Source organism: Pseudomonas sp. GW460-12-10-14-TSB1 (assembly GCF_017349775.1).
Taxonomy (GTDB): domain Bacteria; phylum Pseudomonadota; class Gammaproteobacteria; order Pseudomonadales; family Pseudomonadaceae; genus Aquipseudomonas; species Aquipseudomonas piscium.
In genome coordinates this window covers 1-57403 of record NZ_JACNAC010000030.1, presented here as the reverse complement: position 1 = coordinate 57403, position 57403 = coordinate 1, and the positions used below count along the sequence as shown (strand labels likewise).

Below are 57403 nucleotides of genomic sequence, written 5' to 3'. Positions count from 1 at the left end.
GCTTGACCCCCTCGAAGTCCCGCAGCAGCAGCTGTTGCGGCTGGCCCTGGTCGTGGATCAGCACGCTGTTCTGCAGGTGCGGCTCCATCACCACGCCGTGGTTGAAGAACAGCGCCAGCACCGGGCGCAGCAGCAGCGCCTGGTACTGGTCGAACCAGTCCACCAGCTGTTCGTCCGCCAGTTCGCTGGCGTTGAAGCCTTGCAGGAAGTCATGCACCAGTGGCCGCGAATGGATGTCGCGGGCAAACAGGGTGCCGGCCATCACGCTGCGCTCGGCGCCGGCGCTGCGGCAGAAGTTTTCCCGCAGGATCGCCCCGGTCTGTTCGCGGAACCAATGGGCATCGGCTTCGCTGGCCTGCAACGGAGCCCAGCTCATGGAGCCCGGCTCGGCCACCGCCGACAGCCCGCCGAGGGTGTCGGCCTGGGTCCGCTGCAGGCGCTGGAACAGCTGGTCGATGATCAGCGTGCTTTCCAGCTCGTACCAGGCGTTCTTGCGCACGCAATTGGTGATGCGCACGTTCAGCGAGCCCTTGATGAAAAAGTCGTGGTCCTCGATGTACCAGGTGCGCATCGACGCCGTCGGGCTGGCGAGCGGCCCAGTCGGCCCGTGGTCGACCACCTCGCCCAGCTCCAGCAGGCGCTGCACCCGGCGGTCCTGCATGAACAGCTCGGCCTGCACCGGGTGCATGCAGATCATCGCGTGCCCCGGGCGCGCCCGGCCCTGGTCGGCGAAACCGGCCATGACCTGCTCCTCGCTGAGGCCGCTGGCGGTCACCCGTAGGCCCTGGCGCGGCACTTCGAACAGGTGCAGCGCGGTCTCGGCCTGGAACTCCGGGGCGTAGGTTTCCTGGGCCAGGTGCGCCGGCCACAGCCGGGCCTTGGGCGCCGGGTGGTTGGGGTGGCCAAACCACAGGCCCTGCTCGCTGGCCAGGTAGCCGCTCAGTGGCGCCGGGCCCTGGCCGTCCATGTTGTGGGCGACGATGGCGGCGGTCAGCAGCTGGCTTTGCAGCACCTGGTCCAGCAGCTCGTCGTTGCTGGCCCGGGTCATGTGTTCGCAGGCGCCGAGCAATTGCTCGACGAACTCGGCGAAGGCCAGGCAACGCCAGGTCTCGCCCTCGCGCCGGGCGTACACGTCCGACAGGTAACGATGGCTGCCCAGGTGGTCGCGGCGATCGACCATGACGAAGAACTGCTGCTGGTTGGGCAGGTCGATGGTCAGCGGGATGCCCTTCCATTCCAGGCCATCCAGGTAACTGCCGGGCGCAATGCCCTGCATCTGTGCCGGCCAGCTGTAACTGAGGCAGTTTTCCGGCAAGGCGAACTCTTTGATCAGGCAATTGAGCAAGGCGCGCGTGGTCGCCAGCTCACTGACCATCTTCGATAAAACATGCTTTGATAAAGCATCGCGATCTGAATAATTCATAGGTGCTCCACAGTAGCCCGTGCGGTCACTGGCTGCGTAATGTCGCGGCAAATAGTTAGTTGCTCTTCGGCCACACTGAAAGGCCGACAGATACCCGTCGGACGAAATCGTCCGTTTGCACTTTCAAATAAAAAATTTTCATCTGACAGTTTTTCTATCAGGAACTTAAAGTGTGAAAAACGACACACTTTTATCGAATCCGGTTAATCCCCGGAACCGCACTTCAAGAACGGGTCTGCAATAAAGCGTCCGCCACCGCGCGGGTAAACCGCTGGATAACTTGCTGGCACTGTTCATCGTCGATGACCAGCGGCGGCAACAGGCGAATCACGTTGCCCCGGCGTCCGCCGCGCTCCAACAGCAGGCCCTGTTTGAAGCAGTGCTGCTGGATAGCCACGGCCAGGCTCGGGTCCGACGGGAAATGCCCATGGCGGTCGGCCGGCTGGCGCTCGTCGACGATCTCGATGCCCAGCATCAGGCCGCGTCCGCGCACCTGGCCCAGGGCCGGATAGCTCTGCTGCAAGGCTGTCAGTTGCTCCTTGAGCCACTGCCCGCGGCGCTCGGCCAGGGCCGCGATGTTCTGCTCGCGCAGCACCTGCAGGGTCGCCAGGCCCGCGGCCATGGCCATCTGGTTGCCGCGGAAGGTGCCGGCGTGGTTGCCCGGTTCCCAGGCATCGAACTCGCGCTTGATGCCCAGCACCGCCATCGGCAGGCCACCGCCCACCGCCTTGGACATGACGATCATGTCCGGCTCGATGCCGGCGTGCTCGAAGGCGAACATCTTGCCGGTGCGGGCAAAACCGGCCTGCACTTCGTCGAGGATCAGCACGATGCCGTGCTTGCGGGTCACTTCGCGGATCGCTTGCAGCCAGCTGGCCGGCGCGCAGTTGACCCCGCCCTCGCCCTGCACCGCTTCGAGAATCACCGCCGCCGGCAAGGACACGCCGCTTTCCACGTCTTCGATGAACTGGGTGAAGTAGTGGGTCAGCGCCTCGACCCCGGCCTCCCCGCCGATACCCAGGGGGCAGCGGTATTCGTGGGGGTACGGCATGAACTGCACCCCCGGCATCAGGCCGGCGATGGCGTTCTTCGGCGCGGTATTGCCGGTCAGCGCCAGGGCGCCGTGGGTCATGCCGTGGTAGGCCCCGGAGAAGCTGATGACGTTGTGCCGCCCGGTGTGGGTCTTGGCCAGCTTCAGCGCCGCTTCCACCGCGTCCGCCCCGGACGGCCCGCAAAATTGCAGGCAGTAGTCGCGCCCCTGGCCCGGCAACAGGCTGAGCAGGGTTTCGCTGAAGGCGTCCTTGACCACTGTGGTCAGGTCCAGGGTGTGCATGGGCATGCCCGAGGCCAGAAAGCTGTCGAGGCTGGCCATGATCGCCGGGTGGTTGTGCCCCAGGGCCAGGGTGCCGGCGCCGGCCAGGCAGTCCAGGTAGGTCTTGCCTTCGACGTCGGTGACCCAGACCCCATGCGCCTTGGCGATGGCCAGCGGCAACTTGCGCGGATAACTGCGCACATTGGATTCGAACTTGCCTTGTCTGGCCAGATAGTCGGCATTGGTCTTTTGCAGAGGACTAGTGCGCAATATGCCATCATTCAACATCTGTTCACCCTCGTTAAATTCGACATGCAAATTATTATCATTAATAAAAAGGCGCAACTGCTTATTCGAACTTATTTGGAATATTTACATAGCGCTTTCGGATATAAGTTAACTATCGCGCGCACGCCAATAGCCAAGTTGATAAACCTGGAAAAAGTCATTAATGATGCCATGAGTTCGCCATGTTATTGCCATCTTTCTGACAACTTTGTTAGTTGCCATTAAATGGCCAATACCTCATTCAAGAGGCGGGCAAGTTCATCATGTAATAACGGGCATACATCCTTCCTCGACCGGGAACCGGTCATGGTCGATCAACAAAGCGGCGCGCCCTTCCCTGTGGCGCTTCGCATCGTTTTCTCAGAAACCCAGGGTTGCCGAGAGCAACAGGGTCCGCGGCGTCGCCAGGGTCAACCCCGGCTCGCTGTCGTCCGAGGCCCCGGCCGAACTCCAGTAACGCTTGTCCAGCACGTTTTCGACATTGGCGCGCAAGGTGATGTCCTTGTCGTCGAGCTTGAATGCGTAGCGCGCACCCAGGTCGAAACGCTCCCAGGAGTCGATTTCCTTGCTGTTGGCCTGGTCCAGGTACTGCGAGCTGGAATAGATGCCGCGCGCGGTCAGGGTCAGGCCCTGGACCTTCGGCACATCCCATTCGGCACCCAGGTTGACGTTGTACTTCGGCGTGGCCGGCGCCCGGTTGCCGTCGAAGGTGCCATTGGTGGTGTCCTTCAGTTCGCTGTCGATGTACATCACCCCGCCCAGCAGGCGGAAGCCCTTGAGCGGCTCGCCGAACACGCTCAACTCGACGCCGTCGTTCTGGCGCTTGCCGTTCGGGCCGAAGACCCGGGTGGTGGCGTTGGTCTCGTAGGCCGGCTGCTTGATGCGGAACACCGCGGCGGTCAGGGCGAACGCCCCGGCGTCGTACTTGGCGCCGGCCTCGACCTGGCGGCTGATGAACGGTGGGAAGATTTCGTCTTCGTTGATCGAGGTCGACGGCGCGATCTTGCCCTGGCTCAGGCCTTCCATGTAGTTGACGTACAGCGACAACTGATCGGTGGCCTTGAACAGCAGGCCACCCGAAGGCGAGACCTTTTCCTCGTCGTAGGCGGTGTCGCCCTTGATGCCGTCGCTCCAGTCGTCGACCTTGACCCGCTGCCAGCGTGCGCCGAGGGTCAGCAGCAGGCGGTCATCGAAGAAGCCCAGGGTGTCGGACAGCGCCACGCCGCTGAAGCGGTTCTCGGTGTAGACCTTGGGGTCGAAGCGCGTCGGCCGCGACGGGGTCGGCGTCGGCCGCGGGTTGTAGAGGTTGCTCGGGGACGCGGCATAACGCGCGCCGCCGTTTTCGAAATCCATGTAGAAGTAGCTGGCCGCCAGGTTGACCTCATGGCTCACCGGGCCGGTGTGGAACCAGCTGCGCACGCCCGCCGTGGTGGTGCGCACGTTTTCGTCGCGGGTGAAGTCGCGGGGCTGGACGCTGAAGTCGCCGGCGTCGTTGGTGATCGACACCGCATGACGGAGGAAGTCGTGGTTGCTTTTGCGCGCACCGACGCCGCCGTACAGCATGATCGAGTCGTTGACGTCGTATTCGGCATTCACCGTGCCGAAGGTGTCCTTGGTCCGTGCCTTGCTCCAGGACTGCGCATAGTTGTGCCGCACATCGTCGGCGTCCGGCACCTTGGCGTTGGCACCGATCTGCACCCGCTCCTGGGGCGCGTCGGTATCGCGCTCGGTGTGGCCGATGTCCGTCGACAGGCGCAGGCGCTCGCCACGGAAATCCAGGCCCAGCACCGCCATCTCGCGGTCGACGCTCTGGTGATCCCACTTGGTGTCGCCGGACTGCTTGACCGCGTTCAGGCGCACACCGAACTTGTTGTCCTCGCCGAACCGGCGGCCGATGTCCACCGCGCCGCCGACCTGGCTGTCGGAGGCGTAGCTGCCGGTGAATTCAGTGATCGGCTTGTCGGTGGCGCGCTTGGGCACCACGTTGATCCCGCCGCCGACGCTGCCCCGCGGCGAGATGCCGTTGATCAGCTGGGTCGGGCCCTTGAGGATGTCCACCCGGTCGGCCATTTCCATGTCGATGGTGTAGGTCGGCAGCACGCCGTACAGGCCGTTGTAGGCGACATCGCTGTTGAACAGGCTGAAGCCGCGGATGGTGAACTGCTCGTAGCGTCCGCCCGCCGGGTTGGTGGCGCGCACCGAAGGGTCGCTGGCGATCAGGTCGCCGAGGGTCCGCGCCTGCTGGTTCTTCACCACCTCGCTGGTATAGGTGGTCATGCTGAACGGCGTTTCCATGAAGTCCTTCGAGCCCAGCAGGCCCTGGGAGCCACGGCGCGCCACCTGGCCGCCGGCGAAGACGTCGCTGTCGGTCGCGCCGCTGGCGCCGAGAATCGAGGTCGGCGCCAGTTGCAGGCTGCTGCCTTGTGGCGCCGGGGTCAGGATATAAGCCTGTTCACCCACCGGTTGCAGTTGCAGGCCGGAACCCTGCAGCAAGCGGGCAAAGCCCTCTTCCACCCCGTACTCGCCGGACAGGCCGCTGCTGTTGCGACCGCTGACCAGCTGCGGGTCCACCGACAGGTTGACCCCCGCCAGGCCGGCGAAACGGGTCAGCGCGGCGCTCAGCGGGCCGGCCGGCACCTGATAGCTGCGCCGCGCGGCGTCGGCCGCCCAGCTGGCCTGGATAAGCAACGGACTGGAACTCAGGGTCAGCATGAGGCCCAAATGCAACAACGGACGCAGGCCCGGCGAAACCGGGCGCAAACGGAAAGGCAATACTGCGGGCATGGGAGGAAGCTCTCGTTTTTTGTTCACTTACCTGGAATGACCGGCGAGGCGAAAAAAAGGGACAGGCTTCAGCCAATATTTTTTGGCGGGGTGTTTTTCGGCTGGTTTTTCTGCGGGATCAGCGTCACCCAGTAGCGGGTGCGCGAATGCACTTGCAGCGGCAGGCTGGCGGCCAGCAGCGACAGCACGCGGTCGGTGTTGTCGAGACGGAAGCTGCCGGTGACGCGCAGGGCTTCCAGTTCCGGCTCCCAGCGCAGCAGGCCCGGACGATAACGGCTCAGCTCGCGCAGGAAATCCCCCAGCGGCTGGTTCTGCGCCATCAGCACGCCGTCGCGCCAGCCCGGCAGCTGTGCGTCGAAGGCGTCGATCTGGCCGGCGCCCTCCGCGCGCAGCCGGACCCGCTGGCCTTCGCGCAACTCCAGTTGCGGCCCGAACAAGGGTTGCAACTGCACCGAGCCGCTGACCACCGACACCCGGCAATCGTGCTCGTTGAGGCGTACGCAGACTTCGCTGCGGCTGACGATGATGCGGCCATAACGCGCCTGAATGGTCAGCGGCGCGCTGCCGGATACCTTGAGCGCCATCTCGCCGCGCACCAGGGTCACCTGCCGGGCGCCGAGGTCGACGTTGACTGCGCTGGCGGTGTTCAACTGCAAGGAGCTGCCATCGGCCAGGGGCACTGTGCGGTGTTCACCGGTGCTGGTCTGCAGGTCGGCGCGCCATACGTCCAGCGGTAGCTGGCGTGTCAGCAGCCAGGCGGTCGGCACCAGTGCGGCGACGCCGAGGGCGCGCTTGAGTACCGCGCGCCGCGACGGCTCGGGACGATCCAGGGTGGCCAGCGCCAGGGCCGACGGCAGCGCGGAGAAACGCTGGCGCAGCTGCTGCGCCTTCTGCCAGGCGCTTTCGTGACGGCTGTTGCTGTTGCGCCAGTGCTGCAGGCGGGCGTGATCGTCGGCGTTGGCCGCGCCGGATTCCAGCAGCGCCAGCCACTGGGCCGCCGCGCGGGCCACTTCGCGGGTTTCGCTGGACGGCGCCGAGCGCATCACAGCTCCACCAGCAGGCAGTGTTCGTAGGCCTGGGCCATGTAGCGCTTGACGGTGCGTTCCGACACGTCGAGGCGTTCGGCGATCTCGCGGTAGCCCAGCCCTTCCAGCTGGCTCCAGAGAAACGCCCGGCGCACCAGCGGCGGCAGGCCGTCGAGCAGTTCGTCGAGGGCTTGCAGGGTTTCCAGCAGCACCCAGCGCTGTTCCGGGGACGGCACGCTGTCTTCGGGCAGGCTGGCCAGCGCGTCCAGGTAGGCCTGTTCGAGTTTGCGCCGGGTATAGAAGTTGCTCAGCAGGCGCTTGCCCACGGTCACCAGGTAGGCCCGCGGCTCGCGCAGGTCGACCAGCTGCTGGGAGCTGGTCAGCACGCGCAGGAAGGTGTCCTGGCTCAGGTCCGCCGCATCCCAGGCGTTGCCCATGCGCTGGCGCAACCAGCTCTCGAGCCAGCTTCGATGATCGCGGTACAGGGCATGTAGGCTTTGCTCCGGTGGCGTCGCTGCTTCAATCATGTCAAGAGCCCTGCGCGAAGGATTATTCAAATGAGACTGATTCTAATTAATATTCATGAGGCAAACCAAGTCCTTTCGTGTGATTCGCTTGTAGTTTTCGTCTGACGGGGAAAATCGGCGGGCGCCCTGGGACCATGGTCCCAGGGCTATGAAGCGCTCCAGGCGCCAGGCCTGGTGGGGAGCTGAAACAGTGCCCGGCCCCTTGCGGGCCGGGCACTAGTGCGCGGTTACACGCCCATCAACGGGTCGCTGATGCTATGGGCCCCGGTCTCCAGGCGCCCGGCCAGGCGTCGCAGCCAGCCGCCCTCGGCGCGCACAGTCAGGTCGTACCAGCCGCCGCTGGCCTGGCAGGCGAACATCTGGTGGATCTCGCTTCGCCCGGGCACGTCGAAACGCCATGGCCCCTGATGGGTGTAGGGGCAACGGTCGATGGTGATCGACACCGGCTCCTTGCTCGGGTTGCTCAGGGTCAGTTGCAGGTTGTTGCCGCGGCTGAACATCGACACCTCGGGCTGACGCAGCAGCAGGTTGCCGTGGAAGCTGCGGTGGAAACCGTTAGGCCCCAGCAGCCACAGCTTGTAGTGCCCGGCGGTCTGCCAGCTGTCCTTGAGCTGCTTGCCCGCCTCCACCGTATAACGACGGGGAATGTCCAGCAGGTGCAGGCGATCGTAGACATGGAACACCGCGCCCTGCTCGCCACTGTTCTGCAGGCTCAGGGTCAGGCTCAACGCCTTGCGCTTGGCCTTGGCCTCGACATTCAGCCGATACGGCAAGGCCCGCGACGGCCGAGCCACGCGCTGCTGCTGCGGCAATTGCTGGCGGCTGGGGTCCGGCAGCGGCACCTGGGCCAGTTGTTCCTGGCGCTGGCGCAGCAGGTCCGCGGCCTGGCGGGTGGTGGTGTGCAGCGGCGGGAGGATTTCGCTGTTGGGATTGACGAAGTTGAAGGCCGAGGTCAGGTCGCCGCACACCGCGCGGCGCCAGGCGCTGATGTTCGGCTCGCGCACGCCGAAGCGCTTCTCGAGAAATTGCAGGACCGAGGTATGGTCGAACGCCTGGGAGTTGACCCAGCCGCCACGGCTCCACGGCGACAGCACCAGCATCGGCACCCGTGGGCCCGGGCCGTAGATGCCGCCGTCCGGACGCGGTTGCTGGGTGGTCCCCGGTGGCGCCGGGTGGGTGAACACTTCACTGTCGAAATCCACCGTGGACTTGCCGGCGAAGCTGCCGTCCAGGCGTCGTGAAGGCGCCGAGGGCGACGGCACATGGTCGAAGAAACCGTCGTTCTCGTCGTAGTTGACCAGCAGCACGGTCTTGCTCCAGACCTCGGGGTTGTCGGTCAGCGCCTTGAGGATTTCCTGGGTGAACCAGCCGCCCTGCACCGGGCTCGACGGCCCCGGGTGCTCGGAATAGGTGGCCGGCGCGACGATCCAGCTGACCTTGGGCAGCTTGCCCTGCTGCACGTCGTTGCGAAACCCCGCGATCATGCCTTCCAGATCACTGCCGCTGCGGGCCGGCAAGGTGTTGCCATTGCCCTTGTACAGCGGCACCCGGGCATTCAGCGCGTCGCTGTAAGGCACGAAGGCGGTGAAATCTTCCGGCGGCTGCGCCGGGTTGCCGGCCGCCACGCTGGCGCGGCGGTACTGGCGGAAACCGGCCAGGGGGTTGTCGCCGAAGTTGTCCGGCAGGTACTGGTAGATCTTCCAGCTGACGCCCCGCTCTTCCAGGCGCTCGGGGTAGGTTTTCCAGGTGTAGCCGACGTCCACCGCGCCCGGGCCGTCCCATTCGTTGACCACCGCCGCCACGTTGGCGCCGGTCGGGCCGTTGGTGCCGGTCCAGTGGAACAGGCGGTTGGGGTTGGTCCCGGCGTGCACCGAACAGTGGTAGGCATCGCACAGGGTGAAGGTGTTGGCCAGGGCGAACTGGAACGGCAGCTCCTGCTCGCGGTAGTAGCCCATGGAGGTGTTGGTCTTGAAGGTCGGCCAGGCGCTCATGCGCCCGCTGCCCCAGGCCGCGTGCTCGTCGATCCACGAATGCGGCGTGCCGTTGACCCGCTGCGCGTTGCCCCGCGAGCTGTCCAGGTGATACGGCAGCACCACTCGCCCGACGCCCTGCTGCTCCCACACCGAACGCTTGCCGGGCAGTGGAATGGTGAAGCGGTCGCTGAAACCGCGCACCCCGGGCAAGGTGCCGAAGTAGTGGTCGAAGGAGCGGTTTTCCTGCATCAGGATCACCACGTGCTCGACGTCGCGGATGGTGCCGGTGCGGTTGTTGGCGGGGATCGCCAGGGCCTGGCGGATGGAGTCTGGCAGTAAGGTAAAGGCCGATCCGATGGCGGCGGCCTGCATGAGCTTCCTGCGAGTGAGAGTAGGCATACGCGGTTGAATTCCTTGAAGTTACAGGGCGGGAAATAGCGACCCACGCAAAGTAGTGACCTCAAGTAACAAGCAAGTTACACGGCGGTTGCAGGCCGGGGTCAAGGCATTCATTGATCCTGATACAGCCGCATTAACTCTCTAAGCCGATGATTTTTAATTACATTTCTAAATAAAGAATATTTCGTGAACTTCATCCAGAGTTGCTCCTTGTATTCGGAAAAATCTGACGGCGTTCTGCTTTAATCCTATTTGCACAATGCCACTACTTCAGTTTGCAAGGAGCAATCATGGACTCGACCCAGCATTACGAGGGGGAAAGGAAGCGCATCGAGAACCGCCGCACTGCATTGGGTCTCAAATACCTTCCCGCGCCGGACGGCCAACCCCTCAAGACCTGGGGGCTGGCGTTGTCCGGCGGTGGCATCCGCAGCGCCACCTTTTGCCTGGGGGTGCTGCAGGCGATGGCCCGGGCCAACGCGCCGGAACAGGCCAACCCACGAAAGTCGAGAACACCACAAGACAACCTCACCACCACCCTGCTGCCGCGTTTCGACTACCTCTCCACGGTCAGCGGCGGCGGTTATATCGGCAGTTTCTTCTCCAGCCTGTTCATCCCCAATCGCCTGCGTCGGGAGCAGGCCCAGGAGCACGCCGAAGCCTCGCACCTGTCGCCCGCCCAACAAGCGGCCAGGACCGCGGCGGTCAACGCCTATGAAGTCCTGCGCTACGAGCCGCCGGGACGCATCAGCACCGGCATCGACTATTCCAGCGAAAAAGACATCGGCAAGGGCCCTACAGCCTGGCTCCGGGAGAACGGCCGCTACCTGACCCCGACCGGCTCGGGGGACGCGCTCTACGCCCTGGCGATCACCTGGCGCAACTGGCTGTCGCTGCACTTCGTCATCGGCATGCCGATCGTGCTGCTGCTGTCGTTGCTGATGCTGATACAGGTGGAATACCTGCCCAATCTGTTCCTGCTGCCCGGCGCGGTATTCATTCTAGGCCTGCTGCCCTGCTGCCTGGCCTACTGGCTGGTGCTGCCGAAAAACAGCCTGAGCAATCCGCCGGCCCTGAGCAACCTGGCGGCCGCGGCCTGCACGGTGATGGCCCTGGCCTTCGTCGGCATCTGGGCGCTGCTGCAACAGCCGGACGACAGGCCGAACGTGCGCCTGCTGTTCCTCGGGTTCGCCGCCATCGCGCTGCTGGGCATCCTCTACGCCTGGCTGCTGATCTGGCGCCTGAAGTACCGGACCCGCAAGGCCAACGACGAAGACGGGATCTTTACCGTGCGCAACTACCGGGTCGAGGTCACCCGGGTGCTGGCGCAGATCATCATCGCCCTCGGCGTGGTGCTGTTCGCCGCGTTCCTGGTGTCGCTGTCCGAGGCGATCTACCTGCACCTGCAGACCCTGACCCAGGGCACCATCGGCATCCTCCCGGTGCTGATCTGGCTGGTGCGCCGCCTGGCGCTGTTGCGCGACGAAAAGGTCCTGCCGGACTGGCTGCGCCTGCTGCCCCTGGAGGTCATGAGCCTGCTGGGCGGCCTGCTGTTGCTGGCGGCGGTCTGCCTGGTGTGGATGCTGTTCGTGGTGTGGGTCACCGCCGATGGCAGTTTCAACCTGCTGGAAAACGGCCATGTGCTGCGGCTGCTCCTGCTGGCGGGCGTCGCGGCAGTCCTGACCTGGGTCAGCAGCCGCTTCGTCGGTTTCCTCAACACCTCGTCCTTGCAGGCCTACTACAGCGCCCGCCTGATCCGCGCCTACATGGGCGCCACCAACGGCAAGCGCTTCGACGGCACGCCCGAGCAACGACGCAAGCACATGAGCGTGGCCGAGCCGCTGAGCAACGACGACATCAGCGTCGAGCACTACTACGGCACGCCCAGCGCCGGCCCGCTGCACCTGATCAACGTGACCATGAACCTCACGGTCGACCCCGCCGAGCAGCTGGTGCAGCGCGATCGCAAGGGCAAGCCGCTGTGCCTGGCGCCGGGCAGCGTCAAGGGTGAAGGGACCTTCATCCTCGACGGCAAGGTCTATCAGCGCGACCTGGACAATATCCCCGCCTCGGAAATCGCCTACCCGCTGACCATCGGCCAATGGATAGGCATCTCCGGCGCGGCCTTCACCACCGGCCTGGGGCGCGCTACCAGCCTGGGCATGTCGCTGCTGCTGGGCCTGGCCAACGTGCGCCTGGGCAACTGGTGGCCCAGCCGCTTTATCGACGCCAAGCCGGAAAAGCCCAAGCAATCCCTGGGCCTGAAGCTGTCGCGCTGGCTGCCGACCCAGACCTACCTGTTCTACGAATTGACCGCGCACTTCCATGGCCATCGACGCGCCTATCAGTACCTCTCCGACGGTGGCCACTTCGAGAACACGGCGGCCTACGAACTGCTGCGCCAGGAGCGCCAGGTCGAGCTGATCGTGATGTGCGACTGTGGCTGCGACCCCGATTACCAGTTCGACGACCTGAGCAATTTCATCCGCCTGGCGCGCATCGACCACGGCCTGGAGATCAGGGAAGACACGCGAATCACCGAGGACGAGGTGCTGGGCAGCGTGTTCGGGCGCATGGCGCATTTCAAGACCGCGCCGTCAGAGGCGGACCGTCGCTGCGCCCTGTTGCTCGACGTCTACTCCTGCCTTGAGCCGGGCACCCCGATCAGTCGCATCCTGGTGCTCAAGCCGCGGCTGATCGCCTCGGTATCGCTGGACGTGCAGAACTACGCGCTGCTCAACAAGAGCTTCCCCAACCAGCCCACCGCCGACCAGTTCTTCGACGAAGCGCAGTTCGAAAGCTATCGCAAGCTCGGCCTGAGCATCGGCCAGGAGGTTTTCGGCAATGGGCTCAACGGCAATACCATCGCCCAGGCGCTGTGGCGCTACCTGCGCGAACAGTCTGCGGGAAACGCGCACGAGGATGACCCGCCCAAGCCGCCGCGGCCGAGCCGCAATGGCCACCGCCGCCCTTCGGCAGACAGGCATCCCCCCGCATGACGCTGGAAATGGCGATGGCCCTGCAGGTCCGCGGCCAGGAAAACCTCAACGCTGGCCGCGGCGCAGGGTCTCGCTCGGCAGTTCCTTGAACAGCGCGCGGTAACTGCTGGAAAACCGCCCGAGGTGCCAGAACGACCAGCGCATGGCCACCTCGGCCACGGTGGTTTCGTCCGGGGCGCGGCTGAGCAGTTCGCGGTGCGCGCTGTTCAGCCGGCGCAGGCGCAGCCACTGGGTCGGCGCCATGCCGGCGAAGGCCCTGAACGCGCCTTGCAACTGGCGCAGGGACACCCCGGCCACCTGCGACAACTCCAGCAGGTTGAGGCTGTCTTCCGGGCCGTCCGCCGCCCATTCCGCCACCCGCTGCATGATCGCCCGCTCCTCGGCGCGCCGGCGCAGGCCGCCGCCGTCCAGGCGCACACAGGCGTTGTCGAGGATAAACAGGCAGTCGTCGAGCAACTGCTGGGTCAGGGCTTCGCGGCTGGGTGGGTCGAAGGTCTGCGACAGGCGGGTCAGGGTCGCGCTGAGCCAGCGGCTGAACAAGGCGTTCTGCCCGCAGTTGAGCGGCGCCAGGAACAGGCCGTCGAGGCGCTGCGCGTCGAGGCCATGGCCACGAACGAATTCCGGGCCGAACACCACGGCGATTTCCTGGTAGTTCTCCGGGGTGATCCAGATATTGCGGCTCTCGCCGTTGAGCAGGTACAGGGCGTTGTCGCTGCGATCGAAACAGAACGCCAGGGAGTCCTCGGGCGCGCTGAAATTCTGCTCGACCCGGGTGTTCATGCACTCCTCGTAGATCTGCACCCCTTGCAGGTCCAGATAACGCACCTGCCCGGCGAAATGCCCGGGCGACATCTGCTGGTAATGCTGCACCCAACCCGGGGTGGCACGGATCTGATCGGCCACATCGAAGGTGTTGAAGGCCTGGACCTGGAGAGCTGTCGACGCTGTCATGAAGGGACCTTGCGCACTCTTTTGGTGCGCTTTGGTGCTGCTTAAAGTGGATAGATGGAACCGCAAGGCTTGCCCAAGATAGTCGTCAACGCGCCACAGGGGAAGCCTTGTCGGGCCACCCCAAGCGTTGGCGCGTCACCGACAATCATTGACGAGGTCCTTATGAATGCCCCTTTCGATCAGCTGTCTGCCTGGCTGAAAGAACACAAGATTACCGAAGTGGAATGCGTGGTCAGCGACCTGACCGGCATCGCCCGCGGCAAGATAGCGCCCACCAACAAGTTCCTGCATGAGCGAGGCATGCGCCTGCCGGAAAGTGTGCTGTTGCAAACGGTAACCGGGGACTTCGTCGACGACGACATCTACTACGACCTGCTGGACCCGGCGGACATCGACATGATCTGCCGCCCCGACGCTTCGGGCATTTACCTGGTGCCCTGGGCCATCGAGCCGACCGCCATCGTCATCCACGACACCTTCGACAAGTTCGGCAACCCCATCGAACTGTCGCCGCGCAACGTGCTGAAGAAAGTCCTGCAGCTGTACGCCGACAAGGGCTGGCAGCCGATCGTCGCACCGGAGATGGAGTTCTACCTGACCCAGCGCTGCGAAGACCCGGACCTGCCGCTGAAGGCGCCGCTGGGCCGTTCCGGCCGGGCCGAGAGCGGACGCCAGTCGTTCTCCATCGACGCCGCCAACGAATTCGATCCGCTGTTCGAGGACGTCTACGACTGGTGCGAAGCCCAGGGCCTGGACCTCGACACGCTGATCCACGAAGACGGCCCGGCGCAGATGGAAATCAACTTCCGCCATGGCGACGCCCTCGACCTGGCCGACCAGATCACCGTGTTCAAGCGCACCCTGCGCGAGGCCGCGCTCAAGCACAACGTCACTGCCACCTTCATGGCCAAGCCGGTGGCCGATGAGCCCGGCAGCGCCATGCACCTGCACCAGAGCGTGGTCGACAGCGCCACCGGCAAGCCGATCTTCGCCGACGCCGAGGGCCGCATGAGCGAGCTGTTCCGCCACCACATCGGCGGCCTGCAGAAGTACATCCCCCAGGTGCTGCCGATGTTCGCGCCCAACGTCAATTCGTTCCGCCGTTTCCTGCCGGACACCTCGGCGCCGGTCAACGTCGAATGGGGCGAAGAGAACCGTACCGTCGGCCTGCGCGTGCCGACCTCCGGCCCGGAAGCCATGCGCGTGGAAAACCGCCTGCCCGGCGCCGACGCCAACCCCTACCTGGCCATCGCCGCCAGCCTGCTGTGCGGCTACCTGGGCATGGTCGAGGGCATCGAGCCGAGCGCCGCGGTGGAAGGCCGGGCCTACGAGCGGCGCAACCTGCGCCTGCCGATCACCATCGAAGACGCCCTGACCCGCATGGAAGAGTGCCCGACCATCGAGCGTTACCTGGGCAGCAAGTTCGTGCGCGGCTACGTGGCGGTGAAACGCGCCGAACACGAGAACTTCAAGCGGGTGATCAGTTCCTGGGAACGCGAGTTCCTGCTGCTCAGCGTCTGAGGCTGAATGTTCTGTAGCCGCTGCCGAGCGGCGCGAGGTTGCGGCCACAGGGTTACAGATTTGGCAAACACAATAACAACCGCAAAAAAGGGGTATCGCTATGCGTCTATGGAAATCCGTGGTTCCGCTGGCCCTGACGGTGCTGTTTGGCGCCACGGCCCAGGCTGAATCGAAAGTCAGCGTGTACAACTGGACCGACTACATCGGCGAGACCACCCTCGCCGACTTCCAGGCAAAAACCGGGACCAAGGTCATCTACGACGTCTTCGACTCCAACGAAACCCTGGAGGGCAAGCTGCTGGCCGGCCGCACCGGCTATGACGTGGTGGTGCCGTCCAACCACTTCCTGGCGCGACAGGTCAAGGCCGGGGCCTTTCTCAAGCTCGACCGCGCGCAGTTGCCGAACTGGCAGAACCTCGACCCGAAACTGCTGACCCTGCTGGAACAGAACGACCCCGGCAACCAGTACTCGGTGCCTTACCTGTGGGGCACCAACGGCATCGGCTACAACCTCGACAAGGTCAAGCAGGTGCTGGGCGTCGACAGGATCGATTCCTGGGCGGTGTTCTTCGAGCCGGAGAACCTGAAGAAGCTCAGCCAGTGCGGCGTGTCGATGATGGACTCGCCGGACGAAGTGTTCCCGGCGGTGCTCAACTATATGGGCCTGGACCCGCGCAGCGAAAACCCCGAGGACTACAAGAAAGCCGAAGCCAAGCTGCTGGCGATCCGTCCCTACATCACCTACTTCCATTCTTCCAAGTACGTCTCGGACCTGGCCAACGGCAATATCTGCCTGGCCTTCGGTTATTCCGGCGACGTGTTCCAGGCCGCCAACCGCGCCAAGGAAGCCAAGAACGGGGTGAAGATCGCCTATTCGATTCCCAAGGAAGGCAGCAACCTGTGGTTCGACCTGCTGGCGATCCCGGCGGACGCCAGCAATCCCAAAGAGGCCCATGCCTTCATCAACGACCTGCTGGACCCTCAAGTGATCGCCAAGGTCAGCGCCTATGTCGGCTACGCCAACCCCAACCCGGCGTCCCAGCAGTACATGGATCCCGAGCTGGTGAACAACCCCGAGGTCTACCCACCCCAGGCGGTGCTCGACAAGCTGTACATCTCCAGCACCCAGAGCCCGCAGACCATGCGCCTGATGACCCGCGCCTGGAGCAAAGTGAAGTCCAACAAATGAACCAGCACAGCCACGCGCAACACACCCGCTCCTACTACGCCGCCTCGGCCAACACGCTGCCGGACTACCCGCCCCTGAGTGCCGATCTGAACGCCGATGTCTGCGTGATCGGCGGCGGCTTCACCGGGGTCAACACCGCCATCGAGCTGGCCCAGCGCGGCCTGTCGGTGATTCTCCTGGAAGCCCGGCGCATCGGCTGGGGCGCCAGCGGACGCAACGGCGGGCAACTGATCCGCGGCATCGGCCACGACGTCAGCGGCTTCGCCCGCTACGTCGGCGCCGAGGGCGTGCGCTACCTGGAACAGGCCGGTATCGACTCGGTGGCGCTGGTCGGCCAGCGTGTGCGCGAACACGGCATCGACTGCGACCTGCGCTGGGGCTTCTGCGAGCTGGCCAACACCCCGACCCAGTTCGCCGCGTTCCAGGCCGAGCAGGAGCACTTGGCGGCCCTGGGCTACGTGCATGAAACCCGCCTGGTGGCCCCGCAGGACATGGCCCAGGTGGTGGCCTCGTCGCAGTATGCCGGGGGCCTGGTGGACATGGGCTCCGGGCACCTGCACCCGCTCAACCTGGTGCTCGGCGAAGCCGCCCTGGCCCAGTCGCTGGGGGTGCGGATCTTCGAGCAGAGCCCGGTGCAGGAGCTGATCCACGGCGACAGCGTACAGGTGCGTTGCGCCAGCGGCACGGTGCGCGCCGGCAGCCTGGTGCTGGCCTGCAACGCCCACCTGGATGACCTGGAGCCACGGCTGAGCGGCAAGGTGCTGCCGGCGGGCAGCTACATCATCGCCACCGAGCCCCTGGCGCCGGCCCTGGCCGCCGAACTGATCCCGCTGAACCTGGCGCTGTGCGACCAGAAGGTCGGCCTCGACTACTACCGGCTCTCGGCGGACCGGCGCCTGCTGTTCGGCGGCGCCTGCCACTACTCCGGGCGCGACCCGGCGGATATTGGCGCCTACATGCGACCGAAGCTGCTCAAGGTATTCCCGCAGCTGGCGGACGCGGGTATCGACTACCAATGGGGCGGCAAGATCGGCATCACCGCCAACCGCTTCCCCCAGGTCGGGCGCCTGCGCCAGTACCCCAACGTGTATTACGCCCAGGGCTACTCCGGGCATGGGGTCAACGTCACCCACTGGACCGCGCGCCTGCTGGCCGAAGCCATCCATGCCGGCCACAGCCGGGGCCTGGATATCTTCAGCGCAGTGCCGCACATGACCTTCCCTGGCGGCCCGGCCCTGCGCGCGCCGCTGCTGGCGCTGGGCATGCTGTGGCATCGGTTGCGTGAGGTGCTGGGCTAAGACAGTAACTACGCAAGCGAATGGACCACCGCTATCGCGAGCAAGCTTCGCTCCTACAGAAGCGGGTTCCAGATGCGGACTACCGGGCATCCCACAAACCTGTAGGAGCCAGCGGGCGGCGATGGCGCCATCGAGTGCGCCGCCGTCATCCCTGGCAGCTCGCTGCGATCATTGCCCCCCCAGGCTGGCCTGAAGCCTCGACCGGTGCGAAGATGCGCGCCGCAAATCGGCTTGCTAAGGAATGGCATCATCAAAGCGCTCACTGCTCTCGTCCTGCTCGGCACACTGGCCCTCTCGGGCTGCGGCACCCTGATGGCCCGTGCCAGCAATCAGTACATCTCCTACGACTTCTACAAAGGCACCCAGCAGAATATCCAGCTGCTGACCATGCGTGACGCCCGCGGCTACGATGGCTACGCCACGATCTACTGCTGGATGAGCATCGTCTGCCCGCTGGTGGCGGTGGTGAGCCTGCCGGTGGATGCGGCGGTCGATACTGTGCTGCTGCCCTATGACGCCAAGGGCATTTATTACTGAAGCCGCGGCCGGTCGCTGGCGGTATGGGTGAATGGTCCGCCGCTATCGCTGGCAAGCCAGGCTCCTACAGAAGCCGGTGCCAAACAGGGAATCTTGTGCCCGCCCATGACTCTGTAGGAGCCAGCGGGCGGCGATCCGACTTGCCGACGATGGCGATTTCAAATACGTCGCTGTCATCCCTGGCAAGCATCGCCAAACCGTCACCACTCAGCCCGCCACCACAGGCTCGGCCGCCACCCCACGCAACCGGCACGGCGCGCCCAGGCGGTCGAGCCGTGGCCGGCCGAACAGGTAGCCCTGCCCCCACTCGCCACCGCAGGCCGTGGCCAGGGCGCGGTCGGCTTCGCTCTCGATGCCTTCGATGATCACGCAGGGCGCCAGGGTCTTGCACAGCTGCACCAGGTGTTTCAGGGTCTGCACGCTGTTGGGTTCGCTGCGGGCGCGTTGCAGGTAACCCTGGTCGATCTTGACCATGTCGGGGCGGGTCTGGCGGATGAACTCCAGGGTGCCGAGGCCGGCGCCGAAGTCATCCACCGCCACCCGGCAACCCAGCTCGCGCAGGCACAGGACAAACTCGATGGCCGCCTCGGTGCTCGGCGGCGTGGCGCTTTCGGTGATTTCGATCACCAGCCGCGCGGCCACCGAAGGGGCGTCGCGCAACTGCGCGAGGGTGGCGGACCAGAACGGATCGATGATCGCGCTCTGCGCCGAGATATTGCAGCCCAGGCGCAGGTGCGCGTCCTCCAGCAGGCGCTCGATCACGCCCCCCACCACGCTGCGGTCCAGTTCGCGCATCACCTGATGGCGCTCGAGCATGGCGAAGGGGTAGACGCCATTGCCGGGCTGCTCGACGTGGCGCAGCAAACCTTCCTGGTACAGCACCCGGCTGGCGTCGGGCAGCCACACCACCGGCTGGAAGGCCAGCGCCAGTCGCCCTTGCGCCAGTTCCCGATAAAAGTCTTTGACGCTTTGCATGACAGATCCGTAGTCGAAGCGGCGACAGCGCGCCGGGTGGGATTGGCCAGGATGCGTCGGCATGCCCGACGAGATAATGGCTCATTGCCACTTATGATCCCCCCTGCCCGAGCGGCTCGAAAGTGTTCCCGGATACCTTTCGTTTGTCCTCGGAAACACCGCACCGCCCTTTCTCGACTGCGGCCCAGGGTTTATTGCGATCATGCGCCAGCGCCAATGACATCAATTAGCCACCAGTCCAGGAAGTACTATGCACAGAATGACCGGCACCAGTTTCCGGGTGCTTGCCGATGTCCTGACCGATGCCGGCGTCAAGGTCGAGGCCTTGCTCAAGCGCCACGGCAGCAGCCACCAGGAGGTCCATGAAAACCCCACGGGCGTCAGGCTGGAGCTGGTCTACGAGTTGCTGCAAGACGCCGTGCACCTCTGCGGCAACCCGGACCTCGGCCTGCTGGCGTACACCAAGGCCCACCCGGCCAACCTGGAAGTGCTCGGCTATGCGCTGATGTCCGGCGCCACCCTGGACACCGCGCTGCAACGCCTGGTGGACTATCACTCGCTGGTCAGCAACGGCTTTTACCTGTGCCTGGAGCGCAGCCCCCAGGCCGTCACCCTGATCGGCTTCGACATTGCCCTCGAACCGGGCCTGGTGCCGCGGGCGTTCATCGATGCCGGCGCCGCGCAGACCCTGGGCCTGGTGCACTGGCTGCTGCCCGGCCACAAGCCTCGACCGCTGGCGGCGAGCTTCACCTACCCGCGACCGCCGGACACCCGCGCCCTGGAACGTTTGTTAGGCCCCAACCTGCAGTTCGACGCGCCCTACAACAGCCTGAGCTTCAGCCCGCGCGATTGCGCGACCGCCCTGCCCAGCGCCGACCCGGCGCTGGATGTGCTGCACATGGAATACGCGCGGACCCGCCTCAAGCTGCTGCTCGACGGCTCGATGACCGCGCGGGTACGGCGGGTATTGTCCGAACGCCTGGCCCAGGGCGGACCCAGCGACCTGCGGCACATCGCGCAACTGGTGGGAGTCAGCAGCCGCAGCCTGCAACGGCGCCTGGACAACGAAGACATGCACTTCTCGGCCCTGCTCGACGAGGCACGGTTGATGCTGGCCCACAGTTTCCTGCGCAACTCGGCGCGCAGCGTCAAGTACATCGGCGCCCTGCTCGGCTTTCGCGACCAGAGCAGCTTTCACAAGGCCTGCCGCCGCTGGTTCGGCATGACCCCGGGGCGTTATCGCCAGGAAGGCTGAAGCCACAGACAAAAACGCCGGGCACTGAGCCCGGCGTTTTTACATGGCGCGGCAGATGGCGCTTCAGCGATGGCTGGCCTGCAATTGCGGCTGCGCCTGGGGCATGGCCGAAGAGTGGTGGTTGAGGATCTTCCACTGGCCGTCGATGCGCTCGTAGAGGAAGGTGTAGCGCGCCTGCACCTCGCGGGTCGCGCCGTTGGCCTCGTGCAGGGTGAAGGTGTAGACGCCGCTGTCCATGGCCGCGTCCGGGCCCAGGTGGCGGATTTCCCGGAAGTTGATCTGGCCCACCGGCTTGCCCGCGAGGAAATGCTCGAAGTAGTCCTGGATCTGCGCCGGGGTGGTGCGCACCTGATTCGACACGGTTGGCTGGAGGATCGCGTCGGCGGCGTAAAGACTGGTTACGTTTTTTGCGCTGCCGGTTTGCAGGGCCGCGTTCCAGCGATCGAACAGGCCGGCGATCTCCCGGTCGCCCTGGCTCTGCGGCTGCGCGGCGACGGTGCGGTACACATAAGGCGTGGCGTCCAGGGCCTGGGCCAGGGGCGCGGTCAGGGCCAGCAACAGGGCAATGGCGGTAGTTGGCAGTTTCATCGGAAGGCTCCAGTGGGTTTCAATGCGCCCACTTTGCCCACCCGGCGCAGCCTCGCCATCGGCCAACCGGTGCCTGTGGCCTATGCCATTCGGCAGATAGGCCCACGGCCGGCAAGCGGGTCTAATGCCTGCTCGCGAGCGCACGCCCTTTACGCTGGAGCCTGATTTTCATGCAAAGCCCGACTCACGACCCCGGCAGCGCCCTGGCCATTCGCAGCCAGTATCGCCAGTCGCAAAGCCGCGCGGCGCGCCTGCGCCTGCTGGTGGACACCGGCCAGGAGCTGACCCAACTGCCGCCCGCGGCCATGCGCCAGCGCGCCTTGCAACGGGCCTGTGCCTTTATGGCGATGGACCATGGCCTGCTGCTGGAATGGCAAACCACACAGCCGCCCCGGGCCACCGCCCAGCATGGCAGCAGCGAACGCCTGGCCGCCCTGCACCCCTTGGCCAAATCTGCGACCCTGCACCCCGAATGGCTGCCGCAGAGCGATGCCGCCCTGCCCCAGGTGCTGCGCATTCCCCTGCCCGGCGCCGACGGCCAGGCCTTCGGCGCCCTGCTGCTGGCCAACAGCGTGGCCCTGGCCGCGCCCGACAGCGAGGACCTGGAATCCCTGCAACTGTTGGCCACCCTGCTGGCCGCGCACCTGGAAAACCAGCGTTTGCTGGAGACCCTGCAAGCCCGGGAAAGAACCATGTCGGAACTGGTGCACCGGCTGTTCAGCGCCCAGGAAGACGAACGCAAGCGCGTGGCCTACGACCTGCACGACGGCCTGGCGCAAACCCTGGCCGGGCTGCACCAGCGCCTGCAGGGTTTTGCCGGGCGCTGCCCGACATTGCCCGAGGAGCTGCACAACGAGTTGCAGACCATCCTGACCCTGGCCCAGGGCTGCGTCGGCGAGGGTCGGCAACTGATCGGCGGCCTGCGCCCCAACGTGCTGGACGACTTTGGCCTGTACAAGGCCATCGACAAGGAAGCCGACCGCCTGCGCGACGCCGGTATCGAGGTGCACTGGCAGCAACAGTCCAGCGCGCGCCTGCCGGGTGCCAGCGAGATCGCCCTGTTCCGCATCGCCCAGGAAGGCATCAACAACATCCTCAAGCATGCCCGGGCCAGCCGTGCCGAGCTGAGCCTGCAACTGGTGGATGGCCAGGCCTGGCTGGCGCTGGCAGACAACGGCGTCGGCTTCGCCCTGGACACCCCGTTGTCCAGCTGCGGCGGCCAGCACCTGGGCCTGGCGGCGATGCAGGAACGCGCCAGCCTGCTGGGCGGCGAGCTGTCCTGGCACAGCGCCCCCGGCAATGGCACCCGCCTGCAAGCCCGGGTGCCGCTGCCCACTGCTGGAGAACACCCATGAGCCCTGCCCTGCGCCTGGTACTGGCGGACGACCATGAAGTCACCCGTACCGGCTTTGTCGCCCTGCTCGCCGGCCACCCGCAGTTCGAGGTGGTCGGTCAGGCCCGCGATGGCCAGGAAGCCCTCGACCTATGCGAACGCCTGCAACCGGACATCGCCATTCTCGACATCCGCATGCCGCTGCTCAACGGCCTGGGCGCCGCGCGCCTGCTGCAACAGCGGCAACCGGCGATCAAGGTGGTGATCTTCACCATGGACGACAGCCCCGACCACCTGGAAGCGGCGATTGCCGCCGGCGCGGTCGGCTACCTGCTCAAGGACGCCAGCCGCAGCGAAGTGCTTGGCGCCCTGCAACGGGTGGCCCAGGGCGAGGAAGCCCTCAACAGTACGGTCAGCGCCCGCTTGCTGCGGCGCATGGCCGAACGCAACGCCGGCGGCGGCACCCAGGCTGCCGCCCTGACCGCCCGCGAGCGCCAGGTGCTGGGGCTGGTGGCCGGAGGCTTCAGCAACCGCGAGATCGGCGAAAAACTCGGCATCACCACCGGCACCGCCAAGGCCCATGTGGAACGGGTGATCGGCAAGCTCGGCGCGGCGGACCGCACCCAGGCCGCGGTGCGCGGCATCGCCCTGGGGCTGGTGGCGCAGCCCGCGGGAGAATGGCCATGAGGCTCCTGGCCAGCCGGCACTGGCTCGACCTGCCCCTGCGCGGCAAGGCGCTGGTGGTGATTTCCCTGCCGCTGGTGATCCTGCTGCTGTCGCTGGTGCTGATCTACATCACCGAACGCCAGACCGCCCGTGCCGAAGAAGATGTGCGCCGGGTGCTGCTGGTGCAGGGCGATATCCAGACCGTGCACACCCTGCTCGCCGAAGCGGCGGCCAGCGTGCGCGGCTACCTGCTGACCCGCCGCGAGGACTTTCTGCCCAGCTATGAACGCGCCCAGCCGCTGATCCAGGCCGCGTTGCAACGGCTGGACAGCAACATTCGCGACGCGCGCATGCGCGACCACCTCAAGGCCATCACCCCGCTGATCGGCAACAAGCTCGACGGCCTGGTGGCCCTGCGCAACGGCCGGCCCGACGACAGCGCCAGCATCACGGCAATCCTGATCGAGAACAAACAGGTGCTGGACGTGCTGCGCGAGCAGATCAGCGCCATGCGCATCCGTGAGGACGGCTTGCTCGCCGAACGCAGCGCCGCGGCCTCGGCGACCCGCATGCGCTTGCTGCTGGCCACGCTGCTGGCGGCGCTCTGCGGCTTGTTCGGGGCTATTGTCGCGGTGCTGTTCTTGTCCAAGGGTATAGTCGCCCGAGTGCAGCAGGTGCAAGGCAACGCCCAGCGCCTGGCCCTCGGCCAACCGTTGCGGCCGCAAGCCCCGGAACAGGACGAGATCGGCCAGCTCGGCACCCGCCTGGTGGAGGCCGGGCAACTGCTGGCCGAACGCGAGCGGGCACTGCGCGACAACGAGGAACGCCTGCGGCTGATCATCGACGGGGTCAAGGACTACGGGATCTTCGCCCTCGACACCCAGGGCCGGGTCACCACCTGGAACGCCGGCGCCGAGCGGATCAAGGGCTACAGCGAACAGGAAATCCTCGGCCGGCATTTCTCGCTGTTCTACCTGCCGGAAGAATGCCCGGCGCACCCGGACATGGCCCTGCGCGAGGCCACCCGCGACGGCCACTACATGGAAGAGGCCTGGCGCTGCCGCAAGGACGGCAGCCGCTTCTGGGCCAGCGTGGTGATCACCGCGCAATACGATGCCAGCGGCGCGTTGCGCGGCTTCTCCAAGATCACCCGCGATATCACCGACCGCCGCGCCGCGGAAATCGCCCTGCGCACCGCCCGCGAAGAAGCCGAAAGCGCCAGCCGGGCCAAGAGCGAATTTCTCTCGCGCATGAGCCACGAACTGCGCACCCCGCTCAACGCCATCCTCGGTTTCGCCCAGTTGCTGGACATGGACTCGCCTAGCGGCCAGCGGCCCCAGGTCGGGCATATCCTGCGCGCCGGGCAGCATCTGCTGACCCTGATCAACGAGGTGCTGGACATCGCCCGCATCGAGGCCGGGCACCTGCCGCTGACTGTCGAGCCGATCGCCCTGGCCTCGGTGCTGCACGAGGCCCTGACCCTGGTTTCGCCGATGGCCACCGATGCCGGCATCCAGCTGGCCGCCCTGCCCGTGCTGAGCGAGCACAGCGGGGTAATCGCCGACCGCCAGCGGCTGATCCAGGTGCTGCTCAACCTGCTGTCCAACGCCATCAAGTACAACCGGCCCCAGGGCCAGGTGCGGATCGCGGTCAAGGTCCTGGACACCCGGGTCGAGGTGGCGGTCAGCGACACCGGCGCCGGCATTCCCCTGGAGCGCCTGGGCCAGTTGTTCCGGCCCTTCGAGCGCCTGGGCGCCGACCCGCGGGTGGAAGGCACCGGCCTGGGCCTGGCCCTGAGCAAGAGCCTGCTGGAGATGATGGACGGCAGCCTGCGGGTGCACAGCACGCCGGGCCAGGGTTGCAGCTTTACCTTGCAACTGCCCTTTGTGCAGGTGGCCGCGGCCGGCGCGCATCTGGCCTTGGAGCAACGGGCGCTGGAGCAACCGGTGTCGGTGCTGCCGGCCCGGGTCGAGACCGTGGAATACCGCGGCCAGGTGCTGTGCATCGAGGACAACCTGTCGAGCCTGGCGCTGATCGAAACCCTGCTGCAACGCCGCCCGGGCATTCGCCTGCTGTCGAGCATGCAGGGCCAGATGGGCCTGGACCTGGCGCGCCAGCATGCACCGCAACTGATCCTGCTGGACGTCAGCCTGCCGGACCTTGCAGGCCTGGAGGTGCTGCGCCGGCTGCGGGAATCGGCGACCACCGCCAGTACTCCGGTGCTGATGATCACCGCCGACGCCAGCGCCCTGACCCACCGCGCCCTGTTGCAGGCCGGGGCCACGGCGATCCTGACCAAACCCATTCATATCCCGGCGTTTCTCGCCCACCTTGAGCAACATCTACCGGAGCCCGCATGAACCACGATTTGCGCATCCTGATCATCGACGACCAGCGCCCCAACCTCGACCTGATGGAGCAGCTGCTGGCCCGCGAAGGCCTGCACAACGTATTGAGCAGCACCCAGCCGCTGCGCACCCTGGACCTGTTCAACAGCTTCGAGCCGGACCTGGTGATCCTCGACCTGCACATGCCCGAGTTCGACGGCTTCGCCGTGCTCGAACAGCTCAACCGGCGGATCCCGGCCAACGATTACCTGCCGATCCTGGTGCTGACCGCCGACGCCACCCGCGACACCCGCCTGCGCGCCCTGGCCCTGGGCGCCCGCGACTTCATCAGCAAGCCGCTGGACGCCCTGGAAACCCTGCTAAGGATCTGGAACCTGCTGGAAACCCGCGCCCTGTACAAAGCCCTGCGCCAGCAGGTGCCGGCGGAGCAGATCGAGCTGCTGCGCCGGCATCGGGAGTGAGTGGACTGGCGACCCTAGAGGTTGTACTCATCCAGCCTCGGCGAGTCGCCAACCTGCTCGATCAGCGCGGCATCGATGCGCAGCAGGTTTTCCGGCTGGTAGGTCTGCTGGCTGCCCCAGGGCTGGCCGCCGGTCAGCGGTCCATTTTGCCGAGCAGCCACGGAGGCATGTACCCGGACTTTCTGCCCGGCTTCAGGCGTGGGAATGACCCGCGACCGGGCTTTGCCAAACGGTGGCATCGAACCGTATTCACGGGTTCGCTTGTGGGTCTTCGGGTTCCAGACCAGGCGCGGCACCCACTCGGTGATCAGCCAGTTGCGGGTCAGGGAATTGTGGGCCTGGGCCAGCGGATCCTGTAGCACAGAGGCTGGATAGAGTTCAGCGCGACAGGCCTCGACATCGATGCTCAACCCGGCCTCCAGGCACTCGCCGATCATCCAGCGCAAGGCAATCAACGCCAGTTGCGACTCGCCGGCCGGGTAACCGCCACCCACATCGGCATGCACGCCGGCGAACCAGACCTGTTTCAGGTTCACCCCCTCGCCCTCTGTCCAGAGGTTCTGGCGGAAAAAGCTGCGGCGTTCGTCCAGGGACACCGCATGGCGGATGATCTTCACGTCCCTATTCTTCCGGGTGTAGGGGACGATCAGCGGGTCATACACCCAGCCCACCGAACTCACGGTGTCGAACAGCCCGAGAAAGTGAATGCTCACCTTCCGGGCAAAGCTGCCCTTGAACGCCCCCATCAAGCCGAAGTCCGGTTTTTTGTCCGCGCTCATGCGCCACCAGGTGTAACTCATGGCGCGTTGGCGATTCGGCTTGGAATTATCAGCGGATTTCAAGCGAGTGGTCAGCAGCGACCAGGCAAAGTCCATCAGCTGGACCTGATGGGCGGGCAGCAGGCCGATGGTATGCAGCAGCGCCGCCAGGACCCGCACCGCGTAGGAGCCGCGGGAGAAGCCGAAAAGGAAGATCTGGTCACCGTCCCTGTAGTTCTCCATCAGGAAGCGGTAGGCATTGAGTACGTTGCGCTTGATGCCCCAGCCGAACATCAGCCCGGCGATGCGCGACGGCACCTTCTGCCATTCGAACAGGGTTTCGCTGAGCCCGAAGGTGCCCACCCCCTGGTCGTAATAGGCCAGCAGCGTTTCGCTGTCCTTGGGCAGCGAGCGAAACAGCCGGACCACGTTGGTCGGTTCGTCGCTGAAACGGTTGTTGGTGCCATCGATGCAGACAATCAGCTGGCGCGCCTTGATCCTTGTGTTCTCCACGACCTGGTTACCCCATGGCAGTCAAGTGAGGTTCCCGCGCGGCCAGCCGGCCGGGCGAGGACTGGTGTCACCCTACGTCCGTGTCATGACCACTGCTGCGGTAAAGCGTGAAGGGCTATCCAAGGCATAGCAGCATTAACGGCACCCGGCCATAAAAACCCCTCCACCAGGAAGGGGCGCTCGCTGACAGGGCTTGCCTGGGCCCTAGAACCTGCCGCCCAACGGATACTCGATCGCCAGTCGCAGTTGGTCGGCATCCAGTTCGGCCTGGGCCTGGTTGCCGCGGTGCACGGCGTGGCGCAGGGTGACGGCGAGGTTTTTCGCCGGGCCGGACTGCACCACGTACTTGGCCTGCAAGTCCCGCTCCCAGTGCTTGCCACCCTCGCCGTAGCCCAGCCAGGCGTAGCCGCCGCGCGGGTCCATGTGGCTGCCGTCGATGCCGCTGCCGCGCACATACAGGGCGCTGAAGGTCAGCCCGGGGACCTGGTAGCCGGCCATGTTGAGGTCGTAGCGGGCCTGCCAGGAGGCTTCTTGCGGGGCGTTGAAGTCCGACAGGGCCACGGCGTTGCTCAGCAGGATCGCGCCGCGGGTGACGTAGTCGTAAGGCGTGTCGCCGTCGACCTTCTGGTAGCCCAGGCCAAAACTGTGGGCACCGCTCCTGTAGGTCGACATCAGGCTCCAGGTGGTGTTGTCGATGCTCCCGGACAGGGCCTTGCCGGTGTCCTGGGTGCGGTACAGGTTGAAATCGAACGTCAGGTCCTGGCCCTGGCCCAGCGGCAGGTTGTAGAGCGCGCCAAGGTACTGCTGGCGCCAGGTGTCTTCGTACAGCGCACTGAACAGGCTAGCGTTGAGGCCCTTGATCGACGTATTGCGCACGCCGATCAGGTCGAAGCTGTCGCCCTGCTTGCCATTGGAATAATTGACCACGAAACCCTGGTCGTGGCTGCTGGCGTTACGGTCGGTGCTTTCGTTGAAGTGGCCGCCGTACAGGGTGGTGTCGCTCAGCTCGCGGCTGGTGAGGAACCAGCCGGTGGCGGTCTCGGGCAGCAGGCGACTGTCGGAGGAACCGAACACTGGGGTCTTCACTCGCTGTTCGCCGTAGCGCAGCTCGGTGGAGGAAAAACGCAGCTTGGCCACCGCACCGCCGCGGCTGAATTGGTCCTTGGGATGGCCGTCGTTGTCCACCCCCAGCAGCCGCGCCTTGCCGGCCCGGCCACCGCCGCTGTCGAGTTTCCAGCCGGAATAGACATGAGCGTCCAGGCCGAAGCCGAGCGTGCCCTGGGTGAACCCGGAGCTGTAGTCGGCCATCAGGCCATAGGCCCACTCCTCCGCCAGGTCGCTGCGTTCGGCGCGGGGTTTGTAGGCGTTGCGCGCGCCGTTGCTCAAGGAACCGTGCCGATAGTCGCGGCGGTCGTAGAGGCTGCGGTTGAACAGGCTCCACTGGCTGTCTTCGATAAAGCCCTTGGCATGGTCCTGCTCCGCGGCCAGCGCGAGCAGGCTCTGGCCCCCCAATGCCAACAGCAGGGTGTGTCGGGTCAAGTGCTTCACTGTCGAACTCCCGGAAATCGATAGATGGCGGGCGATATCAGGCAGTGCGCCGCTGTCCGGGCGCACCACCGGGATCCCACTCAGAGGTATTTGAGGATCGCGATATCGCGGCGACGCTGCTTGAGGCCTGCGAACCAACGCGTCGGGAAGAACAGCAGCACGCCGAGGATCAGGCTCCACAGCCAGACCCCGGACAGGTTGTCGAAGCCGTAGTAAGTGCCCTGGTTGGTGCCCCAGATGGCCACTGCCACCAGGTACAGGGCCTTGAGCACGTACAGGTGCAGCAGGTAGAAGAACATCGGCGCGCCGCCGTAGATCGCCAGTTGCGCGGTCGACCAGCGTTCCTGGACCTTCTCGAAGTACGCCAGGAGGATCAGCCCCAGGCCCAGGGTCGGCATCAGGAACATCAGCGACGGCGGGTACTTCTTGGCGCTCATGAAGCTCATGAAGGTGCGCAGCGCATCGCCGGTCTGGACCCAGGGTTTCTCGCCGTAGACGTTCAGGTAACGAATGAACACGAAGGCCAGCAGCAGGCCGATGCCGACCTTGAACAGCCGCGAAATGCGCGCCGCCGGTTGCATGTCCTTGCCGAACCACGGGCCTATGGCCCAGCCCAGCAGGATCACGCCGATCCACGGCAGCACCGGGTAGGTGGTGCGGGCCCGGGTGAACTCGGTGATGTCGATGAACACCCGCTGGTGCAGGATCGACCAGGGCACGAAGAACGGCGACTCGGGGCCCAGCACCACGTCATCCAGCAGGTTGTGCCCGGCGACTATGGCCACCCCCAGCACGATCAGCCAGCCGCGTTTGAAGTGCAGTAAGCCGGCCAGCACGATCATGCAGATACCAATGCACCAGATCACCTGCAACCACAGGGTCTTGGGCGGGAACTCGGCGTTCCAGGCAAAACACACGAAGGTCAGTTCGAGGAACACCAGGAACAGGCCGCGCTTGAGCAGGAACACCGAGGTTTGCCCAAGGCTGTGTTTCTGGCTGGAGAGCCAGGCCGACAGGCCGGTGAGGAAAATGAACACCGGCGCGCAGATCTCGCTGAGCAGGCGGGTGAAAAACAGGTCCGGGCTCACGCTCAGGGCGTCGATCGGGTCGCTGACCTGGCGATGCAGGAGGAAGGTCTCGCGCACGTGGTCCACCAGCATGCACAGCATGACGAAACCGCGCAGGGCATCGATCGCCAGCATCCGTGTGTTGGCCTTGGCCACGGCCAGCGCAGGGGACGCGACGCCCGCCTGCCCTGCCAATCCAGTAGAAAGACTCATATCGCTCCCTTGTGTGGAAGGTCGTTTGACCGGGGCAGGACGGTCGCGGCGGGGCGCGGGCTCGGGATGGTTCGTCGGGGTACAGGGGCTGGCCCCGTGGGGGTGTTTGCCATGCTCATTGGCATTGTCGTGTGCTCCTTTGGACTCTCATTCAACGAATCGCCTCCCCGCGCGCTGATGGCGCTGCAATTGCTCGGGGAAAGGCTGCGCGCCCGCCTCTGATGGGCATTGCTGCGCGGTGCGTGGATCGTCTGATCGGGGCTGTCATGCGCAGGGCTTTACCTGGTGCGCGCAACCCGCTGTCGGTCGAAGCTTCGTGGGCCGTTATCGCCCGGGCCCGGCAAATGGCCGGCCCAGACGCAAGCGCGCCCTTTTGAGGCGCGCGCGGGAGTGAACGATCAGATGACAAATGTTATCATATAACATTCAATATTGAGAGTGGAACGAAGCGCTGCCGAAACAATTTAGCCCGCGGATTGCGGTCTTTCGGGATCGGCGATCGGGTTGCGCCCTTTCCGAAACGACAACGGCGCCCAAGGGCGCCGTTGTCATGCCGGGCGAAAACCGCCCCGCGACTCAATCGTCATCGTCGTCATCGTCACGGTCGCGACGATAGCGCCCGTCCTTGTCCCGCCGGTCGTAGCGCCGGTCGTAACGGTCGTCGTCGCGATCCCAGTCGCGGTCGTAACGACTATGGTCGCGCCAGCGGTCATGGTCGCGATCGTAGCGCCGGCCGTCGTCCCAATGGGGGTAGCAGCCCCCCAGCAGCAGCGCGGAGCAAAGGGTCAGGGTGAGTGTCGCGAGTCGCTTCATGGGAGTGTCCTAGAACCTGGGTCAGAACGATTTTTGGCAAAGCTGCCCGGCAACGCACCGGGCCCTGGGCGAACCGGCGGCGCCGGCGCCTGCAACCACCCATGTGACTGTAAAACCAGAGATTTATTCGAGCCTGGCATGACATTGGCGGACCGACGGTCATGTCTTGTCCAATGCGAACGGTCACGCCTGCTCAATGGGAATTCCTGTCCCACAACCAGTTCCACAGCCCCGGCAATCGCACCGGCTGCTCGCTGCTGGTGACGGTACGGGACATGACTGCCCGTTGCAGCGCCGCGGTATCGTCGTAGAACGGCTTGGGCGCGGTCTTGAGGCCGGTGGCCTGGGCGCTGTCGAGCAGGATCTGCAGGTATTCCTGGGTATGCCGGGCGGTGTAGCGATTGAGATCGTGGAAGGTCACCACCACCGGGATCGCTCCGTCCACCGTCGGCAACTGGCCCAGGGCAATGCGTTCGCGCACCTCCGACAGTTGGCGCAGCATATTGGCCCGGCGTCGTGGGCTGGCGTTGAACCCCCAGACCTTGCCGTCGTTGGCGCTGAGGTCGGTCAGCAACACATGCAGGCCATGCCGCTGGTAGGCGGCGAAGGTGCGCTTGTCGTAGTTCCAGAATGGTGGGCGCACCAGGCTCGGCGACACGCCGGTGATCAGCGCGATATCGGCGCTGCCGTCGCTCAGGGACTGCTCCAGCTCCGGCGGGTCGAGCGAGCGATGGTTAGTGTGCCTCGGCGTGGCGGTATGAAAGCCCAGCACATGGCCCTCGGCATGCTCGCGGGCCATTATTCGTCGCCCTATGTCGCTGCCGCCGGCCCGCGAGGCGCGGGTCTGGACGAAGAACACCGCCTTGATCGCCGGTTGCAGCGGGTTGTCGAGCAGGTCATCGAGTACCCGCTCGGTCGGGTTATAAATGCTGGAGGCGCTGGGACCGTCGTCGAAGGTCAGCAGAAAGCGGATCGGCGCCTGAACGCGCAAGCGTTGCTCGGTCTGCGCGGTCATTTCGATAGGGGCGCCGATGCAACCGGCCAGGCCAGCGGCCAGCAGCAATGTGCAGAGAAGCTTGAAGCCTCGTTTCATGTTTTGCCCTGTGTCGGACCGTTGCGGTCGTCACCTCAATGGCAAAAATCCCTCGCCCATGGATCCCTCGCCCGGCCTGCACGCAGCGCCGGGCACAGGTTGGAGGGGCAACACCGGTTTTGGTTCCGAGGCACCCTGTTTCAGGCAGCCGAGAGGTTCATGCCGCAGCGCCTTCGCACGGTCGCTGCCAGGCGCGCTGCAACAGCTCAATCACCTCCTCGTCCGAGGTCTGGGCAAAGTCCGCATAGCCGTTGCCGATCGACACGAACCACAGCGGGGTGATCGGGCAGATCAGCTCGTCGACCTCGAAACTCAGGGTGTCCACGGTTTCCTGCGGCGCCAGGGGCACGGCCACCACTATCCGCGCCGGGTGCTGCAGGCGCGTGGCCTGGACCGCGGCGTGCATCGAGGCACCGGTGGCCAGCCCGTCGTCCACCAGGATCACCACCTGGCCACGCAGGTCGGGCGCGGTCCGCTCGCCGCGGTAGACCCGATCGCGGCGCTGCAATTCCTGGGTTTCCCGCTGGGTCACCGCCTGCAGCTCGGCGTCACCGATGTAATGGCTGCTCAGGACGTCCTGATTGAGGATGCGGATACCGCCGCTGGCGATGGCGCCCATTGCCAACTCTTCGTGACCGGGCACGCCGAGCTTGCGCACCAGCATCAGGTCCAGCCGCACCTCCAGGGCCCGGGCGATTTCCCAGGCCACCGGCACCCCGCCCCGGGGCAACGCCAGCACTATCACCTCGGGCCGGCGACTGTATTTCTGCAACGGCGCGACCAGCCCTTGCCCGGCGGCCTGACGGTTGCGCAGGGTCATCTGCAATGACGGATATTCGCTCATGTCTCACCTCCCAAGGCAGCCCGGCTACAGCGCCAGCAGGCTGCAGGGCACCTGATACAGCGCATGCTCGGTGGTGCTGCCCACCAGTTTCTCCAGGCCCTCGCGATGCACCCGGCCCATGACCAGCACGTCGGTCTGGTTCTCGGTGACGAAATTGGCCAGCACGGTGACCGGTTGTCCGAGGATGAAATGCCGCCGTTCCTCGGGCACGCCATAACGCTCGGCCAGTTCGAGAAAGGCTTTTTCCAGGGTGACCCGCAGTTCCCGGGTCAGGTCCGCCAGCACCAGGCCACCGCCCCCGGCATCGCCCAGGTAGACCGACGACACGTCATAGGCATGCAGCAGGTGCAACTCGGCATCGCATTGCAGGGCCAGGCTGTTGGCTTCGTGGATGATCCGGTCGTTGAGCCCGTTGCGCTGGTACTCCGGCCGCGACGGGTCGACCGCCGCCACCACCCTCTGCGGCAAGGTATGGCCGTGGCGGCCCATCAGGTACAGGGGTACCGGGCACTGGCGCAGCAGGTGCCAGTCCATCGGCGTGAGAAAGGCGCGTTTCAGCGCCGGTTCGTGCTGCACGTCCTTGATCAGCAGGTCGGGCTGGATTTCCGCAACGTGCTGCAGGATTTCCTCCAGCAGGTCGTCGGCCCAGGTCACCTCGCCGTTGACCGTGACGCCATGGGCACGCAGCCGATGCACCTCCTCCTGCAACCAGTGCTGGTGTTCCAGGCGATAACGTTCGCGCGCCTCATTGCGCACGTTGTGCTCGAACAGGGAAAGAATCGACGCCGGTTTCAGCAAGGCCGCGATATGCAGGGTCGCGCCGCTGGCCTTGGCCAGGGCCGCTGCACGCGGGATCGCGGGGGATTGGCGCATTGCCGGGTCGATGACCAGCAACAAGCGTTGGTACTGGCTCATGGCGCACCTCCAGATAGGCTGGACGCCCACGCCGGCCACTGGCGCCCGCTTCTCTATACGCCAGTGCGTCAACGCCGGATCGAACGCCAGCATGACTTCAGACTTCCCACTGACAATGCGCCCGTCGCGGCGTTACGGCAAGTGCGTCCAGCGTCGGTGCAGACCACGGGCCAGGCTGTCCAGGGCAAAGCCCAGGGCACCGATCAGCAGCACCATGGCCATCAGTTCCGAATAGGCCAGGCGGTCGCGGGTATCGAGGATGAAATAGCCCAGGCCGGCGCTGACACCGAGCATTTCGCAAGGCACCAGGACGATCCACAAAATGCCGATGGCCAGGCGCACACCGGTCAACACATGGCCCAGCACCCCGGGCAGGATCACCTTGCGCAGGGTTTCCCAGCGGGTGGCGCTGAGGCTGCGGCTCAGTTGCAGCCAGCGCGGGTCGAGCTGGCGCACCCCGGCCGCGGTGTTGAGCAGGATCGGCCAGACCGCGGCGAAGGCCAGCAGGAAGTAGATCGGCTGGTCCCCTACCCCCATCAGCATCACCACCACCGGCATCCACGACAGCGGCGAGATCATCCGCAGGAACTGGAACGCCGGGGTGGTGGCCGCCTCCAGGTGGCGGTAGCTGCCGATCAGCAGGCCCAGGGGCACGCCGACCAGCAAGGCCAGGGCCAGGCCGACCAGGATGCGCTTGAGGCTGACCAGCACGTGCTCATACAGCTCGGCACGGCTCAGCAGCTCCAGCAGGCTGGCCAGGGTCGCCGCCGGCGCAAAGCGCGCTGCCAGCCCGTCGGCGCTGCCGAACAGGCGCACGCCCAGCCACCACAACAGCAGCAGGCACAGCAGTCCCGCCACGCCCAGGAGCCAAGGCCGGCTCGATGCGGATCGCTTGGCCATCAGAGGCTGAACTCCTCGCTGCGTTCGAAGCTGTCGGGCAAGCCAAATGCCTTGAGCCCGCCGACCGCGGCGATAGCGTTGCGCACAAAGCGCTCGTCCACCAGGTCGCGGGCGGTGTGCTGCGGGTCGAGACTGGCCAGGAAGCCTTTGTCGCCCTCGATCAGGGTGTCCTTGAGGCGCTTGACCAGTTCCTCGGTGTAGCTGGGGAACGGGTACGGCTGAAAGTCGATGCGCTGCTCGTCCCAGTGCGCATGGCGGATCGCGCCGTCGGCCAGATACTGCTGGCGCTCGCCGGCACTCGGCGCCAGGACCCGGCTCAACACCTGGGGCGCGTGCGGGGTGTAGCGGTTGGCGCCGTCCCGGGACAGCAGTTTGGCGGCCTCGGCGCGGTTGTCGCGGGTCCACAGCTGGGCCTTGACGATGGCGTTGACCACCTTCTGCGACCATTCGGGGCGATTGTTCAAATCCTGCTCGTGCATGAACACCACGCAGCAGGCGTGGTTGCGCCAGATATCCCCGGTAAAGCGCTGCACCCGGCCGACCTTGAGCTCCTCGGCCAGGGCATTGAAAGGCTCGGCGACTATGTAGCCGGCGATGCGTTTGCTGGCCAGGGCCGGCGGCATGTCCGACGGCGGCAGCACCAGCAGATTGACCTCGTTGGCTGCCAGCGGGCTGCTGGCCGGCCGGCTCACCGGGGTCAGGCCGTTATCGCGCAACAGCTGCTGCACCACCACGTTGTGGATCGAGTACCAGAACGGAATCGCCAGCGCCTGCCCGCCCAGTTGCCGGACCTCGGTGATGCCCGGCGCCACGGTCAGGCCCGAGCCGCCGACATGGTTCCAGGCCACCACCTTGGCCGGCACCTTGCTGCCATAACGGGCCCAGACGGTCATCGGCGACAGCAGGTGGATCACATTGACCTGCCCGGAAATGAACGCCTCGATCACCTGCGCCCAGCTGCGCAACAGCACCGGGCGCTCGGAGCGGATGCCCTCGGCCTCGAACAGGCCGTTGTTATGGGCCACCAGCAGTGGCGTGGCGTCGGTGATCGGCAGGTAGCCGATACGCACCGGCGCGTCCGGCTCCGCGGCGGCGCGGGCCTGCAGGCTATTGAGCAACGGCAAGGCGCCGCCGGCGGTGAGCAAGGCGCTGAGTTTGAGGAAGTCGCGACGGCTGTGGGTGAAGTCATCCAGGCACATGGTGTATCTCCGACAATTCGGGCAAGGGGTTGAACCCGGCCATCACCGCCTCTTCTGTAGGAGCGAAGCTTGCTCGCGATAAAAAACGTCAGTGCGGCGCAGGGTCCCAGATACCCCGTCAACGTTGACGTTTTTCGCGAGCAAGCTTCGCTCCTACGCAGGCTGCGGTAAGGCTTTGGGCTGTGGAACGCGGCTCGCCCGCCGAAGGGTTTTGAGAATCTCGATACGCAGGGTGCCCAGTTCTTCCACCAGCTCGGCGCGCGGCTGAGGCAGGTCGATGCGCCACTCGCCGAGAGTCCGCGCCGGGCTGTTACCCAGTAGCAGAATGCGGTCGGAAAGCAGCAGGGCTTCGTCGATGTCGTGGGTGATCAACAGCGCCGCGGTGCGGTGCTCGGCAATCACCTTGAGCAGCAGTTGCTGCATGTCGGCGCGGGTCACTTCGTCCAGCGCGCCGAAGGGTTCGTCGAGCAACAGCACCTGCGGCTGGCGCGCCAGGCAACGGGCCAGCGCGGTGCGCTGGGCCATGCCGCCGGACAGCTGCGCCGGGTAATGCCCACGGGCATGCTGCAGGCCGACCTCGGCGATTGCCTGGTCGATCCGCACCTGGCGTTGCCGGGCGCTCAGCGCCGGCTGGCGGGCGAAATCGAGGCCGAAGGCGACGTTGTGTTCCAGGTTCAGCCAGGGCAGCAGGCTGGGGTCCTGGAAAGCCACGGCCACTCGTGGATGCGGGCCATCCAGCGCCTGGCCCAGCAGGCTGACGCTGCCGCCGCAGGAAGCCTGCAAACCGGCCAGGACCCGCAACAGGCTGGACTTGCCGACGCCGCTGGGGCCGAGGATCGACACCACCTCCCCTGGCTGCAAGCGCAGGTCGAAGCCTTCCAGCACCGCTTGCCAGCCGTGTTCGCCGGGGTAGCCAAGGCTGATCTGCCGGGCTTCGAGCAAGGCCGCGCTCATGCCGCCGCATCCCGGGCCTGGCGCTGCAACTCGGCGCGCAACTGCACCAGGCTCGGGGTGACGATCGGCACGAAGGCCGACTCGCGCCAGCGTCGGGCAAAACCGGTGCCATGTTCGCTCAGGTAGGCCTTGCCGCCACTGGCCTGCAACTCCAACTGCACGGCGTTGGCGGCGGCTTCGGCCAGGGCGATGCGCAGCCGGAACAGCGCCGCCGGCAGGCTCAGGAAACGTCCCTCCAGCAGGCCGCGCTTAAGCTGGTCGACGTGTTCTTCCAACTGCTGGCGTTGCTCCTCGAAAGGCTCGCGCAGGATCGAACGACCGCTGTGCAGATGCGCTTGCACTTCATCCAGCGCGCGCCGCGCCAGGCCGATGGCCATGCCGCATTGCAGGCCGAGAAACGCCGGGCGCACCGCCGGCAGAAAGGCCTTGGCGTCCTCGTGCAGCAACCAGTCGTGGCCGACCTCGACCTGTTGCAGTTCCAGCGCCGCGGTGTTGCTCGACTGCAAGCCCATCAGTTGCAGATCCTCGGAGCGTTGCAGGCCATCCAGGGCCGCGGGGATCGCCAGGATAAAGGGCGCTCCGCCCTGTTCATGCTCGATGGCCGCGGCCACCACAAAGCCGCTCTTGCGCAGATTGGTGACCCAGTGCAGGCGCCCGTTCAGGCACCAGCCGCCAGCCCGTGGCAACGCGCGGACCTGCAGGGCCTCGATGCCCGAGAGGAACTTCATGGCGTTCGACAGCCCGGTGGCCCCCGCCAGTTCGCCGCTGAGCAGGTCCGGCAACAGACGCTCGCGCAAGGCCGCGTTGGGGCTGTGTAGCAGGTATTCGATAAAGGCCCGCTGGCCCCAGAACACAAAGGCCGCCGCCAGGGAATGACTGGCCACCGCGGCCACCGCTTCCACGGCCGCGCCCAGGTCGCCGTCGCTGCCGCCCTGCCCGGCTGGAATACCGATGCGCAGCACCTGGGCCTCGGCCAGTCGCGCCAGCACCTGCTGCGGGTCGCAGTGGCCCAGATCCAGGGCCTGGGCCTCGGCGTCCAGCCATTGACTCAATGCGGGGTCGAGCATGTGGTTTTCTCCTTTTCTACGCGGCATCGGCCACAGGGCCCTGCCTTGAATCCAGCCGTTGCCTCACTGCTGCGGCGCCTGCCAGCGGTACTTGGCCAGTTCCGGGTTCAGCGGCGTGCGGGCGAACACGTTGGCGAAGTTGCACAGGGTCGCCAGGCTCACCCCGAGAATCACTTCCAGGGCATTGCCCTCGCTGTAGCCGGCGGCCTTGAACGCCGCGAATGTCGGTTCGCTGACGTTGCCCCGGGTGGCGATCACCTCGGCGGCGAAGACGGCCAGCGCCTGCAGTTTTGCCTCCGGTAAAGGAGTCAGCTCACGCAACGCGCTGATCACTTCGTCCGGCAGCCTGGCCTTGTTCTGCGCCACGGCGCTGTGCCCGGCCACGCAGAAATCGCAGCCGTGGGTGGTGGCCGCCACCAACTGCACCACTTCCCGTTCGGCCAGGCTCAGCTCGGCCTTGCCATTGAGCGCCGATACCGTAACGTAGGTCTCCAGCGCCGCCGGGGCATTGGCCAGGATGCCCAGCAGATTGGGGATGAACCCCGAGTTGTTCTGGGCGTTCTGCAAAAACGGCCGGGCCGCTTCGGGAGCGCTTTGCAGGCTGTGTAAAGTGATGCGCGACATGCGATGGACTCCTGCTGTGTAGGTGTCCGGCCAGTCTGTTGGTTATAAGAATTCCGATCCATATTCTAAAGTAGCGATTACTTGCTCCTGAGTGTTTCCATTAGATGATTTCGTCCAGCCCACTGGTTGATTGGTTATTAGAAAGCCTCGAACTCGACGCCAGCCTGTTCCATGTCGGCCGCTACTGCGGCGGCTGGCACGCCAGCACCCACGGCCTGTCCCGGGCCAGCTTCCACCTGATCGTGCAGGGCCATTGCTGGCTGCATATCGAAGGCCAGGAGCAGGCCCAGCGCCTGGATGCCGGGGACGCGGTGTTCCTGCTGCGCGACCTGGACTATCGCCTGTCCAGCGCCGAAGAGCAGGGCGCCGCCCGTGAACTGCCGCGCATGGCCATGCAGGCGCTCGACGCTGGCGCCGAGGATGGCGTGGGGCTGGTCTGCGGCTTCTTTCACTTCAGCTCCGGGCTGTCGTCGCTGATCATCGACGGCCTGCCGGACTGGATCGTGCTGCGCGCCGGCGACCCGTCCCTGAGCGCGGCCCGGGCCCTGTTCGAGCTGATCCTGGAAGAGTGCCAGCGCACACCCGCGCCCTCCTCGGCGCTGCTGGAGCGCCTGAGCCATTTGCTGTTCCTCTATGTGCTGCGCCAGCAAGTGGCCGACAACCAGGGCCTCGGCGGACTGGTGGCGCTGGCCCGCCATCCGGCTTTCGCGGCGCTGCTGGAACAGTTGATCGAGCACCCCGAACAGCCCTGGCCCCTGGAAAGCATGGCGGCCTGCACCGGGCTGTCGCGCTCGGCCTTCTTCAACCGCTTCAACGAGCTGGCCGGGCAATCCCCGGGCCAGGTCCTGCTGGCGCTGCGCATGCGCCATGCCTGCCAGTTGCTCAAGGCCAACCACACCGTGGAACAGGTCGGCGCGGCGGTGGGTTATCAATCGGTCGCGGCCTTTACCCGGGCCTTCGCCAAGGCGGTGGGCGTGCAGCCGGGAGCTTATCGCCGCCAGCACGAAGGGCGCTGAAGGTGCCGGGGCCGATGACAGGGGGCCCAGCAGGGCTTCACTGGCTCAGGGCCTGGGTAAAGGAGGTATCGACAACAGTCGCGGTGGCCAATGGCGCCGGCAGCGCCTTGACCTTGAACAGGAAGTCCGCGGTGCTTTGCAGGTCGGCGGCGGCCTGTTGGTCCACCGGGCCGACGCTCATGTGCGCCTGGCGCAGCCAATGGCGCGAGACGTTCTGGTCGAGGTTGGCCTTTTTCGCCCACAGGTCGGCGTACTGGTCGGTGTGGCTGTCGACCCAGGCGCGGGCCTGTTTCAGGCGGCCGAGGAAGTCGGCGATGGCTGCGCGCTTGCTGTCGATGGCCGGGGTCGAGGCGGCGATGGCGCTGAGGCCGGGCATCAGGTTCTTTGCGGTGAGGATCGGCCGCGCGCCGGAGAACAGGATCTGTTGCGAGATATAGGGTTCCCATACCGGGAAGGCATCGATGCTGCCCTGGGGCAAGGCCGCCGCGGCGTCGATCGGCATCAGCTTGATGAACTCGACATGGTCCTCCGGCAGGCCGGCCTGCTCCAGGGCGCGCAGGGTCAGTTGCTGGCTCCAGGCGCCGGGCCAGTAGGCGACCTTCTTGCCCTTGAGGTCGGCGATGGTCTGCACCGGCGAGTCCTTGGGCACCAGCAAGGCGATGGTGTCCGGATTCTGCCGCGAGACGCCGATCAGCTTCACCGGCGCCTGTTTCGCGGCAAGGAACAGAAAGCCCGAATCGCCGAGGAATCCCAGGTCCAGGGCGCCGGTGTTCAAGGCTTCGGCCAGGGGCGCAGCGGCCTGGAAGTGTTTCCAGTCGACCTTGTAGGGCGCGCCTTCGAGCACACCCGAGGCCTCCACCGAGGCTCGCACGTTGTAGTAGTTCTGGTCGCCGACATGCAGGACCAGCGGCTCGGCGGCCTGGGCCAGGGGCGCCGCGAACAGGGTGCTGAGGAGCAGGCGGCGCAGACGGCGGGAGAGCTTCATGGGAAATTCCTGGATGATTGGAAAAGCGGATTTTCTAGAACATAACGCTCTTAGAATCCAGTTTTGAAATTCTGTTAACGCATAAGCTCATAGCCGCTTTTGCACCCGCAACCAGGGCTGTTGGTGGAGAAACAGCGCAGCAACAGACTGTTGTCCAAGCAACATCGCCTGAGGCTTCTTTCCCCTGGCAACGCCTCGAAACCGCCCTTTCCCGGCTATGGCACAGAGCCTGCAATATTCCTTTCCAGCAGGTTTCATTCCTGCCTTGCGTTGCTTTTGAAATAAGAGCCGGAAATAACAACCGGAAATAACAACATTGCCCTCTCGCCGCCTTGTCCGGAGCCGCTCCATGAAACCCGTCTTCCGTTCCCCCCTGGCCCGCGCCAGGTACCTGCTCAGCGCCTGCGCCCTGGCGCTGAGCCTGCAACCCCTGGCCCAGGCCGCGGAAAGCCCGCCGGCCGAAGTGCACCTGGACTACGCCTATTACTCGCCAGTCAGCCTGGTGCTCAAGCACTTCGGCTTTCTCGAAAAGGCCCTGCCCCAGACCAAGGTCAGCTGGGTCCTCAGCCAAGGCAGCAACCGCTCCCTGGAGTACCTCAACAGCGGCGGCGTCGACTTCGCTTCGTCCGCCAGCCTGGCAGCGGTGCTGAGCCGGGCCAACGGCAGCCCGATCAAGTCGGTATACGTCTATAGCCGCGCCGAATGGACCGCCCTGGTGGTGCGCAAGGATTCGCCGTACCAGACAGTCGCCGACCTCAAGGGCAAGAAGATCGCCGCCACCAAGGGCACCGATCCCTACCTGTTCACCCTGCGCAGCCTGCAACAGGCCGGGCTGAAAAAGGACGATGTGGAGCTGGTACACCTGCAGCACCCGGACGGTCGCACCGCCCTGGAAAAAGGCGACGTCGACGCCTGGGCCGGCCTCGACCCGCATATGGCCGCCAGCGAAGTACAGGCCGGCTCGCGCCTGCTGTACCGCAACACCGCCTTCAACAGCTACGGCGTGGTCAGCGTCACCGAGCAATACGCCAAGGAACATCCGCAGACCATCGCCACCGTACTCGCCGCCTACGAGCAGGCCCGCGAATGGTCGGTCAAGCATCCGGACGACTTGGCCAAGCTGCTGGCCGACGAATCCGGCCTGCCGCTGGAAGTGGCCCGGCTGCAGTTGTCGCGCACCGACCTCGGCAGCCCGCAGTTGAGCGCCCAGGATGTGCTGGCTTCCAAGGCCGCCGCGCCGATCCTGGTTTCCGAGGAGCTGGTGCGCCGCGGGGTCAACGTGGATCAGGTGATCGACCAACTGCTCGACACCGGCTTCAAGCAGGCCGTGGCCCGTCAATAACCCACCGCCCAGGCGACAACCGAGTCCGCGCCTGGCGCGGATTCGGCGTTGCCGGAGAATCGCCATGAGCAGCGACAGCAACAACCTCTCGACCCGCCTGGCCCTGTCTGCGCCAGGCAAGCTCCCAGGCTTCAACCCCGCCCGCTGGCGCTTGCGCCTCAAAGGCCTGGTCCTGCCGGTAGCGATCATCCTGCTGCTGGAGATCGTGGTACGCCTCGGCTGGCTGCCGTCGTACCAGATGCCGGCCCCCAGCGAGATCGCCCTGACCCTCGGCGACCTGGCCGAAGGCGCGCTGTGGAAGCACATCGGCGCCAGCCTGCTGCGGGTGCTGCTGGGCTTTGCCATCGGTGCCGGCCTGGCCCTGGTATTCGCCGCCTGGGTCGGCCTGAGCCGGGAAGCCGAAGCCTACCTGGAGCCGACTTTCGCCGGCCTGCGTTCGATCCCCAGCCTGGCCTGGGTGCCGTTGCTCCTGCTGTGGCTGGGCATCGACGAGACCTCCAAAGTGGTGCTGATCGCCATCGGCGCCTTCTTCCCGGTGTACCTCAATGGTGTGGCGGCGATCCGTGATATCGACCGCAAGCTGGTGGAGGTCGGCCATATGTACGCTTTCAGCCGGCGCCGGCTGGTGCGGCGGATTCTCCTGCCCGCCGCCCTGCCCGGGCTGTTCACCGGCTTGCGCAGCGGCATGAGCCTGGCCTGGATGTTCCTGGTGGCCGCCGAACTGATCGCCGCCACCAAGGGCCTGGGTTATCTGCTCAGCGACGGCCGGGAAACCTCACGGCCGGACATAGTGCTGGCGGCGATCATCGTCCTCGCCGTGCTCGGCAAGCTCAGCGACGGCCTCCTCGCCGGCCTGGAAAAACGCTGCCTGGCCTGGCGCGACACCTTCAATGGCCAAGGCAGCAACGACTAACGCACAGAGGATCGAGCCATGACCCAAGCCCTGCTGGATATCCAGGTAGAGCGCAAGACCTTCGCCGCCACCACCGTCCTCCAGGATATCCACCTGCAATTGCAGCCGCGGGAAGCCGTCAGCCTGCTGGGCCCCAGCGGCTGCGGCAAAAGCACCTTGCTGCGGATAGTCGCCGGCCTGGAGAAGGACTTTCAGGGGCAACTGCTGAGCCAGACCGAACGCCTGGCCTTTGTCTTCCAGGAACCGCGGCTGATGCCCTGGCTGACGGTGGAACAGAACATCGGCTTCAGCGACGACGAGCATTACGACCGGGCCTGGGTCGCGCAGCTGATCGAGGAAGTCGGCCTCGGCGGTTTTGCCCAGGCCCTGCCCAAGGCGCTGTCCGGCGGCATGGCGCAGCGGGTGGCGATTGCCCGCGGCCTGTACTCGCGGCCACAGGTGCTGTTGCTGGACGAGCCCTTCAGTGCGGTGGATGCCTTTACCCGGATGAAACTGCAGGACCTGCTGCTGCAACTGGCCGAGCGTCACGCCATCGCCCTGCTGCTGGTGACCCATGATGTCGACGAGGCGCTGTACCTGAGCGACCGGGTGCTGGTGATGGACAACCGCCCCAGCAGCATCCGCCAGGAACTGGCGGTGCAACTGAGCCATCCACGGGACCGCCGCGACCCGCTGCTGGCCCGCCTCAAAGCGCTGTCCCTGACCGAATTGCACAAGGCCCATGTGATTTGAACGGGCGTTGTCACGGGCTCGGCAACTAAGAACACAAAGGAATTAATAAATAAATAATAAGTATTTATGGTTATAAAAATAACCACGTACTCTCAGCTCATCCCGCCCATTGGTCACGACAGTGAAGTGCCTTATGAAACCGACTGAAAACGTTATCGACTTCGCCCAGTTCCGCAAACGCAAGCAGGCCCAGCAGCTGGCCCGGGCCATGTGGGAGATGTACGCGCGCAATGCCGGTTACCAGGCGTTCCAGTGGGTTCAGGCGGCCCGGCCGACCAGGACATACAACGCGTGAGCGCCCAGGAACCCTCGCGCTTTCTGGCGAGCGCCGACGAACCCAGCCTTGATCTGACCCACCTGGAAGCTCAGGAAGAAGACCCCATCAGCGAACGGGTCGCGCAGAACCTGCAACGCCTGCGCAGCAAGCGGCATCTGTCCCTGGATGCCCTGGCCCGCCAGTGCGGGGTCAGCCGGGCGATGCTGGCGCAGATCGAATCCGGGCGCAGCGTGCCGTCGATCAAGGTGCTGTGCAAGATCGCCAAGGGCCTGAAAGTGTCGGTCGCGGCCTTTCTCGAACATCGCGCCTTCGAAGGCGTGGCGGTGCTGCCGTCGAGCCAGAGCAAACGCCTGGTCAGCGCCAGCGGCGCCTTTGTCAGCCGCGCCCTGTTCCCCTTCGACGTGGCGCGTCAGTCGGAATTCTACGAACTGCGCCTGAGCCCGCTCGGCGAAGACCAGTCCGAAGGACACGGACCGGGAGTCCAGGAAAACCTGGTGGTGTCCCAGGGCGTGCTGGAAATCAGCGTCAACGACGAGCGCTACCTGCTCTCCACCGGCGACTCGATCCTGTTCTACGCCGACCAGCCGCACCGCTACCGCAACCCGGCCGACAGCGAAGCGGTGGCCTACCTGGTGGTGACCTATCCGGAGCGCCTGGACTGAGCAAGCCGGGACTGTGATGACATGGCGGGGCCTGCGGCCCCGATCGCAGGCTGCGCCAACGGCTACGAATGCCGACAGCCCCTCTATGAAAAAAGCCCGGCGGGATCATCCCGGCCGGGCTTTTTTTGTGCCGCTGCGAGGAATCAGCAGGTGCAGCACATCATCGGCATGCCGTTGCAGCTCATCATCATCGGCATGCCGCAGTCGTTCATCATCTTCATCATCAGGGCGCAGCAGCTTTTCATCATGTCCATGTTCATGCCGGCCATCGGCATGATCTTGCACATCATGCAGTCGGCTTCGAGGGTGCATTCCATCACGCACTTCATCGACGGCATCGGCATGCCCATCATCATCGGCATTGGCATCATGGCGCCCATCATCGGCATGGCCATGCTCGCCTGGGACATGCACATCATGCTCATGTTGGCGCAGTGCATCATCATCGGCATGCCGCAGTTCATCATCATCTGCATCATTTGCGCGCTGTTCTTGAACATGGCCATGTCCATGCCCGCGGCCGGCATCATCTTGCACAGCATGCCGTCGTCCATCATTTCGCAGCTCATGGTCGCCATCATCATCGGCATGCCCATCATCGGCATCATCGGCATGTTGGCGTTCATCGGCATTTGCATCTGCATGGCATTCATCATGGTGAAACTCCCTAAGCGATTCGATAGTTGGACGAAGCTGATGGGGCGGATTCTAGGGAGTGGCGAACGCCGCACAAGATGCCGATCGAACAGCAACAGCGGCTGCCGGGGCAGCTTCTGCGCAGCCGTTCATGCGGGATTTTCCGCTTGAGCAGCCAGATGGATTTCATGACGGATAGGGTCAGGATAGGAACGTGTTTTCCGCTGCAATGGATATGCGCGAATCAGCGCATCCAATAACCCAAAGAAATAATCATTCTAAAGAGGCCCGACTTTTCTCGGGAAAGGCGGCTTGCGACCCTCGCCCGAGCCCTGTGACGGGGTTCGGCGAGGGGCGCAAGCGCGGTGCGGGGCATGACGCGGGGTCGGGATCGAAGGTCTCAGAGCTTGGCGATCGACACTTCGGTGGATTTGACGAAGGCGATGACCTCGCTGCCGACCTTCAATTCCAGGTCGCGCACCGAGCGCGTGGTGATCACCGAAGTGACGATGCCCGAGGCGGTCTGCACATCAACCTCCGAGACCACCTGGCCTTCATGGATCTCCTTGATGATGCCCTTGAACTGGTTGCGAACGTTGATTGCCTTGATGGTCATGGTGGGCCTTCCTGTCTGGGGTGGGCACTGGCGCATCGCCGTGCAGGCCTCTAAGGTGCCCTGTGTCTTTCGATATTAAAAGGAATAAATAGTAGTTATTTTATTCCTTAAAAGAATATAAAAGATTCCCTCCCTCACTTCGTTACCTTGACCGGCACCCTTGCCTTTGCTTCTCTGGGTCCTTGCTAACCCTTTCAGGAGATTGTCATGCGAACACTCGATCTGGCGGGCGTGCCCGTCCCGGTGATTGGCCAGGGTACCTGGCGCATGGGCGAGGAGCGCCACCAGCGCAACGCCGAGATTGCCGCACTGCAGGCCGGTATCGAACGGGGCATGAGCCTGATCGATACCGCCGAGATGTACGCCGAGGGCGGCGCGGAAGAAGTGGTCGGCGCCGCCATCACCGGCCAGCGCGACCGGGTGTTCCTGGTCAGCAAGGTGTACCCGCACAACGCCAGCCGCAAAGGCATTCCCCAAGCCTGCGACCGCAGCCTGCGCCGCCTGGGTACCGACTACATCGATCTGTACCTGCTGCACTGGCGTGGGCAATACCCTCTTGAAGAAACGGTGGAGGCTTTCGAGCGCCTGCGCGAAGACGGCAAGATCGGCCGCTGGGGCGTATCCAATTTCGACCTCGATGACCTCGAGGAACTGGCAAGCCCGGCCTGCGCCACCAACCAGGTGCTGTACAACATCGAAGAACGCGGCATCGAATTCGACCTGCTGCCCGCCGCGCAACGGCAGCGCTTGCCGCTCATGGCTTACTGCCCTATCGCCCAGGCCGGCAAGCTGCTGCATCACCCTGTGCTACAGCAGGTCGCCGAACGCCATGGCGTGACCACGGCCCAGGTTTCCCTGGCCTGGGTCCTGCGTCAGGACGGCGTGATCGCCATTCCCAAGGCGGTGCACCCCGAACATGTCCGGCTGAACGCCGAGGCGGCCGGATTGCGCTTGAACGACGAAGACCTGGCGGCCATCGACCGGGCCTTCCCCGCGCCTCTGCGCAAGCAGCGACTGGCAGTGGTCTGAGCCTGCTGCCGCAAGCCGCACCACAGCAAAAAACCTGGCGCCCATGCCAGGTTTTTTTCGTCGTGAACAGGGCTGGAAGCGGCGAAATACCGGCGACTTTAAGGATCGTCCTATCCCGATTTTTTGAGGCTTTACTTAGAGTAGGTCAATGAGATTAAAGACCTACCTTCATCAGATCAGTCCCGTATTTTCCAGTCCAGAAGCCGCCAGCAGGTTGCTGCGTCTTTTCGCGCTCATTCTTTTGGTCGGCATCCTCGGTGCCGTCTACAACTTCCTCAATTCCACCCTCAGCAACGACATTTCCCGGCGCCGCGGCTACATGAGCAGCGCCATCGCCGAAGCCCAGACCTTCTTCACCAGCCGCGAGGCCTTGCTGGAAAGCCTCAGCCTGTCCGCGGTGCGCCGCTCCAAGCAAGCCCAGGCCTTGGTGTACCTGCCCTCCAGCGAAGAGCTGCACCTGCAACTGGGCGACATCGATGACCCCTGGAGCATCTGGCTAAGCCAGCGCATGCGCGAATATTTCAAGGCCAAGCAGGTCAACCTGCTGTATGTAAGCTCCGGTCCCGAGGCTCGGGTCATGCGCCTCTACAGCAGCAACCCCACCTCCCCCAACCTGCCCAGGACCATCCTCTCGAAGCTTGAGGCGCTCAACCATGGGGAGCGTCCGGACACCAACGAGCTGTGGCTCACCGACCAGTCCACACAGACTTCGCAGCTGTACATTTTCACCCGGCTCGACGAGCGCTCCGATGACTCCGGCTGGCTGGGCCTGGAAATGGATGGACGGGAAGTGCTCAAGGCCCTCAGCGACCAGAGCGCCGGCGAGTTCATGATGTTCAACTCCGAAGGCGCGCTGCTGTTCACCAACACCCCGGCCGGGCGCCTGGGCCAGGCCCTGCAGCAACTGCAAGGCAGCAATTTCTTCGGGTTTGTCGGCAGTGGCTGGTGGCCCGATCACCTGGTGATCCGCAAGCAACTGATGACCTCCGACTGGCAACTGGTCTACTCCTTCAGCCTGCGGGCCCTGCTGATCGCCCTCTGGCCCCAGCTGGCCGGCACCCTGGTGTTCTGCCTGTTCAGCATCAGCCTGATCTGCCTGCTGACCCGCCGCATCGAACACCGCTTCATCACCCCCGCGCTGAGCCGTATCCAGGCCCTGGTCGAGAGCGAGCTGTTCAGCCGCGACGTGATCCAGACCGCGCCCGTGGCCTTGTGCGTGCTGCGCCGTACCGACGGCCAGGTGGTCCTGGAAAACACCCTGGCGCAGCAGTGGCTGGGCGACGGCATCGAACGGGAAATACTCTGCGCCGGCTGGATCCAGCAAGCCTTCAAGAGCCACGAACCGAACCGCTTCGACTACTTCGAGACCACCGACGGGCGCCACCTTTACCTGAGTTCCGCGCCCACCCGCTACAAGGGCGAGGACGTGTTGTTCTGCGCCTTCAGCGACATCAGCGCGCGCAAGCAGGTGGAAGCCGCGCTGGAAGAAGCCCGGCAGATGGCCGACGCGGCCAACGAAGCCAAGACCCTGTTCCTCGCCACCATGAGCCATGAAATTCGCACGCCGCTGTATGGTGTACTGGGCACCCTGGAGCTGCTCGCCCGCACCCGGCTGGATACCCAGCAGCGCGACTACCTGCGCGCCATCGAGTGTTCTTCCTCGACCCTGTTGCAGTTGATCTGCGATGTGCTGGACGTGTCCAAGATCGAAGCCGGGCAACTGGCCCTGGAGCTGAATGAGTTCTCGCCACTGGACCTGGTCCACGAGTTGATCCAGGGCTATTCCGCGGCGGCGTCGAACAAGGGCCTGCTGCTCTACTCCTGCGTGGACCCGCAAATCCCCGAGCGGCTGATCGGCGACGTCACCCGCATCCGGCAGATCCTCAGCAACCTGCTCAACAACGCGGTGAAGTTCACCGACTTGGGGCGCATCGTGCTGCGGGTCAACCTGCTGAGCCGCGATGGCGAGCGCTCCAGCATCCTGTGGCAGGTCTCCGACACCGGCAAAGGCATTGCCCTGGATCATCAGCCGTTGATCTTCGAACCCTTCTATCAAACCGGCGGCAACGCCAACGTGGTGGCGGGCACCGGCCTGGGCCTGCCGATCTGTCAGCGCCTCACCCAATTGATGAACGGCAGCCTGCGCATGGTCAGCGAACTGGGGCTGGGCAGCAGCTTCTCCCTCACCCTGCCCCTGGAAGCGGCGATCGATGGACCGGTCACCCTACCCGCCACACAGCTGCTGCCGGAAACCATCTATGTGATGTCCAGCGTGCGGGAGCTGGCGGAGTCCATCGGCGGCTGGCTGCGCCAGTGGGGCGCGCGGGTACAGATCTGCCATCCCTCGAAGATCGCCCCGACCAGCGATTGCCTGCTGGTCGAGGTTCACCCCGGCGAACTGGAACAGCGCCTGCAACCCGACTGGCCCGGTCCGCTGATCCTCGCCACCGGGACCGGCAATAACGAACCCCAGGTTCGCACCGGGTGCTGGCACGTGAACCTGAACCACCTGCGCTCCATTCATCAGGCGGTCAGCCAGGCCCAGGGGTTGTGGGTGGCCAAGGCCGAGAACCACAACGAACACTGGACGTTGAAACAACTGAACCTGAACGTGCTGGTGGCCGAAGACAACGTCATCAACCAGTTGATCCTCAGGGATCAGCTGGAAGAACTGGGCTGCAGCGTGGAGCTTGCGTCAAACGGCGAGGAAGCCCTGTCGATGTGGAATCCCGAGCGGTTCGATCTGGTCCTCACCGACGTCAACATGCCCGTGATGAATGGCTATGAACTGGCCAAGGAGCTGCGACGTCGTGGCTGTACGGTCCCGATCATCGGTGCCACGGCCAATGCGATGCGTGGAGAAGAAGAGCAATGTCTGGCGGCCGGAATGAACCATTGCCTGGTCAAACCTTTTGCATTACGCGCCCTGTTCAATTACCTAGCGCCCTATGAAAGAGCGAAGAATGAAGCCCTGTAGCATATTGATCGTTGAAGACCATCCCTTCCAGCACATGTACCTGCAGCATCTGTTCGGTGAGCTGGGCCCCTATTACCTGGAAGGCGCACGGGATGGCGAAGAGGCGCTGGAACGCTTGAAATGGCGCAAGTTCGACCTGGTGCTCACCGACCTGTTAATGCCGGGAATGGATGGCGTGCAGTTCATCCAGAGGCTGGCGGCCCTGCACTCCAAGCCCGCACTGGCGATCATGAGCTCGGCTTCGCGGCGCATGCTGATGAGCGCCAGCCTGGTTGCCAAGAACCTCGGGGTGAAAGTCATCGGCCTGATTTCGAAACCGGTGAACCTTGCCGCCCTGCAGACCCTGACCACCCAATTGAGCATTTCGCAACCGAGCTCGCCGCGCCCCTTGCCGGCCTCCATGCTCAGTCGGGCCGCGCTGGCCCAGGCCATCCAGGAAGAACAATTCGAGGCCTGGTTCCAACCCAAGAAATCGCTGTTCAACGGCCGCATCGTCGCCGCCGAAGCCCTGGTCCGCTGGATGCACCCGACACAAGGCATGATGCTGCCCGACACTTTCCTGCCCGCCCTCAAGTCCTTCGATCTCGAGGAGGACCTGCTGTGGCTGGTCCTGCGCCAGGCGATCCAGGCCCAGGCCCGCTGGCGCCAGCAGGACTACGACATTCCGGTGTCGATCAATCTGCCAACCCACCTGCTCAACAGCCACGACCTGGCGGACCGCCTGTTCGACTTTGTGATGGAACATCAGGGCGTACCGGGGCAGATCTGTTTCGAACTCATGGAGTGTTCGGTGCCTCAGGACATCAGTAACTTCTATGCCGGTGCCTGTCGTTTGCGCATCAAGGGCTTCGGCCTGTCCCAGGACGACTTCGGCAAGGGCTACAGCTCGTACATGAACCTGGTTTCGACTCCGTTCACCGAACTGAAGATCGATCGCGCCCTGGTCCAGGGATGCCACGCCAGCGAAGAGCTGACCAAGGCCCTGACCAGCATCATTGCCCTGGGTCGCCAACTGGGCCTGACCGTGGTGGCCGAAGGCGTGGAAAGCGCCGAAGAGCTGGCGCTGTTACGCAAGATCGACTGTAGCCAGGTGCAGGGTTTCCTGATCTCGCGCGCAGTCCCCTCCGAGCAGTTTCAACAGTTGCTGGTGAACGACGGTCCAGCCGCCAGTTATTGAACCGAGGACATCCACCCCTTCAGGATTACATGCCCCACATCACTGACAAGTCGTTGTTTAAAGGTAAAATCCTCAAGGCTTCGACTTTTTCATGCTTTTTTGGATACCAGTGATGAACCACCAGGACACGCTTCTCGAGAATCTGAAACGATACTCGACTCGCCTGAACAAGGGATTGTTGATTTTTCTCGGCTTGACCCTGCTGTTGATCGCCATCAGTTACTGGTCGTCACACAAACTGCTCGAAGAACAACACGACAGGTTCAAGGCGCACTTTGCGCGGATGATGGAAGACATCCGCGAACATGAAGACTTCCTCCGCGGCGTCGCCGTACAAGGCACCAAGGTGCCCTTTCACGCCAACGACTCGGGTTCGTACCTGAAAAGCGCCTTGCCCGAAGAGGGACCGCACCACTACCTGGGCCAGGAGTTTGCCTTTTCCACGCCCTTCAGCCTGTCGGTCAATCACCAGAACGTCGAGCCTGACACCTTGGCCAGGCTATCCGAGCTGGGAGAGCACCTGACCGACTATTACAGTGCCTTCTGGTCCACTTCCCATTACCAGTCACCGCCGTTTTTTCTATTCGACGCCGAGGACAACTTCAATATCGGCATTCCAGCAGCCGGGCATTCACGAGACCCGCTCTGGAAAAACGACACACCCAACAAGGCACTCGTCCTGCAAACACTCAAGCTTCTGCTGACGCAGGATTCGGCGCGGGCCGATGGCGCGGTCGATTGGCAACCCCTCGTCCCGCAGCAGGCCAACGAGGCGCCCGTCCGGCTGCTGGCCTATGTCAGCGCCCATCTCGGGCCGCAATGGTCACGCGTTCAGGGCGCCGGTAACCAGATCGGCATTGCCTCGCTGCTGAGCATGGATCTGGTCAATGACATCAAGCGACTCATGCCGTGGTCGACCTATGACCATATCGCCCTGGTCGCCCCCTCCGGAAAGGTGCTGAGCGGTTCGCTGCAACCGGGCGTCGCGCTGCATGACGGGCTGAACATCACCGGCGACGGCATGGTCTTCAAAGTGACAAGCGGTTCCGCCGAGCCCTGGACCGCTCTCTACACCGTCGGCTTCAAGAGCTACTTCAACTACACCCTGTGGCCCTTGCCGGTCCTGCTGGCCCTGCTGATCGGCGGCATTGGCTGCGGCTGGCTGGTCAGTCGGCGGTATCAGTCGCGGATCGTCAAACCGGTCTATGAGGCTTATCAACGCACCACCGAAAGCGAAGCCTTCAGCCGGGCCGTGATCGATAGCGCGCCCACCGGCCTGTGCGTGGTGCGCCGCTCGGACTTCAAGGTCCTGCTGGAAAACCAGAAAGCCCAGCAGTGGCAAGGCAGCACAAGACTGCGGACGGCCCTGGAGAGCCGGCAGGACCTGTCCGTCGCCGGTGAAACCCGGCTGGACATCGACGGCACTCACCTGCAGGTAGGCTTCGTGCCCACCCGTTACCAGGGTGAGGATGCCTTGCTCTGTGCCTTCCACGACGTGACCAGCCACATCGAGGGCGCGGCCATGCTGGAGCAGGCCCGACGCTCCGCCGCTGCGGCGAGCGAAGCCAAGACCCTGTTCCTCGCCACCATGAGCCACGAAATACGCACCCCGCTCTACGGTGTACTGGGCACCCTGGAACTGCTCGGGCTGACGCGCCTGGATGCCCGGCAGCGCGAGCACCTGCAAACCATCCAGCGCTCGTCGAGCACCCTGTTCCAATTGATCAGCGATGTCCTGGACATTTCCAAGATCGAATCCGGGCAGATGGCGATCGAGTCCCAGGAGTTCTGCCCGCTGCAGATGATCGAGGACACCCTGCGCGCCTACAGCGTCTTCGCCGAAAACAAAGGCTTGCTGCTGTACGCCTGTGTCGATGCGACATTGCCCGACCAACTGCTGGGCGACCCGGTGCGGATCCGGCAGATCCTCAACAACCTGCTCAGCAATGCCATCAAATTCACCGACACCGGGCGTGTCGTGCTGCGGGTCAGGGTCCTGGAATCCGTGGATGGCCAGGCCAGCCTGGAATGGCAGGTCACCGACTCCGGCATCGGCATTTCGCCGGCGCAACAGGAACGCCTGTTCGACACCTTCTACCAGGTACGCGACGCGTCCAGCGAGGCCGGTGCCGGGCTCGGCCTGGCGATCTGCCGCTGGTTGACGGAAATGATGGACGGCCAGATGCGCGTGGTCAGCGAGCCAGGCCTGGGCAGCAGCTTCTCGCTGCGGCTGGGGCTGAAAGTCATGCCGGGCGCGCTGGAAGGCTGCGCGGACATCCTGCCGACCACCCAGGCGGTGTATGTGCGGGCGCCCGCCGTGGAACTGACGCAGAGCACCTGTGACTGGCTGAATCGCCTCGGCGTGGTCGCCAAGCCATTGCCGGCCTTTGTCGAAGAGTCGCGCCAGGCCAACCTGCTGGTCGATGTTCTACCCTCCGACAGCCTGCCCGCCTGGTCCGGCCCCCGGGTCCTGTGCATCAGTGGCGAACACCCTCCGGCCCAGCCACTGCAAGGTTGCGCCGTGGATGTGCATGATGTGCGGGCCATTGCCAGGGCCATCTCCCTGACCCTGCATGGAAAAACCATTGCGCCCGCCGCTCCCGAATGCGATCTGAGCAGCAGGCTTGACCTGCATATCCTGGTGGCCGAGGACAACGCGATCAATCAGGCGATCATCAAAGAGCAACTCGAAACCCTGGGCTGCAGGGTGACGGCCGCCTCCAATGGCGAAGAAGCCTTGCAGCTCTGGCAGCCGCAGGTGTTCGACCTGGTGCTGACCGATGTGAACATGCCGCTGCTCAACGGCTATGAATTGACCCGTGCCCTGCGTGAGCGTGACCGGGAGATTCCGATCGTCGGGGTCACGGCCAATGCCATGCGCGAAGAAGGCGCCCGCTGCATGGCCATCGGCATGAATGCCTGGCTGGTCAAACCCTTGAGCCTGCAGACCCTGTACCAATACCTGTCGAATCTCTGCGCGAATGCGCCTGCCCAGGAACCGCAACCGATGATCGATGCAACGCCTCCCCCCGCGACCGGCGACACAATGATCGAGCTGTCCCCGAAAATGCGTGAGCTGTTCATCAGCACCATGCGCCAGGATGTCCAGAGCGTGACAGACGCCCTCGACGCCCAGGATGCCAAGCGGCTCGCCGAGCGGCTGCACAGCGCCGCCGGGGCGCTGGGTGCCGTGCAGTTGAGCGGACTGGCGAAAAACTGCGCCGAACTGGAGTCCCGGATACTGCAAGGCGCGATGACTTCTTCCGTGACCCTGGAGGTGCAAAGCCTGATACAAAACTTGACGGATATTCTTAATGCACTTGAATGAGACGCGACAAGATTTGATGAACGCAATCCTTTACTCTTTCTCCCTACCAACCGGCGTATTACGAGTGGCTAGTCATGGAAAAATTTAAAGTAGTCATCGCCGACGATCATCCGATTGTTCTGCTCGGCGTTCGCGAGTTGATGGAGCGGGAAAGCGACTTTGAAATAGTCGGTGAAGCCATCAGCTCACAGGGCTTGATCGAGATCCTCGAACAACAGCCGGTCGATATCGTCATCACCGACTACAACATGCCCGGGGACTCTCCCTACGGCGACGGCCTCAAGCTGGTCGAGTACCTCAAGCGCCACTTCCCGCGCCTGCAGATATTGATCCTGACCATGATCTCCAACCAATTGATCCTCACGCGCCTGCATGAGCTGGGGGTGGTCGGGGTGATCCAGAAAAGCCAGCTGCACAATGAAATCCAAGTAGCGCTCAAGACCATCGTCGAAAGAGGCTCCTATCAGAGTCTCGAACCCGCGCCGAGCTCGGTCATCGAATCCAGCGCGAGCATCGACGACCGGATTTCCATGCTCTCGCCCAAGGAGTTTGAAATCTTGCGGCTGTTCGTTTCCGGCAAGAGCGTCAGTGACATTGCCCGCAGCCAGAACCGCAGTTCAAAGACCATCAGCGCGCAGAAAATCTCCGCCATGCGCAAGCTGGAAGTCGAGAGCGATCAGGACCTGCTGACGTACTGCATCGGTCGCAACATCTTCAACTGACCCCCTCTCATCCAGCGAAGACAGAAGGCCCGAACGACGATGACCTGCGACGACCAGTTCGATCTGCAACAGCTTCAAGGTGCCTGGGAGCAGGTGGAGTACGAGGACAACGGGGTCAGCAACCCACCTGACGAACATGGCGCCCCAGGAGCTCTTACCCTGATCCAGGGGCAAGGGTTCCGCGTCGTGACGCTTGAGGGCGAGTTGTTGCTCGCGGGTAGTTTTACCCTCGATACCCGGACCACGCCGAAATCCATTACCTGGGTCGACTCCATGGGCGCCGACACCGGCAAGCACTTGCCAGCCAGCTATCGACTGGAAGGCGATGACTTCGTTTTCATCGCCGCGGACGAGGGCCAGCCCAGGCCCACCGAGTTCCGCACCGGGCCGGGTGAAACCCTGCGCCGGTTCGTCCGCGTGTCACAGGCTGGAGCAGGTCTCGGCAGCCGCTGAGGTTCGCGCATTGGGCCGGCATGCCTGTCACGCCCTGGCCCGCTCTATTTCTCGCCCCGCCAGCTCGCCGATCGCCAGCAAGGTCTCGCAATCCGCGCCATCCTGGGCCTGTACCGACATGCCTTGAATGATCGCCCCGATATACCGGGCCAGCGCCGCTGCCTGGGTATCGGCACGCAGTTGCCCGCTGGCGATGCCCTGCTCGATATGCGCTTCGAATGCCTTGAGGGTGTTGGCCCGCAAGGTGCTCACAAACTCACGAATCCCTTCGTTTTCCACCGCGCAGGTCAGGGTCGCGGTGGAGATCATGCAGCCCCGCGGCCGGCCCGGCAGGCTGTACTCATGGGCCGCCTCGCGCAGCAGGCGGAGAAAACCCTCGACCACATCCGCCTCCTCGCGCAATGCCCGCTCGGCAAAGGCCCCGGTGCTGCGCTGGTAATGCGCCAGCGCCTGCTGGTAAAGCTCGGCCTTGGACCTGAACGCGGCATACAGGCTTTGCACCGTGATGCCCATGGCCGCCGACAACTCCGGCATCGAGGCGCCTTCATAACCCAGGCGCCAGAACACCTCGGCGGCCAGGGCCAGGACCTGGTCGCGATCAAAGGCAATCGGCCGTCCGCGACGACGCACCACGGCAGCAGGATTATTTATCATAATGATCACTATTGAAATTAGAACGAATGCCGGTTAATCATAACGGACATTGTGATTTTAGAGGCTGCCCCCCATGGATCTACCCAATAAAGGCCTGGTTGCCCTGGCCGCCACCCTCGGCGCTTCGCTGGCCAGCGCCGCGACGCCGGACGAGGAACTCGGCAGGCGCATGGACACGGCCATCGAACGGGCCATAGACCAACAGCGGATCGTCGGCACCGTGGTGGTGGTGATGCGCGATGGCCAGGTGGTGTACCAGCGCGCCGCCGGTTTCGCCGATCGGGAAGCCGCCCGGCCCATGACCGGCGACACCATCCTGCGCCTGGCGTCCATCACCAAGCCCATGGTGTCCGCGGTCGCCATGCGCCTGGTGGAACAAGGCAAGCTGTCCCTGGACGACACAGTCAGCCAATGGCTGCCGGATTTTCGGCCAAGGCTGGCCGATGGCACGCAACCGCCGATCACCCTCAAGCAGTTGCTGACCCACACCGCCGGCCTGAGCTACGGCTTTCTCGAGGCCGAGCACGGGGCGTATCGCACGGCGGGCGTGTCGGATGGCCTGGCCGAACCGGGCATGAGCCTGGAAGACAACCTCAAACGCATTGTCAGCGTGCCCTTGAGTTATCCGCCGGGCACGCAGTGGTGCTACTCCCTGGCCCTCGACGTGCTCGGCGCCGTGCTGGAAAAAGCCGGCGGTAAAAGCCTGCCGGTCCTGACCGAAGAACTGGTGACCGGGCCGTTGGCCATGAACGACACCGGGTTCTCGGTCAAGGACCCTGCCCGCCTTGGCGCCGCTTACCGCGATGACCATCCGCGCCCGAGCCGGATGCAGGACGAGACAGCGATCAGGGTCGACGAAAGCACCACCCTGTTCTCCCTCCAGCGGATTTTCGACCCGCGCGCCTATCCCTCCGGTGGCGCCGGCATGGCCGGTACCGCCAGCGATGTGGCGCGTTTTCTCGACACCTTGCGCCAGGGTGGCGGCCCAGTGCTTTCAGCCCCTAGCGTGCAGGCGATGATGACCGACCAGGTCGGCGCCCAGGCCCAGACCCAGGGGCCGGGCTGGGGCTTCGGTTACGGTTGGGCGGTGCTGGACGATCCGACCCTGGCCGGCACCCCGCAATCCAAGGGCACCCTGCAATGGGGCGGCGTCTACGGCCACAGCTGGTTTGTCGACCCCCAGGCCAGGCTGACGGTGGTGGCGCTGACCAATACCGCCTTCGAGGGCATGTCGGGAGCCTTCACCCGGGAAATCCGCGACGCCGCCTACCCAGCGCCCTGAAGCACCTCGCCGACCGGGGCGTCGAGCGACCACCAGCCCGGCAGCAATTGCCGGACCCGGGGCTCGGCGAAGCGGTCGTCGATCAGCATCACCACGCCACGGTCCTGCTGGCTGCGAATTACCCGGCCCGCGGCCTGCACTACCTTCTGCAGGCCGGGGTACAGGTAGGTGTAGTCGTAGCCGGCGCCGAAAATCGCCGCCATGCGCTGTTTCAACTGCTCGTTCACCGGGTTCAGCTGGGC

At 64.7% G+C, this 57403-nt stretch carries 49 protein-coding genes (1 of these 49 cut by a window edge); 23 read left to right on the top strand and 26 right to left on the bottom strand.

Annotated features, from left to right (window positions below):
• From J4D52_RS18150 to J4D52_RS18125, 6 genes are all read right to left on the bottom strand, one after another.
• Positions 1–1423 carry the 5' portion of an IucA/IucC family siderophore biosynthesis protein gene (locus J4D52_RS18150; protein WP_102677288.1) on the bottom strand. The gene continues 377 nt to the left of window position 1, outside the view, so 1423 of the gene's 1800 nt are visible here — the first part of the coding sequence; its start codon is at positions 1421–1423; its stop codon lies off the left edge, out of view.
• Between the two features lie 223 nt (positions 1424–1646).
• Positions 1647–3023, bottom strand: a complete 1377-nt coding sequence (locus J4D52_RS18145; RefSeq protein WP_102677301.1) for a diaminobutyrate--2-oxoglutarate transaminase — start codon at positions 3021–3023, stop codon at positions 1647–1649.
• Between the two features lie 360 nt (positions 3024–3383).
• Entirely contained in the window at positions 3384–5807 is a 2424-nt protein-coding gene (locus J4D52_RS18140; RefSeq protein ID WP_102677287.1) for a TonB-dependent receptor, read from the bottom strand.
• 68 nt (positions 5808–5875) lie between these two features.
• Positions 5876–6850: a FecR domain-containing protein gene (locus J4D52_RS18135; RefSeq protein WP_102677286.1), complete on the bottom strand. Its 975-nt coding sequence runs from the start codon at positions 6848–6850 to the stop codon at positions 5876–5878.
• Positions 6850–7359 (bottom strand): sigma-70 family RNA polymerase sigma factor, encoded by a 510-nt coding sequence (locus tag J4D52_RS18130; protein ID WP_007925423.1) that lies wholly within the window; start codon positions 7357–7359, stop codon positions 6850–6852. Before J4D52_RS18130 ends, J4D52_RS18135 begins: the two co-directional genes overlap by 1 nt.
• Before the next feature lie 227 nt (positions 7360–7586).
• Positions 7587–9731 carry a phosphocholine-specific phospholipase C gene (locus J4D52_RS18125; RefSeq protein ID WP_102677285.1) on the bottom strand — a complete coding sequence of 715 codons (2145 nt, stop codon included), beginning with the start codon at positions 9729–9731 and terminating at the stop codon, positions 7587–7589.
• Positions 9732–10021: 290 nt separating this feature from the next.
• Between J4D52_RS18125 and J4D52_RS18120 the strand changes: the two genes are divergently transcribed.
• Positions 10022–12730, top strand: coding sequence for a hypothetical protein (locus J4D52_RS18120; protein ID WP_102677284.1), 2709 nt, complete (start codon positions 10022–10024; stop codon positions 12728–12730).
• Between the two features lie 45 nt (positions 12731–12775).
• Here J4D52_RS18120 and J4D52_RS18115 read toward each other — a convergent pair whose 3' ends face one another.
• Complete coding sequence (locus J4D52_RS18115) at positions 12776–13681, bottom strand: helix-turn-helix domain-containing protein (protein ID WP_102677283.1); 906 nt, start codon at positions 13679–13681, stop codon at positions 12776–12778.
• A 162-nt stretch (positions 13682–13843) separates the two neighbouring features.
• On the opposite strand from J4D52_RS18115, the gene J4D52_RS18110 reads away from it, so the two are divergent.
• The 4 genes from J4D52_RS18110 to J4D52_RS18095 all read left to right on the top strand — a co-directional run bounded on the left by J4D52_RS18110 (position 13844) and on the right by J4D52_RS18095 (position 18226).
• Positions 13844–15202: a glutamine synthetase family protein gene (locus J4D52_RS18110; RefSeq protein WP_025808798.1), complete on the top strand. Its 1359-nt coding sequence runs from the start codon at positions 13844–13846 to the stop codon at positions 15200–15202.
• 100 nt (positions 15203–15302) lie between these two features.
• A complete protein-coding gene (locus tag J4D52_RS18105; protein ID WP_102677282.1) occupies positions 15303–16391 on the top strand; it encodes a polyamine ABC transporter substrate-binding protein in 1089 nt (362 codons plus the stop codon).
• Positions 16388–17689 carry an FAD-binding oxidoreductase gene (locus tag J4D52_RS18100; protein ID WP_102677281.1) on the top strand — a complete coding sequence of 434 codons (1302 nt, stop codon included), beginning with the start codon at positions 16388–16390 and terminating at the stop codon, positions 17687–17689. Before J4D52_RS18105 ends, J4D52_RS18100 begins: the two co-directional genes overlap by 4 nt.
• A 231-nt stretch (positions 17690–17920) precedes the next feature.
• Positions 17921–18226 (top strand): YceK/YidQ family lipoprotein, encoded by a 306-nt coding sequence (locus J4D52_RS18095; protein ID WP_025808795.1) that lies wholly within the window; start codon positions 17921–17923, stop codon positions 18224–18226.
• 207 nt (positions 18227–18433) lie between these two features.
• Here the strand turns inward: J4D52_RS18095 and J4D52_RS18090 are convergent, their stop codons facing one another.
• Complete coding sequence (locus J4D52_RS18090) at positions 18434–19201, bottom strand: EAL domain-containing protein (RefSeq protein ID WP_025808794.1); 768 nt, start codon at positions 19199–19201, stop codon at positions 18434–18436.
• Between the two features lie 250 nt (positions 19202–19451).
• On the opposite strand from J4D52_RS18090, the gene J4D52_RS18085 reads away from it, so the two are divergent.
• Positions 19452–20456 (top strand): AraC family transcriptional regulator, encoded by a 1005-nt coding sequence (locus J4D52_RS18085; protein ID WP_025808793.1) that lies wholly within the window; start codon positions 19452–19454, stop codon positions 20454–20456.
• A gap of 63 nt (positions 20457–20519) precedes the next feature.
• Here the strand turns inward: J4D52_RS18085 and J4D52_RS18080 are convergent, their stop codons facing one another.
• The gene (locus J4D52_RS18080; RefSeq protein WP_102677280.1) at positions 20520–21044 is read right to left on the bottom strand and encodes an SgcJ/EcaC family oxidoreductase; all 525 of its coding nucleotides are present in this window, start codon (positions 21042–21044) and stop codon (positions 20520–20522) included.
• Positions 21045–21214: 170 nt separating this feature from the next.
• Between J4D52_RS18080 and J4D52_RS18075 the strand changes: the two genes are divergently transcribed.
• From J4D52_RS18075 to J4D52_RS18060, 4 genes are read left to right on the top strand one after another with little or no spacing between them, the layout of a single operon-like run.
• Positions 21215–22399, top strand: coding sequence for a sensor histidine kinase (locus tag J4D52_RS18075; protein WP_102677279.1), 1185 nt, complete (start codon positions 21215–21217; stop codon positions 22397–22399).
• The gene (locus J4D52_RS18070) at positions 22396–23064 is read left to right on the top strand and encodes a response regulator transcription factor (protein ID WP_102677278.1); all 669 of its coding nucleotides are present in this window, start codon (positions 22396–22398) and stop codon (positions 23062–23064) included. Before J4D52_RS18075 ends, J4D52_RS18070 begins: the two co-directional genes overlap by 4 nt.
• Positions 23061–25403, top strand: coding sequence for an ATP-binding protein (locus J4D52_RS18065; protein WP_102677277.1), 2343 nt, complete (start codon positions 23061–23063; stop codon positions 25401–25403). Before J4D52_RS18070 ends, J4D52_RS18065 begins: the two co-directional genes overlap by 4 nt.
• Complete coding sequence (locus tag J4D52_RS18060; protein WP_092296368.1) at positions 25400–25852, top strand: response regulator; 453 nt, start codon at positions 25400–25402, stop codon at positions 25850–25852. Before J4D52_RS18065 ends, J4D52_RS18060 begins: the two co-directional genes overlap by 4 nt.
• A 14-nt stretch (positions 25853–25866) precedes the next feature.
• On the opposite strand, the gene J4D52_RS18055 is transcribed toward J4D52_RS18060, so the two are convergent.
• The 12 genes from J4D52_RS18055 to J4D52_RS18000 all read right to left on the bottom strand — a co-directional run bounded on the left by J4D52_RS18055 (position 25867) and on the right by J4D52_RS18000 (position 38360).
• Complete coding sequence (locus J4D52_RS18055) at positions 25867–27123, bottom strand: DUF2235 domain-containing protein (RefSeq protein ID WP_102677276.1); 1257 nt, start codon at positions 27121–27123, stop codon at positions 25867–25869.
• Positions 27124–27327: 204 nt separating this feature from the next.
• Positions 27328–28671 carry an OprD family porin gene (locus tag J4D52_RS18050; protein WP_102677275.1) on the bottom strand — a complete coding sequence of 448 codons (1344 nt, stop codon included), beginning with the start codon at positions 28669–28671 and terminating at the stop codon, positions 27328–27330.
• An 80-nt stretch (positions 28672–28751) separates the two neighbouring features.
• Complete coding sequence (locus J4D52_RS18045; protein WP_102677274.1) at positions 28752–29951, bottom strand: DUF1624 domain-containing protein; 1200 nt, start codon at positions 29949–29951, stop codon at positions 28752–28754.
• Positions 29952–30527: 576 nt separating this feature from the next.
• Positions 30528–30764: a hypothetical protein gene (locus tag J4D52_RS18040; protein WP_102677273.1), complete on the bottom strand. Its 237-nt coding sequence runs from the start codon at positions 30762–30764 to the stop codon at positions 30528–30530.
• 193 nt (positions 30765–30957) lie between these two features.
• Positions 30958–31857 (bottom strand): polysaccharide deacetylase family protein, encoded by a 900-nt coding sequence (locus J4D52_RS18035; protein WP_102677272.1) that lies wholly within the window; start codon positions 31855–31857, stop codon positions 30958–30960.
• A gap of 157 nt (positions 31858–32014) precedes the next feature.
• Positions 32015–32701: a phosphoribosyltransferase gene (locus tag J4D52_RS18030; RefSeq protein ID WP_025808781.1), complete on the bottom strand. Its 687-nt coding sequence runs from the start codon at positions 32699–32701 to the stop codon at positions 32015–32017.
• A 24-nt stretch (positions 32702–32725) separates the two neighbouring features.
• A complete protein-coding gene (locus J4D52_RS18025; protein ID WP_102677271.1) occupies positions 32726–33616 on the bottom strand; it encodes a universal stress protein in 891 nt (296 codons plus the stop codon).
• Between the two features lie 132 nt (positions 33617–33748).
• Positions 33749–34516 (bottom strand): ABC transporter permease, encoded by a 768-nt coding sequence (locus J4D52_RS18020; protein ID WP_102677270.1) that lies wholly within the window; start codon positions 34514–34516, stop codon positions 33749–33751.
• Positions 34516–35715 carry an ABC transporter substrate-binding protein gene (locus tag J4D52_RS18015; RefSeq protein ID WP_102677269.1) on the bottom strand — a complete coding sequence of 400 codons (1200 nt, stop codon included), beginning with the start codon at positions 35713–35715 and terminating at the stop codon, positions 34516–34518. Before J4D52_RS18015 ends, J4D52_RS18020 begins: the two co-directional genes overlap by 1 nt.
• Positions 35716–35868: 153 nt before the next feature.
• Positions 35869–36669, bottom strand: coding sequence for an ABC transporter ATP-binding protein (locus J4D52_RS18010; protein ID WP_102677268.1), 801 nt, complete (start codon positions 36667–36669; stop codon positions 35869–35871).
• On the bottom strand, positions 36666–37736 hold the full coding sequence (locus J4D52_RS18005; RefSeq protein ID WP_102677267.1) for an acyl-CoA dehydrogenase family protein: 1071 nt from the start codon (positions 37734–37736) through the stop codon (positions 36666–36668). Before J4D52_RS18005 ends, J4D52_RS18010 begins: the two co-directional genes overlap by 4 nt.
• Before the next feature lie 63 nt (positions 37737–37799).
• Positions 37800–38360 (bottom strand): carboxymuconolactone decarboxylase family protein, encoded by a 561-nt coding sequence (locus J4D52_RS18000; RefSeq protein ID WP_102677266.1) that lies wholly within the window; start codon positions 38358–38360, stop codon positions 37800–37802.
• Positions 38361–38464: 104 nt separating this feature from the next.
• On the opposite strand from J4D52_RS18000, the gene J4D52_RS17995 reads away from it, so the two are divergent.
• A complete protein-coding gene (locus tag J4D52_RS17995; RefSeq protein WP_102677265.1) occupies positions 38465–39376 on the top strand; it encodes an AraC family transcriptional regulator in 912 nt (303 codons plus the stop codon).
• 37 nt (positions 39377–39413) lie between these two features.
• Here J4D52_RS17995 and J4D52_RS17990 read toward each other — a convergent pair whose 3' ends face one another.
• Entirely contained in the window at positions 39414–40361 is a 948-nt protein-coding gene (locus J4D52_RS17990) for an ABC transporter substrate-binding protein (protein ID WP_102677264.1), read from the bottom strand.
• Between the two features lie 349 nt (positions 40362–40710).
• Here J4D52_RS17990 and J4D52_RS17985 point away from each other — a divergent pair, with 349 nt between their 5' ends.
• From J4D52_RS17985 to J4D52_RS17965, 5 genes are all read left to right on the top strand, one after another.
• Positions 40711–41703 (top strand): aliphatic sulfonate ABC transporter substrate-binding protein, encoded by a 993-nt coding sequence (locus J4D52_RS17985; RefSeq protein WP_102677263.1) that lies wholly within the window; start codon positions 40711–40713, stop codon positions 41701–41703.
• Between the two features lie 64 nt (positions 41704–41767).
• On the top strand, positions 41768–42616 hold the full coding sequence (locus J4D52_RS17980) for an ABC transporter permease (RefSeq protein WP_102677262.1): 849 nt from the start codon (positions 41768–41770) through the stop codon (positions 42614–42616).
• Between the two features lie 18 nt (positions 42617–42634).
• Positions 42635–43348 carry an ABC transporter ATP-binding protein gene (locus tag J4D52_RS17975; RefSeq protein ID WP_102677261.1) on the top strand — a complete coding sequence of 238 codons (714 nt, stop codon included), beginning with the start codon at positions 42635–42637 and terminating at the stop codon, positions 43346–43348.
• 133 nt (positions 43349–43481) lie between these two features.
• Positions 43482–43643: a hypothetical protein gene (locus J4D52_RS17970; RefSeq protein ID WP_164485764.1), complete on the top strand. Its 162-nt coding sequence runs from the start codon at positions 43482–43484 to the stop codon at positions 43641–43643.
• Between the two features lie 53 nt (positions 43644–43696).
• Positions 43697–44287, top strand: a complete 591-nt coding sequence (locus J4D52_RS17965) for a helix-turn-helix domain-containing protein (RefSeq protein WP_371860305.1) — start codon at positions 43697–43699, stop codon at positions 44285–44287.
• A gap of 143 nt (positions 44288–44430) precedes the next feature.
• On the opposite strand, the gene J4D52_RS17960 is transcribed toward J4D52_RS17965, so the two are convergent.
• Together J4D52_RS17960 and J4D52_RS17955 are read right to left on the bottom strand one after the other, a co-directional pair.
• Positions 44431–44943, bottom strand: coding sequence for a hypothetical protein (locus J4D52_RS17960; protein WP_173678554.1), 513 nt, complete (start codon positions 44941–44943; stop codon positions 44431–44433).
• Between the two features lie 380 nt (positions 44944–45323).
• The gene (locus tag J4D52_RS17955) at positions 45324–45539 is read right to left on the bottom strand and encodes a molybdopterin-binding protein (protein ID WP_007929084.1); all 216 of its coding nucleotides are present in this window, start codon (positions 45537–45539) and stop codon (positions 45324–45326) included.
• 207 nt (positions 45540–45746) lie between these two features.
• On the opposite strand from J4D52_RS17955, the gene J4D52_RS17950 reads away from it, so the two are divergent.
• The 6 genes from J4D52_RS17950 to J4D52_RS17925 all read left to right on the top strand — a co-directional run bounded on the left by J4D52_RS17950 (position 45747) and on the right by J4D52_RS17925 (position 55225).
• Positions 45747–46568, top strand: coding sequence for an aldo/keto reductase (locus J4D52_RS17950; RefSeq protein ID WP_025808768.1), 822 nt, complete (start codon positions 45747–45749; stop codon positions 46566–46568).
• 148 nt (positions 46569–46716) lie between these two features.
• Positions 46717–49545, top strand: a complete 2829-nt coding sequence (locus tag J4D52_RS17945; protein ID WP_025808767.1) for a response regulator — start codon at positions 46717–46719, stop codon at positions 49543–49545.
• Positions 49532–50722 carry an EAL domain-containing protein gene (locus J4D52_RS17940; RefSeq protein ID WP_063431087.1) on the top strand — a complete coding sequence of 397 codons (1191 nt, stop codon included), beginning with the start codon at positions 49532–49534 and terminating at the stop codon, positions 50720–50722. The genes J4D52_RS17945 and J4D52_RS17940 overlap by 14 nt, the downstream gene beginning before the upstream one ends.
• A gap of 112 nt (positions 50723–50834) precedes the next feature.
• Positions 50835–54050: a hybrid sensor histidine kinase/response regulator gene (locus J4D52_RS17935; protein WP_102677259.1), complete on the top strand. Its 3216-nt coding sequence runs from the start codon at positions 50835–50837 to the stop codon at positions 54048–54050.
• 74 nt (positions 54051–54124) lie between these two features.
• Positions 54125–54772, top strand: a complete 648-nt coding sequence (locus J4D52_RS17930; protein ID WP_025808764.1) for a response regulator — start codon at positions 54125–54127, stop codon at positions 54770–54772.
• A gap of 39 nt (positions 54773–54811) precedes the next feature.
• Positions 54812–55225, top strand: coding sequence for a TIGR03067 domain-containing protein (locus J4D52_RS17925; protein WP_102677258.1), 414 nt, complete (start codon positions 54812–54814; stop codon positions 55223–55225).
• A 27-nt stretch (positions 55226–55252) separates the two neighbouring features.
• Here J4D52_RS17925 and J4D52_RS17920 read toward each other — a convergent pair whose 3' ends face one another.
• Positions 55253–55879, bottom strand: a complete 627-nt coding sequence (locus J4D52_RS17920) for a TetR/AcrR family transcriptional regulator (protein ID WP_102677257.1) — start codon at positions 55877–55879, stop codon at positions 55253–55255.
• A gap of 73 nt (positions 55880–55952) precedes the next feature.
• Here J4D52_RS17920 and J4D52_RS17915 point away from each other — a divergent pair, with 73 nt between their 5' ends.
• Positions 55953–57161 (top strand): serine hydrolase, encoded by a 1209-nt coding sequence (locus J4D52_RS17915; protein WP_102677256.1) that lies wholly within the window; start codon positions 55953–55955, stop codon positions 57159–57161.
• On the opposite strand, the gene J4D52_RS17910 is transcribed toward J4D52_RS17915, so the two are convergent.
• Positions 57146–57403: helicase C-terminal domain-containing protein (locus J4D52_RS17910; protein WP_309474380.1), on the bottom strand; the 258-nt coding region annotated here is incomplete at its 5' end. The two genes, J4D52_RS17915 and J4D52_RS17910, sit on opposite strands and share 16 nt — an antisense overlap.

Bases quoted from the DNA above. Each gene is read 5' to 3' on its own strand.
- J4D52_RS18145 (WP_102677301.1), bottom strand. From the start codon at position 3,023: ATGTTGAATGATGGCATATTGCGCACTAGTCCTCTGCAAAAGACCAAT.
- J4D52_RS18140 (WP_102677287.1), bottom strand. From the start codon at position 5,807: ATGCCCGCAGTATTGCCTTTCCGTTTGCGCCCGGTTTCGCCGGGCCTG.
- J4D52_RS18135 (WP_102677286.1), bottom strand. From the start codon at position 6,850: ATGCGCTCGGCGCCGTCCAGCGAAACCCGCGAAGTGGCCCGCGCGGCG.
- J4D52_RS18130 (WP_007925423.1), bottom strand. From the start codon at position 7,359: ATGATTGAAGCAGCGACGCCACCGGAGCAAAGCCTACATGCCCTGTAC.
- J4D52_RS18125 (WP_102677285.1), bottom strand. From the start codon at position 9,731: ATGCCTACTCTCACTCGCAGGAAGCTCATGCAGGCCGCCGCCATCGGA.
- J4D52_RS18120 (WP_102677284.1), top strand. From the start codon at position 10,022: ATGGACTCGACCCAGCATTACGAGGGGGAAAGGAAGCGCATCGAGAAC.
- J4D52_RS18115 (WP_102677283.1), bottom strand. From the start codon at position 13,681: ATGACAGCGTCGACAGCTCTCCAGGTCCAGGCCTTCAACACCTTCGAT.
- J4D52_RS18110 (WP_025808798.1), top strand. From the start codon at position 13,844: ATGAATGCCCCTTTCGATCAGCTGTCTGCCTGGCTGAAAGAACACAAG.
- J4D52_RS18105 (WP_102677282.1), top strand. From the start codon at position 15,303: ATGCGTCTATGGAAATCCGTGGTTCCGCTGGCCCTGACGGTGCTGTTT.
- J4D52_RS18100 (WP_102677281.1), top strand. From the start codon at position 16,388: ATGAACCAGCACAGCCACGCGCAACACACCCGCTCCTACTACGCCGCC.
- J4D52_RS18090 (WP_025808794.1), bottom strand. From the start codon at position 19,201: ATGCAAAGCGTCAAAGACTTTTATCGGGAACTGGCGCAAGGGCGACTG.
- J4D52_RS18085 (WP_025808793.1), top strand. From the start codon at position 19,452: ATGCACAGAATGACCGGCACCAGTTTCCGGGTGCTTGCCGATGTCCTG.
- J4D52_RS18080 (WP_102677280.1), bottom strand. From the start codon at position 21,044: ATGAAACTGCCAACTACCGCCATTGCCCTGTTGCTGGCCCTGACCGCG.
- J4D52_RS18075 (WP_102677279.1), top strand. From the start codon at position 21,215: ATGCAAAGCCCGACTCACGACCCCGGCAGCGCCCTGGCCATTCGCAGC.
- J4D52_RS18070 (WP_102677278.1), top strand. From the start codon at position 22,396: ATGAGCCCTGCCCTGCGCCTGGTACTGGCGGACGACCATGAAGTCACC.
- J4D52_RS18065 (WP_102677277.1), top strand. From the start codon at position 23,061: ATGAGGCTCCTGGCCAGCCGGCACTGGCTCGACCTGCCCCTGCGCGGC.
- J4D52_RS18060 (WP_092296368.1), top strand. From the start codon at position 25,400: ATGAACCACGATTTGCGCATCCTGATCATCGACGACCAGCGCCCCAAC.
- J4D52_RS18045 (WP_102677274.1), bottom strand. From the start codon at position 29,951: ATGAGTCTTTCTACTGGATTGGCAGGGCAGGCGGGCGTCGCGTCCCCT.
- J4D52_RS18040 (WP_102677273.1), bottom strand. From the start codon at position 30,764: ATGAAGCGACTCGCGACACTCACCCTGACCCTTTGCTCCGCGCTGCTG.
- J4D52_RS18035 (WP_102677272.1), bottom strand. From the start codon at position 31,857: ATGAAACGAGGCTTCAAGCTTCTCTGCACATTGCTGCTGGCCGCTGGC.
- J4D52_RS18030 (WP_025808781.1), bottom strand. From the start codon at position 32,701: ATGAGCGAATATCCGTCATTGCAGATGACCCTGCGCAACCGTCAGGCC.
- J4D52_RS18025 (WP_102677271.1), bottom strand. From the start codon at position 33,616: ATGAGCCAGTACCAACGCTTGTTGCTGGTCATCGACCCGGCAATGCGC.
- J4D52_RS18020 (WP_102677270.1), bottom strand. From the start codon at position 34,516: ATGGCCAAGCGATCCGCATCGAGCCGGCCTTGGCTCCTGGGCGTGGCG.
- J4D52_RS18015 (WP_102677269.1), bottom strand. From the start codon at position 35,715: ATGTGCCTGGATGACTTCACCCACAGCCGTCGCGACTTCCTCAAACTC.
- J4D52_RS18010 (WP_102677268.1), bottom strand. From the start codon at position 36,669: ATGAGCGCGGCCTTGCTCGAAGCCCGGCAGATCAGCCTTGGCTACCCC.
- J4D52_RS18005 (WP_102677267.1), bottom strand. From the start codon at position 37,736: ATGCTCGACCCCGCATTGAGTCAATGGCTGGACGCCGAGGCCCAGGCC.
- J4D52_RS18000 (WP_102677266.1), bottom strand. From the start codon at position 38,360: ATGTCGCGCATCACTTTACACAGCCTGCAAAGCGCTCCCGAAGCGGCC.
- J4D52_RS17995 (WP_102677265.1), top strand. From the start codon at position 38,465: ATGATTTCGTCCAGCCCACTGGTTGATTGGTTATTAGAAAGCCTCGAA.
- J4D52_RS17990 (WP_102677264.1), bottom strand. From the start codon at position 40,361: ATGAAGCTCTCCCGCCGTCTGCGCCGCCTGCTCCTCAGCACCCTGTTC.
- J4D52_RS17985 (WP_102677263.1), top strand. From the start codon at position 40,711: ATGAAACCCGTCTTCCGTTCCCCCCTGGCCCGCGCCAGGTACCTGCTC.
- J4D52_RS17980 (WP_102677262.1), top strand. From the start codon at position 41,768: ATGAGCAGCGACAGCAACAACCTCTCGACCCGCCTGGCCCTGTCTGCG.
- J4D52_RS17975 (WP_102677261.1), top strand. From the start codon at position 42,635: ATGACCCAAGCCCTGCTGGATATCCAGGTAGAGCGCAAGACCTTCGCC.
- J4D52_RS17970 (WP_164485764.1), top strand. From the start codon at position 43,482: ATGAAACCGACTGAAAACGTTATCGACTTCGCCCAGTTCCGCAAACGC.
- J4D52_RS17960 (WP_173678554.1), bottom strand. From the start codon at position 44,943: ATGATGAATGCCATGCAGATGCAAATGCCGATGAACGCCAACATGCCG.
- J4D52_RS17955 (WP_007929084.1), bottom strand. From the start codon at position 45,539: ATGACCATCAAGGCAATCAACGTTCGCAACCAGTTCAAGGGCATCATC.
- J4D52_RS17950 (WP_025808768.1), top strand. From the start codon at position 45,747: ATGCGAACACTCGATCTGGCGGGCGTGCCCGTCCCGGTGATTGGCCAG.
- J4D52_RS17945 (WP_025808767.1), top strand. From the start codon at position 46,717: ATGAGATTAAAGACCTACCTTCATCAGATCAGTCCCGTATTTTCCAGT.
- J4D52_RS17940 (WP_063431087.1), top strand. From the start codon at position 49,532: ATGAAGCCCTGTAGCATATTGATCGTTGAAGACCATCCCTTCCAGCAC.
- J4D52_RS17935 (WP_102677259.1), top strand. From the start codon at position 50,835: ATGAACCACCAGGACACGCTTCTCGAGAATCTGAAACGATACTCGACT.
- J4D52_RS17930 (WP_025808764.1), top strand. From the start codon at position 54,125: ATGGAAAAATTTAAAGTAGTCATCGCCGACGATCATCCGATTGTTCTG.
- J4D52_RS17925 (WP_102677258.1), top strand. From the start codon at position 54,812: ATGACCTGCGACGACCAGTTCGATCTGCAACAGCTTCAAGGTGCCTGG.
- J4D52_RS17920 (WP_102677257.1), bottom strand. From the start codon at position 55,879: ATGATAAATAATCCTGCTGCCGTGGTGCGTCGTCGCGGACGGCCGATT.
- J4D52_RS17915 (WP_102677256.1), top strand. From the start codon at position 55,953: ATGGATCTACCCAATAAAGGCCTGGTTGCCCTGGCCGCCACCCTCGGC.